Source organism: Thalassovita sp. ABM4_323 (assembly GCF_056158665.1).
This window is the reverse complement of record NZ_JBSWTS010000007.1, coordinates 1,167,501-1,222,103: the sequence shown is the minus strand read 5'-3', so window position 1 is coordinate 1,222,103 and position 54,603 is coordinate 1,167,501. Positions and strand designations below refer to the sequence as shown.

The following is a 54,603-nucleotide window of genomic DNA, read 5'->3' as shown; positions in this document are numbered from 1 at the left end:
ATCAGTCGGGTCGACGAAGCTTTTGAAGCCGGTCAGTCTGAGTTTCGTGAAAAGCACGCGCGGATTCGCTTCGGTGATTCCAGATTGATCTTGATCCTGTTCCGTCCCCGCCCCACGAGTCAACGCAATCGCCCCGGATATGGCCCATTTTGGGCAGTTATCCACAAGATATTGCGGCAATCGGCGGGGGTTTGCTGCTTGACGTAGGCTGGCTTGGGCCTGAAAACTGTTCAAAAACCACGAGACCCGCATGCCCCTAGCCATCCGCCCGGAAAGCCCGCTGACCACCGAGGCCCATCGCTTGATCGAGGGCTCAGAGGCCGCCTTGCGCGCGGTGTACACGCCCGACGAATGCTTTACCTTCACCGCCGCCGAACTGGACGATCCGAAGATAACGTTCCTGGTCGCGCGCACGGACGGGCGGGCAATCGGCTGCGTCGCCCTTGTGGATTACGAAACCTATGGCGAGGTCAAACGTCTGTTCGTGTCCCCCGACGCACGTGGAACCGGTGCCGCGCGGCATCTGATGGCACATCTGGAAACCCAAAGCCGTGCCATGGGGCATTCACGGATCATGCTTGAAACCGGGGACAAGCTGGCGGCGGCGGTCGGGCTCTATCGGGATTTGGGGTATGAAGACTGCGGGCCGTTTGGTGCCTACGAGGATCATCCAGCCAGCCTGTTCATGGGAAAACCGCTGACCTAGCCTTCGACCAATTCGCAGGACATTTCGGTCACCTCCAGCCCCAAACCACGATTGATATAGGTGTCGTCGATGTCACAATCATAGGTCAGATTTTGCGGTGGCCCCAGCACCTCACGATCGCCCTTACATTTCAGTTTGGCAGTAATAACAGCCGGGTCGCCCCCCATTTTCTTGATCTTGCATCCGCTGACCTGTTCGATCGCAAAGCCCGCCTTGGCACCGATGATCATCCAACGCGGTTTTGCTTCTGGATTTAGCCGAATCGCCTCGGCTTTGCGATCTTTGATGCGAATATCAAAGGTCGATCCCATGACAGTGATGCGCGTGGCCTCGACGCCCCAGAAATCTGGGCTGGGCATGTCGCAGGCGCACAGAAAGATCAAACAGGCAAGGGCTCTCATGCCCGTAGGGTCGTTCACCAAGGTTAACGGGTGCTTAACACCGGCCTGCGACAACTCATGCACTTACATTCCATATTTCGCATATTAATATACATTCCAATGTTAGAATATTATGAGGTTGCCATGACCACCCAACTCAAACGCCCAGCGGACAGCTATTCTCCGCTCTACTTCCTCGCCTCGCTTGGTGCTGGCGGGCTTGCCGTTACGTTCTTTATGTACCTGATGTTCTGGGTGCCGCACAAAGGCCGCCCTGTTCCCATCTTCGAAGACATTCTGGCCGCGTTCCAAAGCGGTTCGACCCCGCTGCAAATCGCGATCGTCGTTGCCGTCATAGGTATCGCGGTCTTTGCCTTTCTTAATGTGAAAATGCTGATCTGGAACGTCACCTCGCTGCGCAAATTCCAGCAAACCGAGGCTTACGAGAAACTGCGCGCCTCGAACGCGGAAACGACCCTGCTGGCCGCGCCGCTGGCCACCGCGATGACCGTAAACGCGATGTTCATTGTCGGCCTGGTCTATGTCCCCGGTCTGTGGAGTATCGTTGAATACCTGTTCCCGATGGCCGTGGTCGCCTTTTTGCTGATCGGCGTCTGGGCGCTGCGCACCATCGGCGATTTCCTGGGACGTGTGTTGACCAAAGGCGGCGTGTTCGATGTGACCGCGCATAATTCTTTTGCCCAACTGATGCCTGCCTTTGCGCTGGCCATGGTGGGTGTTGGCCTGGCCGCCCCCGCCGCGATGAGCACGAACACAATCACCGTGGGTGTATCGCTGGTGTTGTCGACCTTCTTTGGCTTTGCGTCGATCCTGTACACTGTTGTCGCGGCTGTCACTGCGTTCAACTCGATGCTACACTATGGCACCGCCAAAGAGGCCGGTCCCACGCTGATGGTGATCGTCCCGATCATGACCGTGTTGGGCATCCTGTTCCTACGCCAAGACCACGGCCTGCATGTCACCTTTGACGTCCACGGTGCAGCAGGTGAAACCATGGTGTTCCTGGCGCGGATGCTGACGGTTCAGGTGGTGTTCCTGCTGCTGGGGATGCTGGTGCTGCGCCGCCAGGGGTACTTTGCCGACTTTGTGATGGGGCCGCAAACCTCGCCCGGGTCCTATGCGCTGGTCTGCCCTGGTGTGGCGCTGTCGGTGATGCTCCACTTCTTTGTGAACAAAGGGCTGGTGGCCGCCGGGGTGATCGACAAGTTCTCGGTTGCTTTCTGGGCCGTCACCGCGATTGCGCTGATCTCGCAAGCCTTGATGGTCTGGCTGGTCTTCCGCCTGAACCGCCAGCATTTCGGCAAACCGTCAGAGCCGGTTGCCGTCCCTGCCGAGTAAGGCTTCCTCCAACCCGGTAAACCTGAGGGCGGTCCGTTTCGGGCCTGGGCAAAGATCATCTGCGCCATCAGTTTCGGAAGCCGCGTCCGAAAGCGAGCTTCACGACGCGACGCTACTCGGGCAACGACAACACTAGGTTCACGCGTTTCGCGTGAACTTATCAGTTTTGGCGGTAGTCTCGTTGGTAATCGCTGCGTGTCACCTGAGCTTCACAAAATGCTGGTCGTTGGTCAGGCTCTGCTTTCGCCAGTCACGCCAATCCCGGTTTCTGCTGATTTTGTTCGGCGCTTCTTGGACAAGGTATGCGGCTTTTGGGGAAGAAAATGGGCTGTCTGACGGGACGTGCAATCGCGGTTGCCGTGACCACCCACCCCCGCTACTCTCACGAGAAATGTAGCGAGGGATATTATGAAGAAAGTTGTCGCACTCACCACCTGCGCCGCGTTGCTCGCGGGCTGTTCAAGTATCGGCACCATCAACGGCGTTCCAGTTGGGAAGAACGCTCAAGTCTCCACCCAAGGGTCCCAGACCTACTGTCAGGCGAATCCCGCCGTTTGCATCATCGGCGGAGCAGTTGGTATCGGAATTTTGAAACACCTCATCGACAAAGCTAATGATGGTGGCGACATCGGCAGACCTGGCGGAACAGTCTAAGAGCGTGAACGCCACCGGGCCACCAGCATCCTCTACCAGCGCGCTCGGGCAGAATTAGGACCGATACCCTGTGTCTGATATCGGATGCGGTGAACAGTCGGCCGTCACGATTTGAAGTAGGGCGGTATCACCGCCGAGCCACTCCGGGCGCCACCTGACGGTGATCCCCTGCCCTCGCCATCGGTTCCCAGCAGTGGCACAGGGCTGAGTTTCAAGTTTGTCGAGCTCCGCCCTCTTTTCTCCTTGCCCGCAAATGGTACATTGCCACGGGCATGCTTGCCAGCATCCTTACCTGGTCATATAATTTGACCAAAAAGGACGCCGCATGCCCTTTCAGAAAGTCCAACCCGAGAAGCTGTCCGCAGCCGTCACCCGCCAGATTGAGCTGTTGATTCTACGCGGGATTTTGCGCCCCGGAGAGCGGCTCCCTTCGGAACGAGAGCTGTCAGAAAAGCTGGGCGTATCCCGCCCGTCTCTGCGCGAGGCCATCGCCGAGCTGCAAGACAAGGGCCTGCTGACCACCCGCGCGGGCGCGGGCATCTATGTGGCCGACGTGCTGGGCTCGGCCTTTTCCGAGGCATTGGTCAAACTTTTTGCCGCCCATGACGAGGCCGTGTTCGACTATATTTCCTTCCGCCGCGATATGGAGGGCCTGGCCGCAGAACGTGCCGCGCGCCTGGCGTCGGACACTGACCTGAAGGTCATCCAGACCATTTTCGACAAGATGGAGGCCGTCCATTCCAAGCGCGACCCGGCTGATGAGGCGCGTCTGGATGCCGATTTCCACCTGGCCATTATCGAGGCCAGCCACAACGTGGTGATGCTGCATATGATGCGCTCGATGTACCAGTTGCTGCGCGAGGGCGTGTTTTACAACCGGTCAATCATGTTCCGCCAGCGCACCACGCGCGACACGCTGCTGGACCAGCACCGCGCGATCAATGACGCCTTGCAAGCGCGCGAACCCGTGGCCGCACGCAACGCGGTCGAGGCGCATCTGGACTATGTGAAGGATTCGCTGACCGACCAGCAAAAGGCCGAGCGGAACGAGAAAATCGCCCTGCAAAGGTTCCAGCACGAAAAAGCCCGCTAAAACGAAAAAACCCGCGCTCGCGCGCGGGTTCTTTGACGTCTCGAACTGAGCTGAAATCAGTGCAGTTTCGCGTCCACTTCGGCGATGGCTGCGTCGATCAGCTTGTTGCCGGCGGCGGCGGTCATCTTCTTGGCGATCACGTCGTTGGCGGCGCCAACTGCGATCGAAATCGCCTGATCCCGCACCACTTTGACAGCGGTCGCCTCGGCCGATGCGATCTGATCTTCGGCGGCCTTCAGGCGGCGTTCGATGGTCTTGGCCAGATCTGCCTTTGCCTGTTCAGCGGCCACGGCGGCCTCTTCCTTGGCGTGGGCGACGATGCGGTCAGCCTGATCCTGAACTTCTTTCTGCTTACGCTCGTACGAGGCCAGCAGGGTCTGGGCCTCTTCACGCAGGGCGCGTGCTTCGTCCAGTTCCGATTGGATATCCTCGGCGCGCTTGTCCAGCATCTTGCCCAGCATGCCGGGCACTTTGAAGTAGAACAGCACCAGGATGAACAGGATGAAGGCCAACAGCACGATGAAGTTCGTGTTGTGCAGCGAAAAGAACGGGCCCGAGGCCGCATAGGCCGGGGATGCCGCTGTCAGGGCCAGCAGAGTAGCAAGTTTACGCATTCCCTTACCCTTTCATACGAGCAGCCACGGCTGCGTCTACGGTTTTCGCGTCTGCCTCACTGCCCAGGGCAGCGATGATCTCGGCGGTGGTGTCCTTGGCCACGTCTTTGACGCTTTCCAGGGCATTCGCGCGGATCTCGGCGATGACTTTCTCACCCTCGGCCACTTTCTCGGCGATCTCGGCATCCGCCTTGGCGGTGGCTGCGTCCAGATCGGCCTGAATTTCGGCCTTGGTTTCAGCGACGATGCGTTGGGCTTCGGCACGGGCATCAGCCAGCGCTTTGTTGTAAGCCTCTTCTGCTTCGACCGCTTTCGCCTTCAGCTCTTCAGCTGCGGCGATATCGTTCGTAATTGTCCCCTGACGCTCGGCCAGAACCGCAGCGATGCGGGGCAGCGCGATGCGCGACAGGACGAAGTAGATCACGACCAGCGTGACCAGAAGCCAGAAAATCTGGTTGCCCCAGTTCGAAAAGTCCAGCTGCGGCATGCCGGGTGCGGCGGCCTCAGCGGCTTGACCTGCGGCGTCGTGCGTATTGCTCGCCATTGCGTCCTCCTTGGGAACTTCCGGTTACACCGGGCAGGCGCGCTGCGCCCACCCGGCCGTAAGGATGTGTTCCGTTCGGATTAGACGGCGAACATCAGCAGCAGAGCGACCAGGAACGAGAAGATCCCCAGGGCTTCTGCGAATGCGATGCCGATGAACAGGGTTGCAGTCTGCGAAGCAGCTGCCGAAGGGTTGCGCAGAGCGCCTGCCAGGTAGTTACCTGCAACGTTGCCAACACCGATTGCTGCTGCGCCCGAACCGATTGCTGCCAGGCCTGCGCCGATGTGTGCCAGATCACCTTCCATGATGTATCTCCTTACGATTGGAAGCTTGAATAAGTAGGGTTTAGGGTCGGACCTTAGTGCGACGGATGCAGAGCGTCCTTCAGGTACACACAGGTCAGAATTGTGAACACGTAGGCCTGGATGAAGGCCACCAGGACCTCGAGGCCATACATGGCGGTGATTGCGACCACCGACACGGGGCTAACAGCAGCAATGGCTGCGAAGCCCGCGAAAACCTTGATCACGGCGTGGCCAGCCATCACGTTACCAGCCAAACGAATGGAGTGGCTGACGGGGCGCACGAAGTACGAGATCAGTTCGATAATTGCCAGGATCGGGCGCAGCGGCAGCGGCGCCGAGCTCACCCAGAACAGGCCCAGGAAGCCCATGCCGTTTTTCACGAAACCGGTGACGGTCACGGTGACGAACACCAGCAGGGCCAGAACCACGGTCACAGCAAAGTGCGAGGTGGTGGTAAAGCTCATGGGGATCAGACCCAGGAAGTTGGCGAAGACGATGAACATGAACAGGGTCATGATGTAGGGGAAGAACTTGACGGCATCCTTACCGGCGACATCTTCAACCATCTTGTAGACGAAGACATAGGCCAGCTCGCCAATCGACTGGCTGCGCGAGGGCACGGTTGCGCGGCGCGAGGTGCCCAGAACCATCATCGCGATCACTGCGACAACCGCCAGGGCCATCCACAGGGTCACGTTGGTGATGGTGTACCAGTGAATCGCATCGCCACCAAACAGGGGCTTAACGATGAACTGATCCATCGGGTGGAAAACCAGACCGCCTTCTTCCGCGCCATGTGCTTCGCTTGCCACGTCTATGTCCTCTCGTCCTTCTCGGCCTCATCGGCCAATGTCTGTTCCTGGAGCTCTTTCGACGTACGGATCATCGTCTGGATCCCCGCCGCTAGGCCCAACAATGTAAATATGACAAGGAAGATCGGGATGGTCCCGAGCAGGCTGTCCAGCCCGTATCCTATGCCAAAGCCAATCCCAAGACCGGCGACTAACTCGATCACCATCCGCCAGGCCTGATTGGCCAGGGAATAGTGTTCGTCCGCGCGGGGTTTCGGAGACTGGGCTGCTTTCACAGCCTCGATCCGGGCTTCCAGACGCTCTAGATCGCGTTTCTGGTCGGGATCGGTCACGCGCAAAACCCCCTTTGGACGGTTGGCCCTGTGCTACGGTGCAGCACGCCCTGAGTTAAGCATGCAAAACGCGCCGGCCACACCCACCTAAGCCCTTGATAAATAACAATACACCGAGTCGCCGGGCGCGACATTCTGGCCATCAATCCGGGCCGTTAGCGCCCACATAGCCCATTTCCCATATTCAACGAATTGGTTGAACTTCGGATTTTGCGCGGGTAACGCAGAGAGCATGACACTGGCCGCCTCCCTCGATACCGTCTTTGCCGCTCTGGGCGATCCCACGCGGCGGCAGATCCTGTCTATGTTGCTCGAGGACGACATGGCCGTCACCGATGTGGCCGACCCGTTCGAGATGTCCCTGGCCGCCATTTCCAAGCACCTGACCATCCTGGCCAATGCGGGACTGATCAGTCAGGAAAAGCGCGGCCGCGTAAAATGGTGCAAGCTGGAACCCGACGCCTTGCGCGAGGCCAGCATCTGGATGCAAAGCTTTGGTCAGTTCGAGGCCGTGAACCTGGACGCCTTTGAACGCTTTCTGGAAACCGAGCTGAACGAGCAGACCGACTAGCGATCGCCCTTCAGCAACATCAGCAACGCCAGCACGCTCAGCCCCACGCCCAGCAACACCAAAGGCGTCGGCGCGCCATGGCCCAGCGCAATTTCCCAGACCAATACCCAGCTGGGCGTCAGATAGGTATAGGCCATCACCTTGGCCGAAGGCAGCCGCAGCGACGCGTATTGCAGCAACACAAAGGTGATCGCACTGGCAAAGATCGCCACATACAGCAGGGTGATCCAAACGATCCCCGGCAAGGCAGCCCAATCCGTCACCAGAAAATCGCGCCAACCCCACAACGTGACCACGATGCCTCCTGCGACCAGCATCCCAAAGGTAAAGACCACCGCGAATTCCCCCGGTTCAGCTTGCGCACCAGAGGCGTATAGATCGCGTGGGCAATGCAGCCGAGAAAATAGATCGCCTCGCCCTTGCCGACCTGAAAGGCCAGCAGTGCATTCAGATCAGCGCGAAAGATCACCCAGACGGCCCCGACCCCACCGATGGCAAGCGCCGCGGCCATCCAGCGCGTCGTGATCTGGCGCAGCAGAAAATACCCCGCAAAGGCCGACATGATCGGCGTCAAAGTGAACACGGCGGCTGCGGAAACGGGTGCGGCGGTTTTCAGCCCCTCGAACATCAGCACAAAATAGGCCGCAAAGATGCCGCTCAGCAGGAAATAGCGCCACGGCGCCCGCAGGGCCGACCGTGGCACGCCGGTTGTGGCAAAGGCAGCGATGCCGACGACGGTGGCCGCGATCATAAAGCGCAAGGCGTTCAGAACGGTCGGCGCGACATGGGGCGCCGCCAAGACGCCCAGCGAAAAGGATCCCGCGACCAAAGCCGAAAACAGCAGCATCGCCGCATGTCCGCGCAGAGCCTGGTTCATCTTAGACCCAATCTTTGCTGCGATCCTTCAGGAAGTTCAGCAGAGCCTGAACCTTGGTGGTCCGGTGCAGCGCCATATGCGTCACCAACCACAAGGGGCTTTCCCACTCCTGGCGAGGCGCGACGATCTCGACCAGGTTCGGGTTCTGCTCGGCCTGCCATTTTGCCAGAAACCCAATCCCCACGCCGTGTTGCGTAGCCTCGGCCGTGGCATAGATATCGGACGAGCGGAACGCGATGTTTTCCTCGGGGATTGTCTCCCACATCCATTGATAAAAGGGCGCGCGCGTATCCCGATTGTCGGACCCAACGAAACGGTGGGCTTTCAGGTCTTGCTCGGTTTCGGGCATCCCCAACCGGTCGACATAGTCCTGCGAGGCATACAGCCCGACCCTTTGTCGCAGCATCGGTTGCACAACGTTGTCAGGATCTTGGGGCGCATTGCCGGCGCGAATGGCCACGTGGGCCTCGCCATATTCAAGCCGGAACAACCGCGTTCCGGTCAGGAAACGGACAATCACGTCGGGATAGGCTTTCTGGAAATCTGACAGGATCGGAACCAACATGGGCACCAAAGCCGACAAAGAGGTGATCACCAGCTCGCCCGACACATCCTGCCCGCGCCCCTTGATACGCCCGGCCAGCTGGCTGAACTGATCATCCGCGCCCTGTGCGACGCGCAACAGATCCTGACCGGCCTCGGTTGGCGTATATCCGCGCGCGTGGCGTTGGAACAATTTCACGCCCAGCTGATCCTCGAGCGCATCAATATGACGGATAACGGTGGCATGGTGCACGCCCAACACGCCCGCTGCCCCGCTGACCGTGCCCATGCGGGCAACTTGATAGGCGGTGCGAATTTCGTCCCAATTGTCCATGTGTAAATCCCAACATGTGCGCCCATTCACATGAAGTGTTGAAAATGGGCGAATTGTTATCTCATGCGCAGAAGATACATCTGATCCAGACAGAAACAACCCATTCACAGGAATATGACCATGACCAAGATTTTGCGCATCGACTCCAGCATCAAAACCGAAGGTTCGATCTCGCGTCAGCTGACCGACCAGATCATCGCCCGCCTGACCGCCGCCCATGCAGACGCCACGATCAAAACCCGCGATCTGGGTGCCAACCCCGTTGCTGCGGCGGATTTTGACTGGCTGGTGGCCGTCAACACCCCTGCCGATCAGCGCAGCCCTGCACAGGCCGAAATCGCCGATCTGTCCGACACGCTGATCGCCGAGATCAAAGAGGCCGATGTGCTGGTGATCGGGATGCCGATCTACAACTTCACCCTGCCCGCGCAACTGAAATCCTGGCTGGACCAGATGGCCCGCGCCGGCGAGACCTTTAAGTACACCGAAAACGGCCCCGTCGGCCTGGTCGACGGCACCCGCGCGATTGTCGCCTATTCGTCGGGCGGAACGCGCCTTGGGTCCGAGATCGACTTTGCCTCTGGCTATGTGCAGCACATGCTGGGCTTCTTTGGTATTACCGACGTGCAATTCGTCGCCGCAGATCAGGGCGCTGTCGACCCCGAAGCCTCGATCAAGGCCGCCAACGAAGATATCGCCAAGCTGGCCGCCTAATACATTGTGCTGGTCGGGCCTGTACGGGTCACGACCAGCACGCTTTGCCCTTGTTTTGCTCTCTTTCCCCTGCGCCTATTGACTTTTAGCGGCCCGCCAGTTTAAACGCGGGCAACTTCCGGAAGAGTCTTGGTCTTCCGGTCCCATGGGCCATGCCCGGGATCGCCCTCCGTCAGCGCGTTGCGCCCACGGAGGCTTTCGCGCATTGGCCTTTGGAATTGTGATCGACGCGGCGCGCACCTACCTTGTGGGCAACCGGTATATAACGAAAGGAGGGCCATCCCTCATGTTCGAAAATCTATCCGAACGCCTTGGTGGTGTTTTCGACCGCCTGACCAAACAGGGCGCTCTGTCCGAGGATGACGTCAAAACCGCCCTGCGCGAGGTCCGTGTGGCCCTGCTGGAGGCCGACGTTTCGCTGCCCGTTGCCCGTGATTTCGTCAAGAAAGTCCAGGAACAGGCCACCGGTCAGGCCGTTACCAAATCTGTGACCCCCGGCCAGCAGGTCGTGAAGATCGTACATGACGCGCTGGTCGACGTGCTGCGCGGCGAAGAAGACGCAGGCGCGCTGAAGGTTGATAACCCGCCCGCACCGATCCTGATGGTCGGTTTGCAAGGCTCGGGTAAGACCACGACCACCGGGAAGCTGGCCAAACGCCTGAAGGAAAAAGAGGGCAAGCGGGTCCTGATGGCCTCGCTCGACATCTACCGCCCCGCCGCGATGCAGCAGTTGCAGGTTCTGGGCACGCAGATCGGTGTGGACACCTTGCCGATCGTGGCTGGCGAAAGCGCCGTGCAGATCGCCAAACGCGCCAAGACTCAGGCCAGCTTGGGCGGCTATGACGTCTATATGCTGGACACTGCGGGCCGTCTGCAAATCGACGAAACTCTGATGCAAGAGGTCGAGGACGTCCGCGACGCCGTCAACCCGCGCGAGACTCTGCTGGTGGTCGATGGCCTGACCGGTCAGGTCGCCGTCGAGGTTGCCGAGGAATTCGACGCCAAGATCGGCATCAGCGGCGTTGTCCTGACCCGGATGGATGGTGACGGACGCGGCGGTGCGGCCCTGTCGATGCGCGCCGTGACCGGCAAGCCCATCCGTTTCGTCGGTCTGGGCGAGAAAATGGACGCCCTGGAAACCTTTGAGCCTGACCGGATCGCTGGTCGGATTCTGGGCATGGGCGACATCGTGGCCCTGGTCGAGAAGGCTCAGGAAACCATCGAGGCCGAGCAAGCCGAACGCATGATGCGCCGCTTCAAGAAGGGTCAGTTCAACATGAACGACCTGAAAATGCAGCTGGAGCAGATGCTGAAAATGGGCGGCATGGAGGGCATCATGGGCATGATGCCGGGCATGGGCAAAATGGCCAAGCAGGCTCAGGCCGCGGGCATGGATGACAAGGTGCTGAAGCGCCAGATCGCCCTGATCCAGTCGATGACCAAGAAAGAGCGCGCCAACCCTCAGATCCTGCAGGCCAGCCGCAAGAAACGCATCGCCGCCGGTGCGGGTATGGAAGTCAGCGAGTTGAACAAGCTGCTGAAGATGCAGCGCCAGATGGCCGACATGATGAAGAAAATGGGCAAGATGGGCAAAGGCGGCATGCTCAAACAGGCCATGAAAGGCATGATGGGCAAGGGCGGGATGCCCGATATGGGCGGCATGGATCCCAGCCAGATGGACCCCAAGGCGCTGGAACAAGCCGCCAAAGCATTGGGCGGCGGCAAAGGTCTGCCCGGTGGATTGCCCGGCGGCCTACCCGGTCTGGGTGGCGGCGCGCTGCCCCCCGGCCTCAGCGGTTTCGGCAAAAAGAAGTAACCCATGCTGACCAACGCCCCCATCCTGGAAACCGATCGCCTGATCCTGCGCGGTCCGTGTCATGAAGACGCGGAACCGTTGATGGATTTCCTGTGCGATCTGGACCGGGCCAAGGGCTTTGGCGCCTATGACAACCGCTCGGACGCGTGGCGCTGGTTCGCGCTGAACATCGGGCACTGGCATCTGCATGGCTATGGCTACATGACCATCGAGGAAAAAGCCTCGGGTCGCGCGGCCGGCATCACCGGCATCTGGAACCCGCATGGCTGGCCCGAGCCTGAGCTGGGTTGGGTCGTCTTTGCCGGTTTCGAGGGCAAGGGCATCGCCTATGAAGCCGCCCTGCGCGCCCGCGAATGGGCCTATGCCCCTGATGGGCTGGGCTTTGCCACGCTGACCTCGAATATCGTGCCGGGCAATGAGCGTTCGATCGCGCTGGCCGAACGGCTGGGCGCCACGTTCGAACGTAAATACCAGAACGTCCACATGGGCGAGGACCTGCTGTACCGCCATCCCGGCCCGGCAGATCTGGACGCGGACGGATCGGTGGAGGCATACGCATGACCTTGCTGACCGTCACCATCCCCACCCTGGAAACCGACCGCCTGATCCTGCGCGCCCCGCGCGAAGAGGATTTTCGCGCCGAGTTCGGATTTTACGACTCCGAGGCCTCGCGCTTTGTCGGTGGCCCGCTGCGCCCCGATCAGATTTGGCGCCAGCAGGCGACGATCATGGGGCATTGGATGTTCCGTGGCTATGGCTATTGGGCCGTCGATCACAAGGACACCGGCGACTATCTGGGCCGTGTCGGCCTGTGGTTCCCCGAAGGCTGGCCCGAGCGTGAAATCGGATGGACCCTGCTGCCCGCAGCCCAAGGCAATGGCTATGCGACCGAGGCGGCGCTGTGCCTGCGCGCCCATGCCTATGAAACCCTGGGCTGGGATACGGCCATCAGCCTGATTGACCCGGCCAACGCTGCCAGTCAGGCCGTGGCCCGACGCTTGGGTGCCTCGAAGGAGCGCGACTACGAGCATCCGAATTTCGGCGCGATGGAAATCTGGCGGCATTTGCCCCCGGCAGATGTGCTGCCCACGTCAAACAAGGGAGCCGCGTGATGCCTGTTACGATCCCTGTCATTGAAACTCAGCGCTTGGTCCTGCGCGGCCCCGAGCCCGAGGATTACCCGAACTTCAAGTCGACCTTCACCAGCTATCGCGCCCGTTTCATGGGTGGGCCGCTGAACGACTATGAAACCTGGATGCTGTATGCCGCCGAAATCGGCCACTGGCAGATCCGTGGTTTTGGCATGTGGATGATCCACGACAAGGTCACCGACAAACCGCTGGGCATGGCCGGTGGCTGGCAACCCGCCAAATGGCCCGAGGCCGAGCTGGCCTGGATCATCTGGCCCGAAACTGCGGGAAAGGGCTATGCGCTGGAGGCCACGCACGCTGTGCGCAACCATCTGTACACGCAGATGGGTTGGGAAACGGCCGTGTCCTACGTGGACCCCAAGAACCTGGATTCGATCCGGCTGGCCGAACGTCTGGGTGCCCAGCGCGACAAGTCCGCCGCCACCGTGGACGGCCATGACATCGTCTATCGCCACCCCGCGCCCGATCAATTGGCCGGCAGCCAGCTGGCCCACGGGATCGAGATGGAAATCGCCAACTACGCCGACCCTCTGTTCAAACCGAAAGGGATGCCCATTGACTGACGCCGTGACCCGCGCCGCGGAAATCCTGAAGGAACACCGCGAAAGCATCGACCGTCTGGATGCGATCCTCGTCTACACCCTGGGCGAGCGGTTCAAGCACACCCAAGCGGTCGGCAAACTGAAGGCCAGCCATGACCTGCCGCCTTCGGACCCTGATCGCGAAGCCACGCAAATCGCGCGGCTGGAAGATTTGGCAAACCGGGCCGATCTGGATCCCGATTTCGCCAAGAAGTTTCTGAACTTCATCATCGCTGAAGTCATTCAGCACCACAAAAAACACCAGGAATGATCCTGGCCCCTAACCCAAGGACACGCCGGTCCGATACCGGCACCCGCCATCTTAAGGAGAACTGAACAATGGCAATGAAAATCCGTCTGGCCCGTGGTGGCTCGAAAAAACGCCCCTTCTACCGCGTTGTTGCTGCTGACAGCCGCATGCCGCGCGACGGTCGTTTCATCGAAAAACTGGGCACCTACAACCCGCTGCTGCCCAAAGACAGCGAAGAGCGCGTCAAGCTGAACATGGAACGCGTTCAGTACTGGCTGGACCAGGGCGCTCAGCCCACCGACCGTGTGTCGCGTTTCCTGGAAGCCGCCGGCACCATCGAGAAAAAAGAGCGCGCCAACATGAAAAAGGCCGAGCCCGGCCAGAAAGCCAAAGACCGCGCAGAAGAGAAAGCCGCCAAGGCTGCTGAAGCTGCCGAAGCAGCTGAAGAAGCAACTGCTGAAGAATAAGTCAGACGCGCTTCGGCGATCTGAACGAAAGGGCGTCGCATTGCGGCGCCCTTTTTGCGTTGCGCGCCAGCCGAGTGATTGCCCCCCCTTGCCCAAGCCTGTAAACCTGCTGCCAAACCGCCAAAGGATCCAGACCATGAGCGAACCGGACGACCTGATCTGTGTGGCCTCGATTTCGGGCGCCTATGGCGTGCGCGGCGAGGTACGCCTGAAAAGTTTCACCGCGGATCCCGAAGCGATCGAGGCCTACAACCCTCTGACCACCGAAGATGGCAGCCAATCCTTTGACGTGGGCGTTTTGCAACCGATCAAGAACGGGCTGGCCGTGCGCTTGTCCTCGGTTCAGACCAAGGAACAGGCCGACGCGTTGAAAGGCGTTCGTCTGTATGTGCCACGCTCGCGCCTGCCGTCCTTGCCGGATGACGAGTTTTACCACACGGACCTGATCGGACTCTCGGTATTCGATACGGGTGGCACGCTGCTGGGCAAGGTCAAAGCCGTGCAAAATCACGGAGCGGGCGATCTGCTAGAGATCCATGGCGCGGGCCTTAGCGCGACGGTGCTTTTGCCCTTTACCCGCGCGGCGGTGCCCACCGTTGATCTGACCGCTGGCCGTATTGTCGCTGATCCGCCCGAGGGGCTGTTTCCCGAGTAATCCCCCATGACAGGGTTTGTCATTCGGTGGGATGGGTGCCTGTGTGCTACCGTCCTGGTATGGCTTTTGAGAAATACTCCGCTTCGGGCATTCTGCTATATGCTGTGCCGCTCTATGCCGCGCCGATTCTGGCCGGGGCCAGCGCCGCGCCTTGGGCGGCAGTGCTGGTTTTTGCGGCGCTGTTTAGTGCGCTGATCCTGAAAACCCGCCCGCTGCCGGATGATCCCGCGACGCTGATCGTGACCCTTATTTTCACCCTAACCCTGCACGCTGGCCTGACCGCCGGATTGTTTGGTTTGGGGCGCGGTATCGCGCTGCTGACCGGCCCGATTGGGGTACCGATTTGGGGCACTCTGCTATTGGCGGTCGGCGCGGTTGGCCTTGGCATCTGGCGGTATCGCTGGACACCGGAACGGGCCGAAACCGAGGCCCTTCTAGACGAAGCCCTGAGCGAATTGGTGCGTCTGACCTCCGAAGACAAGGATTCCGCCGGACAGGACTGAATCGACTTCACGCATTCTGCCCTTTGCGGTTGCGCCCGGAACGCGCTAGACCCACGCCATGACTCAGACACCCAAATCGCATGGCTCGCTGTCGCATGGCGGCAAATCGCACGGCAACAAATCGCATGGCCGCAAATCCATCCGGGCCAGCGCCAAGCCGCAAGACCTGATGGCGGAAAACGCACCTCTGGCCGGGATCTGGACCGCGCGGATCATCACGCTGTTCCCGCAGGCCTTCCCTGGTGTGCTGGGCGAAAGTCTGACCGGCAAGGCCCTGAAAGAGGGCAAATGGCAGCTGGAAACCACCGATCTGCGCGATTTTGGCGTGGGCAAACATCGCAATGTCGACGACACACCCGCCGGAGGGGGCGCCGGGATGGTTCTGCGCCCTGATGTTCTGGGCAACGCGATCGAGGAGACCTTGCAAAATGCGCGCGGGCGCTGCCCTTTGGTTTACCTGTCCCCGCGCGGACGGCGTTTTGATCAGAAAATGGCGCGGGCCTGGTCGCAATGCGACGGTGTCACGATGCTGTGCGGTCGGTTCGAGGGCGTGGACCAGCGGGTGCTGGACCACTATGGGATCATGGAGGTCTCGTTGGGCGATTTCGTCATGACCGGGGGCGAGATCGCCGCCCAGGCCATGATCGACGCCACGGTGCGACTGCTGCCCTCGGTTCTGGGCAATGCCGACAGCATCGAGGATGAAAGCCACTCCAACGGGTTGCTGGAACATCCGCAATATACGCGCCCCGCCGAATGGATGGGGCGCGACATCCCCGAGATCCTGATGTCCGGCCACCACGGCAAAATTGCCGAATGGCGCCAGAAGATGGCCGAAGAGATTACCCGCGAACGGCGCCCAGACATGTGGGCGGCCTACCAGCGCAATAAGGGACAGGAATAACTGGCGCGATTGAGCCAAAACCCCTTGATCCATTGGCCATCCCCCCCTATACACCGCCCGTTCGCGGTCGGAATTGGCCTGCGGGCCTGTTTGGTATTTCGGTGGCTGCTTCGCCCGCCTTGCACGATCCCGGACAGTTTCAAATAAAGACGACCTGAACACTCTGGCGGGCGCTGCGGCGGACCCGGACGAAGACCAAGAGCTCTGAGGATGTCACAGACCTTTGCGGAAAAACCGCAAGCATAGTTAGGAGCAAAGCGATGGATCTGATCGCACAACTCGAGGCGGAACAAATCGCCGACCTGGGGAAATCCATCCCCGATTTCAAAGCTGGCGACACCATTCGCGTCGGCTATAAAGTGACCGAAGGCTCGCGTACCCGTGTGCAGGACTACGAAGGTGTCTGCATCAGCCGTAAAAACGGCAACGGCATCGCCGGTTCGTTCACCGTTCGCAAGATTTCTTTTGGTGAAGGCGTGGAACGTGTGTTCCCCCTGTTCTCGACCAACATCGACAGCATCACCGTTGTTCGCCGTGGTCGCGTCCGCCGCGCTAAACTGTACTACCTGCGCACCCGCCGTGGTAAATCGGCCCGTATCGCAGAAGTCACCAACTACAAGCCCAAAGCTGGCGCCGAAGCATAAGGAACGGATCGATGAAAGAAGGCATCCACCCCGACTACCACTTCATCGAAGTGAAAATGACCGACGGCACCGTTGTCACCATGCGTTCCACCTGGGGCGCCGAAGGCGACCAGCTGGCCCTGGACATCGACCCCAGCGCGCACCCCGCCTGGACCGGTGGCACCTCGCGTCTGATGGACGCAGGCGGCCGTGTGTCGAAGTTCAAAAACAAATACGCTGGTCTGGGCTTCTAAGTCTGACCCCATGCGCATTTCCGGAAACCCCGCCCTTTGGCGGGGTTTTCTGTTTTCGGGCCGTCGCCTCTTCCAAAATCGCGCCACAGATGCGATGGATGGCCTCCAAAAGGGTAACAATGCTTTGAAAAACGGCGCAGACCACAATATCCTGTGGGCACTGGGTCGAAACAAGGCAAGTATAGCGGGATAGGGTCGTATGGCGCATATTATCGTCGTCGGGAACGAAAAGGGCGGAGCCGGGAAATCCACCGTCTCGATGCATGTGGCCACCGCGTTGGCGCGGATGGGCAAGAATGTCGCCGTGCTGGATCTGGACCTGCGTCAGAAAACCTTTGCCCGCTATGTCAGAAAATCGCCACAGCTTTCTGGCCGATGCCGGGCTGGATCTGCCCAGCCCTACCTATCATGATCTGCCCCCGGTGGACCAAGAGCAGCTCAAACCTGGTGAGAACCCTTACGACCACCGTTTGTCCAAGGCCATTGCTGCGGTCGAGCCGAATAACGACTTCATTCTGATCGATTGCCCTGGCTCGCACACCCGGCTCAGCCAGGTGGCGCACTCGCTGGCAGACACGCTGATCACCCCCCTGAATGACAGTTTTGTAGATTTCGACCTGCTGGCCCACGTAGATAACGAAGGGCGCAAGATTCAGGGCCCCTCGGTCTATTCCGAGATGGTCTGGAACGCGCGACAACTGCGCGCGCAAGCCGGATTGAAGCCCATCGATTGGGTCGTGTTGCGCAACCGCTTGGGGGCACAGCAGATGGTGAACAAGGAAAAGATGGAAAAGGCGCTGGAGGCTTTGGCCAAGCGTATCGGTTTCCGCGTTGTCCCCGGCTTTCACGAGCGGGTGATCTTCCGCGAACTGTTCCCACGCGGTCTGACCCTGTTGGACCTGCGCGACATCGGGGTGAAACAATTGAACATCTCGAACGTCGCCGCCCGACAAGAGCTGCGTGACCTGATCAAGGCGCTGGACCTGCCGGATGTCGAGGTGAATTTCTGATCCCGGATCAGTCCATCCGGGCCAGCTTGGTCAGCGCGCGACGCAATACCTCGTTTTCCTCTTTGGTCAGAATCGAGGACAGCTTGGTATCGTACTGCACCGCGATCTCGCGCAGATCCAGATAGGCCGCGCGACCGGCGGGCGTCAGATCCAGATGCTCGAGCCGCCGGTCACTTTCATCCTGTGTGCGTGTCAGATACCGCCGCTGCGCCAAACGGTGCACGGCGCGGCTGATCTTGGTTTTGTGCATCTTTGACCGTTGGCCGATATCCTTGGCCGTCATCCGTCCGTAAATACCCAGATGGAACAGCACCCGCCATTCCGTCCGCAACATGCCGTATCGGTCCTTATAGGCCTTCTGAAACTCCAGGCTGCTTTCCTCGGCGGCCTGGTTCAGCAAGTAGGGTAGGAATTGTTGTAGCGGGAACTTATCATTTTCTATCATTTCCCATTTCTGACCGTTGTTAGTTACAAAATCAACCATTAACTCTGCAACTATAGAGGAGACGCGCTATGAATCACCAAACACAGCCTGATGCCTATGTGCAGGCTCCGTCCGATGTTGGGACGACGCCTGGATACATGCCCGGCTTTGGCAATGACTTTGAAACCGAGGCCTTACCCGGTGCTTTGCCACAGGGCATGAACAGCCCGCAAAAGTGTAACTATGGTCTGTACGGGGAACAGCTGTCGGGAACGGCTTTCACCGCACACCCGCCCGAGCGCACCTGGTGCTATCGCATTCGACCCAGCGTAAAGCATTCGCATCGTTACACAAAAATTGATCTGCCCTACTGGAAATCCGCCCCTTGCGTGGACCCGGACGTCACCAGCCTGGGCCAGTACCGTTGGGATGCGGTGCCCCATTCCGATGAAGGCCTGACCTGGCTGACCGGCATGCGCACCATGACCACTGCGGGGGACGTGAACACCCAGGTCGGCATGGCCAGCCATGTCTATCTGGTCACCGAATTGATGGTGGACGAGTATTTCTTCTCGGCTGATTCCGAGCTGCTGGTCGTCCCGCAAGAAGGCCGTCTGCGGTTCTTTACCGAGCTGGGAATCATCGATGTCGAGCCCAAGGAAATCGCCATCATCCCGCGCGGCCTGGTCTATAAGGTCGAGGTTCTGGAAGGCCCCTGCCGTGGTTTCGTCTGTGAAAACTATGGTCAGAAATTCGAACTGCCTGCGCGTGGCCCCATCGGTGCCAACTGCCTGGCGAACCCGCGGGACTTCAAGGCGCCCGTCGCGGCCTATGAAGACAAGGAAGTGCCCTCGAAAATCACCGTGAAATGGTGCGGGCAGTTCCACACGTCCGAGATCGGCCAATCGCCGCTGGATGTGGTCGCGTGGCACGGCAACTATGCGCCCTATAAATATGACTTGCGCACCTATTGCCCGGTCGGCGCGATCCTGTTTGACCACCCCGATCCCTCGATCTTTACCGTGCTGACTGCGCCCTCGGGGCAGCCGGGCACCGCGAATATCGATTTTGTTCTGTTCCGCGAACGCTGGTTGGTGGCTGAAAACACCTTCCGCCCGCCGTGGTATCATAAGAACATCATGTCCGAGTTGATGGGCAACATCTATGGGCAGTACGACGCCAAACCCCAAGGTTTCGTACCCGGCGGGATGAGCCTCCACAATATGATGTTGCCGCACGGCCCGGATAAGAACGCGTTCGAGGGGGCCTCGAATTCGAACCTGGGGCCGGACAAGCTGGACAACACCATGTCCTTTATGTTCGAGACCCGGTTCCCCCAGCATCTGACAGCGTTTGCAGCGGACGAAGCGCCGTTGCAGGATGACTATATCGATTGCTGGACCGATCTGGAGAAGAAGTTCGACGGCACCCCCGGAACCAAATAGGCAAATGGGGGCGCTGCCCCCCTTGGCCCAAGGCCAATTCCCCCCGGAGTATTTCGGGAGCAAAGAAAGCGATGCGGCGCGGCCGTATTGATGGAAGGACGACGAATGTCATTGAAGAAAAGCTGGGTTGAAAGCGCAAACAGCGCCGACAGCCCGTTCCCCCTGAACAATCTGCCCTATGGTGTTTTCTCGGTTGGAGATGACGATCCGCGCTGTGGTGTGGCCATTGGCGACATGATCCTGGACTGTCAGGCTGCCGAAGAAGCCGGCGTGATTGCGCTGAGCGACGTGCCTTTGTTCGACGTTCCGTTCTGGAACGAAGTTATGGAAGAAGGCAGTGAGCTGTGGGCCGCTCTGCGCGCACGCCTGACCGAGATCCTGGCCGAAGGCAGTGCCGATCAAGCCGCTGTGGAAGCGATGCTGGTGCCGCAATCCGCTGCGACCCTGCATATGCCGATCCTGGTGTCGGAATATACCGATTTCTATGCTGGCAAAAACCATGCGTTCAACGTGGGCACTATGTTCCGTGGCCCCGAAAATGCCTTGCCGCCCAACTGGTTGCACATTCCGATCGGGTATAATGGTCGGGCGTCCTCGATTGTGGTGTCGGGTTCGGATGTGCGCCGCCCCTGGGGTCAGCTGAAAGGCCCGAATGATGACGCGCCGCGTTGGGCGCCCTGTGCGCGCTTTGATCTGGAGCTGGAGATGGGCGCCATCGTTGGGGCCTCGTCCGACGGGCCGATCACGGTGCAAGAGGCGGATGACAACATCTTTGGCTATGTGCTGCTGAACGATTGGTCGGCGCGTGACATCCAGGCCTGGGAATACCAGCCGCTGGGGCCGTTCCAGGCCAAGGCGACCGCCACCACCATCAGCCCCTGGATCGTGACCAAGGCCGCACTGGAGCCCTTCCGTTGTGACACCCCGGCACGCGAGAAAGAGCTGCTGCCTCATCTGCGCGATTGCGGCCCGATGCTGTATGACATCGACCTGTCGGTGACCCTGGCGCCTGAGGGCAAAGAGGCCACGACCATCACCCGTACTAACTATAACATGATGTACTATTCTGCCGCTCAGCAGTTGGCGCATCACACCACCAGCGGCTGCCCGATGAACGTGGGCGATCTGCTGGGATCGGGCACCATTTCGGGGCCGAACAAACCCGAGCGCGGCTCGCTGTTGGAACTCAGCTGGGGCGCCAAGGAGCCCCTGACGCTGGACACTGGTGACGAGCGTTGCTTCCTTGAGGATGGCGACACGCTGACCCTGCACGGTGCCGCCAAGGGCGATGGCTATACCATCGGTTTCGGCGCCTGCACCGGCACCGTTCTGCCCGCGCTTGATGACCCCTATAAACGCTAAAGGAATACCAAAATGGCCAAAGCATTCGCGTCCCAAGGGGACATGACCGAAAAAACAATCAGCTTCACCGAAGTGGGCGAGGGCCTGTATGCCTTCACCGCCGAGGGTGATCCGAACAGTGGTGTGATCATTGGCGACGACAGCGTCATGATCGTCGAGGCGCAGGCAACCCCGCGCCTGGCCAACAAAGTGATCGAGTGTGTGCGCTCGGTCACGGACAAGCCGATCACCCATGTGGTCCTGACCCACTATCACGCCGTGCGTGTTCTGGGCGCCAGCGCCTTTGGGGCGAAACAGGTGATCATGTCGGACACCGCGCGCTCGATGGTGGTGGAACGCGGCCAAGAGGATTGGGACAGCGAATTCCAACGCTTCCCCCGTCTGTTCGAAGGCCACGAGTCCATTCCTGGCCTGACCTACCCGACCACCACGTTCAGCGACTCGATGACGGTTTATCTGGGCAACCGCCGCGTTGATATCAAACAGATCGGCCGCGCCCACACCGCCGGTGACGCTGTGATCCATGTGCCGGACCAGAACGTGATGTTCACCGGCGATATCGTTGAATACCACTCGGCCTGCTATTGCGGCGACGGTCACTTCAACGACTGGGGCAACACCCTGGACAAGATCAAAGCCTATGACGTGGACGCCATTGCTCCCGGTCGCGGCGACGCGCTGGTTGGCAAGGAAATGGTGAATGCCGCCATCGAAAACACCCGTGATTTCGTGGAAAGCACCTATCGCCCGATCGCCAAGGTTGCCGCCCGCAACGGCACCCTGAAAGAGGCCTGGGATGCCTGCCGCGAAGAGTGCGATCCCAAGTTCGCCGATTACGCCATCTACGAACACTGCCTGCCGTTCAACGTTGCCCGCGCCTATGACGAGGCCCGCGGCATCGACACCCCCCGCATCTGGACCGCCCAGCGCGATCTGGAAATGTGGGACGCCCTGCAAGGCTAACGCGGTTCCCCTCGTGTCCATCGGGCACGAGGGGCCCTGAAACAGAAATTTAACCGAACAGAAGTCGTGCGAGGGCACGGCATTCTACAAGTGCACCCAAAAGACAGGGAGGAGACACCCATGTTTGACGATCGCTACACACTGGCCTACCGGCTGTACCCCTATGAAAAATCACCTGATCAGGACAAAGCCGAGGCCGTGCGCCACCCGGTTGTCGTGATGGGCGGTGGCCCCATCGGCATCGCCACCGCGCTGGATCTGGGTCTGCAAGGCATTCCGGTACTGGTGCTGGATGACCACGAAGGCGTGGGCATGGGCAGCCGCGCAATCTGCTTTGCCAAGCGCTGCCTGGAAATCGCCGACCGGTATGGCTGCGGTGAACCGATGCTGGACAAAGGCGTTGTCTGGAACCTGGGCAAGGTATTCCACAAAGACGATCAGGTTTTTGAATTCAACCTGCTGCCCGAAGAAGGCCACAAGTATCCTGCCTTTATCAACCTGCAACAGCCCTACTACGAAAGCTTCCAGATCGAGCGCCTGCGCGAGCTGCAAGCCCAGGGCGCCCCGATTGAAATTCGTGGCAAGAACCGCATCGACAATGTCGAGGTCAAGGACGACCACGTGGTGCTGGAAATCTCGACCCCGGATGGCCCTTATAAACTGGAAGCCGACTGGCTTATCGGGTGTGACGGCGCCAGCTCGCCCCTGCGCGAGATGCTGGGGCATGACTTCAGCGGCAAGGTGTTCCAGGACAGCTTCTTGATCGCTGACATCAAGATGAAGGGCGACGTAGATTTCCCGACCGAGCGCTGGTTCTGGTTTGAACCCAGCCACGGCGAGGGTGCCTCGATGCTGCTGCACAAACAGCCCGATGACGTCTGGCGCGTTGACTTCCAGATCGGCTGGGATGTGGACCGCAAGGAAGAGATGAAAGAAGAAAACATCCGCCGCCGTCTGGATGCCTTCTTGGGGGGTGTCGAATACGACATGGTCTGGTCCTCGATCTACACCTTCCAGTGCAAACGCATGGACAGCTTCCGCCATGGCCGCGTCTTCTTTGCCGGCGATGCCGCGCACCAGGTCTCGCCCTTTGGCGCGCGTGGCGCGAACTCGGGCATGCAGGACGTGGACAACCTGGGTTGGAAACTGGGCATGGTGATCAACGGTCAGGCACCTGACAGCCTGCTGGACACCTATAACAACGAACGGATCCATGGCGCGGATGAAAACATCCTGAACTCGACCCGCTCGACCGATTTCATCACTCCGAAATCCGGCATGTCCAAGCTGCTGCGGGACGCGGTGCTGAACCTGTCTGAAAAGTACGAATTCGCCCGTCCCATGGTGAACTCGGGCCGTTTGTCGGTGCCGTGCTACTATGACGGTTCGCCGCTGAACACCGAGGACGCGCTGAACGGTCCGGCCCGCACCCGCCCCGGTGCGCCCTGCCCCGACGCGCCGCTTGGCGACGAGTTCCTGCTGTCCAAACTGGGCAACGAATTCATCCTGCTGACCATCGACGCAGATGCGCCCGAAGCACTGGACGAAGACGGTGTCTCGATCAAGCGCCTGGCCCTGTCTGCCAAAGACGATGCCACCGGCGCCCTGGCCGAACGCTATCTGGGCGATGCCAAATCGGCCGTCTACCTGATCCGCCCGGATCAGCACGTTGCCGCGCGCTTTGACAGCTATGATGAAACCAAAATCCGTGCCGCCCTGCGCCGCACCATCGGTAAGGAGTAAGCCTGATGTCCGATCTGATCCTGACCCCAAACATCGACGGCGTGGATGATTTCTATGCCGAGCTCATCGCCACCCACGAAGGCCTGAGCGACGAAGACAGCAACGCCCTGAACGCGCGTTTGGTGCTGATGCTGGCCAACCATATCGGTGATCGCGCGGTCCTCAGCGCCGCCATGCAGGCCGCCAAGGACGTCTGATCCCACCTGTCTGCTTGACCTTTTGACACCCCGGTGATGGAATTTCCTTGCCGGGGTGTTTTGCTTTCTGTTATTTAACATGTTAAGCGATATGGAGGAGGGTCACATGAAGTGGAGCGACTTCCCCAAATGGGGAAAATGGGCAGCTGACTGGGCGGCCGACTACCATGCGGGCCTGCGCAACAAGCCCGTGCGCGCGCAGACCAAACCCGGCGATATTCTGAACGCCCTGCCCGCCAGCCCCCCTGACAAAGCGCAGCCCATCGAGGACGTGATCGCCGATTTCGAGCAGATCGTCATGCCCGGCATCACCCATTGGCAGCATCCGCGCTTCTTTGCGTATTTCCCCGCCAACGCCTCGCCTGCAGCGGTTCTGGCTGACAACTTGGTCACCGCGATGGCACCGCAATGCATGTTGTGGCAGACCTCGCCCGCCGCAACCGAGATGGAAACCCGCATGATGGACTGGCTGCGTCAGGGTCTGGGCCTGCCCGACGGCTTTGCTGGTGTCATTCAGGATTCCGCCTCCTCGGCCACGCTGGCGGCTGTTCTGGTGATGCGCGAACGCGCGCTGAACTGGGATGGCAATGCTAACGGTCTGCCGGGGCAAAAACCGCTGCGGATTTATTGTTCGAACGAGGTGCATACATCCGTGGATCGCGCCATTTGGGTCGCTGGCATCGGCCAGGCCAACCTGGTGCGCATCCCGACCGAGGGGCCGTTGCGCTCGATGCAAACCGGCGCGCTGGAGGCACAAATCCAGGCCGATCTGGACGCCGGTTACCTGCCCGCCGGGATCGTTGCCTGCGTGGGCGGCACCGGCACCGGCGCCTGCGATGATATCGCCGCGACCTGCGCCATTGCGCAGAAATACAACCTCTATACCCATGTCGATGCGGCCTGGGCGGGCTCGGCCATGATCTGCCCCGAATATCGCGACCTATGGACGGGCGTCGAGCAGGCTGACTCGGTCGTTTTCAACCCCCATAAATGGCTGGGCACGCAATTCGATCTGTCCGCGCATTTTGTCAAATCACCCGAGGCGCTGACGCAGACCTTGGCCATCCAACCTGAGTATCTGAAAACCCACGGGGCCGACGGGATCATCAACTATTCCGAATGGAGCGTCCCGTTGGGCCGCCGGTTCCGCGCGCTGAAACTGTGGTTCATGATCCGCGCCTACGGGCTGGACGGCTTGCGCCAGATGATCCGCAACCACGTGGATTGGTCGCAGGACCTGGCCGAAAAACTGCGCGCCACCCCGGACTTCGAAATCGTGACCGAGCCCGTTCTGTCCCTGTTCACCTTCCGCTTTGTCCCGGATGGGCAGGACGCAGATCAAGCCACCTTGGATCTGCTGAACACCATCAATGACGCGGGCACGATCTATCTCACCCAGACCCGCACCCAAGACAAACTGGTGATCCGCTTCCAAGCCGGGCAGTTCGACTGCACCCAAGAGGACATCCAGACCGCGTATGAGGTGATCACTGAAACCGCGCGCGCCCTGAAGGAGCACTAAGATGCCAGCACTCAAAAACCCGTTCAAAGCTGCCCTCGCCAATGGGCAGATGCAATATGGTTGCTGGTCCGGCTTTGCCGATCCCTTTGCAATCGAGGTCCTGGGCACCGCCGATTTCGACTGGATCGTCATCGACGGAGAACACGCCGCGAATGACATCCGCTCGATCCAGGCCCAGTTGCAGGCGCTTCAGGGCTCGGAATCGCATCCGGTGGTGCGCGTGCCCATTGGCGAAGACTGGCTGATCAAGCAAGCGCTGGATGTCGGGGCGCAAACGGTTCTGGTGCCGATGGTCGAAAGCGCCGCCCAAGCCGAACAACTGGTCCGGGCCATGCGCTATCCGCCCGAGGGCATCCGCGGCGTTGGCGCGACCATGGCCCGGGCCTCGCGGTTTGGCGGAATTGCCGACTATGTGAAGGTCGCCAATGAACAGGTCTGCCTGCTGGTCCAGATCGAAAACCGCAAAGGGGTCGAGGCGCTGGACGAAATCCTGACGCTGGACAAGATCGACGGCGTGTTCATCGGTCCGGCCGATCTGGCTGCGGATCTGGGTCATCCAGGTAATCCCGGCCACCCCGAGGTCCGCGCGGTCATTCAGGATTGCCTGGGTCGGATCGCGGCCTCGGACAAGGCGGCGGGCATCCTGTCCCCGGACGACAAGGTCGCCGCCGAATATCGTGACTGGGGCGCGCAATTCCTGGCCGTGGGCCTGGACGTTGTCATGCTGGCCCAGGCCGCACGCGCCAAAGCCGCCCACTGGAAGGGATAAAACATGCAGAGGCCCCGCTTGGCCATCAAGCGGGGCTTTTCGCTTAGACCGCTGCGAATCCCGCACGCAGCGCGGTCAGGATGGTCTGGACATCGTCCGAGGTTAGCACCAGCGGCGGCGACAGGATGATATTGGGGCCCGACATCCGCACCATCGCCCCCGCCTGATAGGTCGCCTCCTGCACTTTGCTGATGGTTGCTTTGTCGATGGGGGCCTTGGTGGCGCGGTCGCTGACCAGCTCCATGGCGCACATCAGCCCATGCCCACCACGCACATCCCCGATCAGATCGAACTGTGACTGCAACGCCACAAGACCCTCATACAATTCTTGTCCACGCGCAGCGGCATTTTCAGGGACGTTCAGACGCCGGGTTTCAGCCATGCAAGCCAGCGCCGCCGCCGCCCCAACGGGGTGGCCTGAATAGGTATAGCCGTGGCCGATCGCAGCCTTCCCGGTTTCATCCTGTTCAAACACCTGCGCGACACCTTCGGCGATCATCACCGCCCCAAAAGGGAAATAGCCGTTGGTGATCGCCTTGGCGGTGCTCATCAGATCGGGCTGCACCCCCCAGTGACGCGAGCCAGTCCAGCTGCCGGTGCGCCCAAAGGCGGTGATCACCTCGTCCGCGATCAACAGGATTCCGTGGCGGGTGCAGATTTCGCGCACACCGGGCATAAAGGACGGATGCGGCGGGATCACTCCGCCCGCGCCCAGGATTGGCTCCATGATCATCGCTGCAATGGTCCCCGCCCCCTGAAAGGCGATCTCGTCCTCAAGCGCCTGCAAGCACAGTTGCGCCAGTTTCACAGGGTCCGTTTCGTTGAACGGATTGCGATAGGGATAGGGGGCCGGAATATGAAAACAGCCTGGCATCAGCGGTTCATACGCGGTGCGGAAATTGGCATTCCCGTTGACCGAAGCCCCCCCGAAATGCGTGCCGTGATAGCCCTTTTTCAGCGACAGGAACTTGGTCCGGCCCGAGTTGCCGCGGATCTTGTGATACTGACGCGCCAGGCGCAGCGCCGTTTCCACAGAATCCGACCCGCCCGAAGTATAGAACGCACGCGTCAGCCCATCCGGTTCGAAAAAGTCTCGCAGATCCTCGGCCAGTTCGATGGCGCAATCATTTGTGGTGCCGCGAAACAGGGAATAGTAGGGCAGCTTGTCCAACTGAGCGGCAATGGCGTCTTTGATTGGCTGGCAGGAGTAACCAAGGTTCACGTTCCAAAGCCCGCCAACCCCGTCGACCACCTTGTGCCCGTCAACATCGGTGATGCACACGCCCTCGGCCTCGATCAGGATGGTGGGCGGATTGGCCTGACTGTCGGCCGGATGCGCCATCGGATGCCAGACCGAGCGCGCGTTCATCTCTTTCAAATAGTTGCTGTCTTTCATGTCAGTCTCCGTCTGCACCGCGTGTCGGGGCGGGCTGTGATGTTTCAAATTCATTCGGGGGAAATCCCCCCAAGAGCTGCGTGAGTTCAACTGCGTACCGTTTCACGGCCTGCCTGATGCCCAGGCTCTTTTGCGCGTCCATACGCGCGGTTGGGGCAGCGACGGCAATGGCACCGATAACCGTTTGGCGGGCATCGAAAATCGGACAGGCATAGGAGTGCACGTCCGCTTCGAACCCTCCGACCGATGCCGCGATCCCGCTTTGGCGCGTCTGAGCCAACTTCTGCCGGATCTCGTCTGGCTGGGTCACGGTGTCGTGGGTATGGGCCGGCAGGGCGCCTGCCAGAATGGAATCGACAAATTCCGGGGTCGCATAGGCCAGCACCGCTACCCCCGAGGCCGTGCCATGAAACGACAGAACGTCGGCATCCTCCATCATCACGCGCGTGCTGTGCGCGGTGCTATAGGCGTAATCCGTGGTCGTCAGAACCTGGCCCTGCAGCCGCGACATATGGGCGGTTTCCCCTGTCTCGTCCGCCAGTCGCCGCAATATCTGTTTGGTAAGCTCTAGCGTCGGCACGGCCGCTTCGCGCAGTGCAGCCAGCCGCAAAACCGCCGGACCAAGCTGGTATTCCCGCGTCGAGCTGGCTTGCTCGACAAATCCATGCGCAGCCAATTCCCCAAGCAGCCGGTGCACTGTCGCCTTGTTCATCCCCGATTTTCGCGCCAGTTCGCTGAGCCCAATATTTGGGCTGTTCCTGTCGAAAAGCTCGATCAATGACAGCGCCTTAGAAACGGTTCCCATCCGCGGTCTTCCTGTCCATGGATTCATTTCAGCCAAGAATCCGGTCGGCTTTGGCCTATGAGGGTCAATCTTGGCAGACGGACCCTTAGTCTGTCAAACATTCAGACCATTGGTTCATTTATTGAACCTATCTTCGAGACTGGCCAATTCAGTGGACTTCAGTCATGACAGGAATATCCTGCGCTTTGATGGGCTCTTGATCGCGGAACTATTGTGGACCTTAGCATGACTGAAACCCTTGTTCAGAAACGCGCGCGCTTGTTGGGGCCGAATGTCCCGACCTTCTATGAACAACCGATCCATCTGGTCAAAGGTCAGGGCCAATGGCTGTGGGACGCCGAGGGGCGCAAGTATCTGGATTGCTACAACAACGTCCCGCATGTGGGCCATTGCCATCCCAAGGTGGTCGAGGCCATCAGCACACAAGCGGCGACCCTGAACACGCACACCCGGTATCTGCATGACGGGATCACGGACTATGCCGAGCGCCTGACCGCCAAGTTCGACACAAGTCTGGACACCGTTCTGATGACCTGCACCGGATCCGAGGCCAATGACGTGGCGCTTAGGATGGCGCAGGCCGTCACTGGCAAGACCGGGGTGATCGCGACCGATCACACCTATCATGGCAACACGATCGCGGTCAGTCAGCTGAGCCGGACAAAGCCTCCGATCGGGGGGTATTGGGACAATATGGCCTTTGTGCCGGCCCCGGACAGCTATCGCCCGCTTGGGGGACAGGCCGGCATGGCCCATGCGCGGGCCTTTGCCGCCGAGGTCGAAGCCCGGATTGCCCAGCTGGAACAGAAAGGCCATGGCATCTCGGCGCTGGTGATCTGCCCGTTCTTCGCCAACGAGGGCTTTCCGGATCTGCCCCACGGCTGGCTGACCCCCGCCATCAACGCGGTACGCAAAGCCGGAGGCGTGATCATAGCCGACGAGGTGCAGCCAGGGTTTGGACGGCTGGGCTCGGATTTCTGGGGGCACCAGAAAATGGGCTTTGTTCCTGATATCGCGACCATCGGCAAACCCATGGCCAACGGGCATCCGGTGGGGGCGGTGGTTGCTGGTCATGACACGATGGCGGCCTTTCGCAATGCCTTTGGGTATTTCAACACCTTTGGCGGCAACCCGGTCTCGATGGCGGCCTGCGCGGCCACGCTGGACGTGATTGAACAGGACGGACTGCAAGAAAACGCTGCCAAGGTCGGTGCCTATGCCAAAACCTGTTTACAAGAACTGGCCACGCAGCACGCGTGCATCGGGGACGTGCGCGGATCCGGGCTGTTCTTCGGGGCCGAGATGGTGCTGGATCGCGCCCGCAAGACGCCCGCCCCCGAACTGACCAAGCAAATCGCCAACGCCATGCGTCAGCGTGGCATTTTGCTGAACTTCCTTGGGCGCCATGCCAATGTGCTGAAAATGCGCCCGCCCATGGTTTTCACCCGGGACAATGTGGATCAGGTGATTTCAACCCTGGACGAGGTCCTCGACCAGATCGGGCCCAAACATGATTGACGACACCGCCATTCGGGCGGCGGCCCTATGGGGCATTCCTTCGCAAGACCTGATGCTGGCAGCGCGGCGGGAAAATACGGTGCTAAGGGCCCATAAGAATGGGCGCGACTACGCCTTGCGGCTGCACAGACCTGGATATCGCACCCGCACCCAGCTGCTGTCTGAACTGCAATGGATGGAGGCCCTGGCCCTGAACGGCTTGGCGGTGCCGCTGCCTGAAACGTCCCAGAATGGGGCGCTTGTCGAGTATCTGGGCACCACGCCGGTCAGTATGCTGTCCTGGATGCCCGGGGCCCCCTCGGGGGTGACGGGGCAGTTGAACGTCGCTGATCCGCAGAAGTTTGCTCGCGCGCTTGGCCACTGCCTGGCACGTTTGCACGAGATTTCGGATGCGTGGACACCGCCCGACGCGTTTTCGCGCCCGGCTTGGGATCTGGAGGGCCTGCTGGGCGAAGAACCGCTATGGGGGCCCTTCTGGGAAAACCCTGATTTGTCGCCTGACGAAAAGCTGTTGCTGCAACGCGTCCGTGACAAGGCCCATACCCAGCTGAGCTCTATCGCGCAGGACTTGGACTATGGCCTGATCCATGCGGATGTCATCACCGAGAACATCCTGGTCCACGAAAACGCGGTGGGCTTGATTGACTTTGATGACGGAGGATCAGGGTTTCGCGCCTTTGAACTGGCGACATTCCTGATGCGGTTTCTGGATCACCCCGACTACCCGGTCCTGCGCCGTGCACTGCTGGCCGGATATGGGGATCGCGCCTGGCTGACCCCGGACATACTGGAGTTCTTTATTCTTTTGCGCGCGCTGACATACCCCGGTTGGATTATTCCGCGACGGGACGAGCCCGGTGGCAAAGCACGATCGCAAAAGGCGGTACAAACCGCCGTTCCGCTGGCGCGAAGCTATCTGAACGCGTGACCATATGACGTGGAAAGAAAATAGGCCGATTGCGCATTTGGCGCTTGCAGCGCCCCGGGGCATTTCCTACAAGCGCGCTCACACCTAGAGTGCTCCGTTCGTCTATCGGTTAGGACGCCAGGTTTTCAACCTGGAAAGAGGGGTTCGATTCCCCTACGGAGTACCACTTTCCAACAACAAGTGCGTTTTCACCACGATCCTTCGCAGTCTTATTGCGTCGCGGGTGACATCTGTTGTTTCCTGGTGTAGCCATCGGTCAAGCAAGACGGAGAGCTCCATGGACGGCACACTCGCAACCCTGTTCCTAGTGGCAGGCCTGACCGACATGACGATGAATTTCTGCGATGACGGTTGTCTGGCGACCTCGCCGCTGGACGCGCGCATCGCGGTGTCGGCCGGAGATGTGGAGTTTCAGGGCTCCAGCATCAGCGAAGAAGTTTACCTGCGCTATGATCTGCCCAAACGATATGGTCCCTTTCAGCCCGCCATGGGTCTTTCGATCACCAGCGATGGCAGCGTGTGGTTTGGCGCCGGCAGCAGTTGGACCTATCAATTTGCCCAAGACCGCGCCTATGTTCAGCTGCATCTGATGCCCGGCGTCTATGGCAAAGGGCGCGGCCCGGATCTGGGCTCTTCGATCGAATTCCGCTCGGGTGCCGAGATCGGGTTCGAAACCGCCAAGGGCGTGCGGATCGGGCTGTCTTATGACCATCGCTCGAATGCGGATACGGGCTCGATCAATCCCGGCCTGGAAACGATCCAGCTGCGCGCCAGTTTCCCGCTGCGGTAGCTCGCCGATCTCTGGCTTGGACTTTGGTCCCGCTTGGGTCCGGGCCTGGCTGCGCTATCCTAAGCGCACAAGGTCAAAGCGGAGCAAGAAATGGCAGAGCAAATTGACAAGGTCATGGGCACCCAAGCGGCCTCTGCCCTGCTGGCCGAGCTGCGCGCCGAATACGGCGAGGTGGTGTTTCAGATGTCCGCAGGATGTTGTGATGGATCTGGCCCCATGTGCTATCGCGCTGGCGAGGCCTATATCGGCTCAGGAGACGTTAAACTGGGCGAGGTTGACGGCACTGAAATCTGGGCCTCTCGCAGCATCGCGACCCTTTGGGAAAACTCGCAACTGATATTGGACACCAGCACCGGCAGCGGAAACGGGTTCAGCCTGGACAATGGCAGAACCACCCATTTCGTAACGCGCGCGCGGCAGATCCCCCCAAAAACCTGACCGAAAAACGTCTCTGACAGCACAGGCTCTGCCGTTCATCGGAGATCTAAAGCCCTCTTTCGCCAGAACAACTGCGCCCTTTCGTTCACACGGAACCCGTTTCGTAAGGGCTGCGTAACAGGTTGTTGGGTATTCTTGCGGCATAGATGAAACAGAGTTCAGCCATGAGCCGAAGCGGTGAACCAATTGGTTCGTCATAGATTGGGGAGTTTGGATGGCGTGTTCACTGAGTGCCGACGGCATTGCGTGCTACCGGGGGTACGATGCACCGATTGAGGATATGTTCATTTTCGGAGAACGGTCCACCGGCACAAACGTCACCAAATCAGTATTGCGCAAGGCCTTCGGTCTGCCGGTGAACAAATCCTACGGCTGGAAGCACGGTTCTCCGTCATTCCTGGCCGCGAGCGCACGTACGCTCTTTGTCGTTTCCCTTCGCAATGCGTTTGACTGGAGCATAAGCATGTATGCCAAACCCTATCACGCGACGGCAGAGCTGAAGACTTAAGATTTTGATCACTTCATAAAGTCGCCTTGGGTCTCTGTCATGGATACGCCACGGTCGCACGGACTAAAATGGCACTTGCACCACAAGCAACCATTCCAGCCCGATCGCCACCCGATCACCGGACGTACCTATCGCACGATCTTTGAGATGCGGGAGATTAAAACAAAAAGCTGGATGGGTCTGGTTGAACGCGGTGTAAACGTCGCCATTATTCGCCATGAAACCTTCAGCGCTGACCTGCGTAGAAGTGTGGACCAATTGGCGCAATCATTCGATCTGAGGATACGCGCAGAGGTCTCTGAACCAGAGTACATCTTTCGGGCCAGGCCCCAGGTCGATGCGCGTCGCAAACATGCAAAGGCACGCCTTCCTGAAAACATTCACTATATTCGCAGCCAGCTCGACACTGATTTTGAACACGAGATTGGTTATGAGATCAGTGATCTCTCGACAAATTAGTCAGACCATCGGGGGGTCCCGAGCGTCGCGTGGCACAACACTTGTTCTATTCAATAGCATCGATGAGATCCCGCAGGTCAGGCCCCACTGATTTCCAATTGGCGGCAGCCTCGGGCGAAAAACAGCTATTCGCTGCGCTTCGCACCGAGCAGTCGCAGGCCACCTCAAGTCGGTTGACCGCTCATCCGCGCTTGCCTGTTCAGCCATTGCAAACAGCCCACGGACCCAGAGTTTGTTGTTCAACGCGTTCCCTGTCCAAACGCCTTGCGATACTTGGGGATGAATAGGTCTTTGCCTTTTATTTGCCGGGTTACCCAGTCGCCAAGGGTGGTGAAAATCCAGCTGTTGCCGATCAGAGGGCCAAGTGGCACCAGGATGGGCGCTTTCTTCCATGGCGAATAGGGCTTTTGGCTTTCGACCGTCGCGCCTTTTATCACATTTTTCAACGTTTTGATCAGCCAAGGGTTCTGTCGTGCTGTTGCAACGATCGTCATGCCGTCGCCAATTTCGGCAATATCCCCCGCAAAGAAAACATTCGGGTATTCCGACGGGCGCAGCCACTTATCTGCCTTGTAGCGCCCCGAGGACCCCGACGTGACGCCAGGCAGGTTTTGCAACAACTCAGACTGCGCCCTTGATCCGATCACAGGGAAAATAAGATCGGCTTCAATTTTACGCCCGTCTGTCAAGGTGACTGCGCCTTTATAGGGGTGATCCAAACGCTGCAGATCCTGTACGCGCTGACCGAGAATGATCGTGACCCCGAGCTTCTCCAACTTGGACTTCAGCCGCGCGCCCATTCGCCTGGGATACATCGGGAAAAGGGTGTCGTCGGACGAAATCAACGTGATGCGTGTTCCTGGCCGCGCGGTCGCAATCTCGCCCGCCAATTCCGTGCCCACGGCGCCCGCCCCCACAATGACCACCGAATTCGCGTTGGACAATTGCGCGCTGACCGCTGCATGGGCATCGCGGAAATCCTGGATGCTGTCGCCCGAAGGCTTGAACGGGGCGGCATAGGATGATCCCGTAGCAAGCACGATAAAATCTGCCGGAACGGTATCGCCAGTGTCCAAGGTGACCTCCGACTGCGAGATCGAAGCCGCGCGCCCACGCAGAACGCGGCCGTTCTTTAGCAAGTTGTCATAAGGCAGGATGATCTGATCCAGCAATCCAGGTTGCACCAGCGCCCGGATTGCGGCGGGCGGTTGGACAAAGGCCTCGCGTTGTTCAATCAGCGTGACGTCCGCGACGTCGTCCATTTCCTGGGCGACCTCAAATCCGACATAGCCGCCACCGACGACGACGATTTTCTTTTTGACCATAATTTACTTCGTTGCCGTCTGTTGCGTTTCACTCTAGCTAGAAGGGCACGTTCAAAACGGCAAGTACGGTCATTTAGGATACTGCTATGATACAGGGTGCACCTGAAGAACACTGCAAAATCGAGGCTCTCATATCTGCGATTTCGGGGCGGTGGAAACTGCTCATTATCTACTGGCTTGCGCAGGGAAACTGTCGGTTCAATCAGCTTCAGCGCAACCTAGGCACAATTACCCACCGGACGCTGACGCGGCAACTCACCGAGCTGCAAGAGAGTGGGTTTGTGTTTCGCAAAGATTTTCAAACCATACCACCACATGTGGAATATGGCCTGACCCCCCTGGGCGACAGTCTGGTGCCCCTGCTTTTGCAAATGCATGACTGGGCGGTTCAGAATGCAGACAAAATGCCAAATTCGAAAGAAACGATCTAAGCACGGCCTTGTTGCCACTCGGCTTCAGGGGTTGCGACACAAGGCGAAAAGCGCGGCTTTGGAATTGATGCCGAGTTTGGCATACGCTCTTTGTCGATAGGTTTTTACCGTGCTAGGAGAGATGTCCAGCCGCCACGCGATGGAGTCCGTCGTCATCCCGTTTAGCATTGCTTCGCAGATTGCTTTTTCTCTTGTCGACAAAGAATTCAGCGGTGTTTTCAGTTCAAGGCTGTCTGGGTCAAGAAAATGCAACAGAGCCATGCTTGCCACAGACCCCCAAAACGGTACCCTCAAACTGTCTTCGCTGACCCCAAAATGACCGTTTTCCTCAAACCTGTAAAAATTGAGGACAAGTGCCTCATCGCGCCGCGCCGAGATGACAGAAATCTTGTCGCTGATGCCCCGCGCATTGAAGTAGGTATCATAATACTCTTCTGACATTTTCGTCTGTATCTCTGACAGGCTGCAAATGACGGTCTGACCCGTGTCGCGAACCTTGTTTACGACTGGCCTTAGAGGGTCGTCGCGATACCCTTCGCGCAGGTATCTTTGCGCTATGTTGAGTGCAGATTTTTTGTGACGCCGAATGTAGGACAAGTAGCAATCAGGGCGATCTGTTTTGTAGGAAAAAATCATGCACTGATCGGCCCGAATGACATTCTCAATCAGGTCAAGAAACTGCGAATTAAACTCCGGGCTTCCAATCGCAAGCAGGCAGTTTGACATGGATTGCAGATACTTAGGCGCACCTTTCCCGGAAAAGAACGACTCCAGTGACATGGTCTTGTTTATGGCATGCTCCATCATACGTTCCAACTTATATCAAAACCCCCGGTTCCGTTTGTCCGCTCCAATGGGGGACATAATGTCGACCGCTCCCCTGATAGACAGTGCTCAAGTATTTCTGACCGGTTAGCTGGCATTGGTCGCTTTCCAAGGTCACTCGATAGTTGAGGAAGCGCATCGCAATGACACAAAGTGCAGCAGATAACATGGAATATAGGGCGGGCCTCTCTGCGGACGAAGTCAAAGAGCTGGCCAAAGGGAAGACCATCACCAAGTTATCGTCCAACGAAAACCCGTTCGGCCCGTCGCCTATGGCCATTGCAGCCGCGCAATCGACCCTGGAAACGGCAAACATCTACCCCGAGCGAAAAGATGACAAGCTGTGCGGCGCGCTTGCGGAGTTCCATGGCCGCGGCCTTACCCCCGCAAACTTCTTTTCGGCCAATAGCGGTGTCGAGGTTCTGTCGCTGATCGAAGATGCAGCGATCAAAACCGGCGAACATGCCATCATCTGCCCGCCCTGTTTCGGGGCCTATAAGGCCTCTCTCAAGAACAAGGGCGCCGAGATCGAAACCGTTTGGCTGGGCGACGAGGATTACTCGGTCAATGTGCAGGCGCTTTTGGATGCCGTGCGCCCCCAAACCCGGCTGGTCTATCTGTGCAATCCCAACAACCCGACCGGTACCTGGTTTGGCGAGGATGTCCTGAACGCGGTTCTGGATGGGCTGCCCGAGCACGTGACGCTGATCTATGACGAAGTGTATTTCCAGTTCGCCACTGAACAGGGCCTGCCCGATGCGATCAAACATGTTCTGGACGAACGTAACATCGTTATCGTTCACAGTTTCTCCAAAGCCTACGGGCTGGCAGGAATGCGCATCGGCTACGCTATTGCTCCGGAGAGTCTGACGGCTCGCGTACAGAAGCTCAAGCGCAGCTTCCACGTGAACTCTGGCGCCATGGCCGCTGCGATTGCCGCGCTGCAAGATACCGAGCACTTGCAAAAGACTGTGGACAACAACCGCACTGAACGCGCGCGCCTGACGGCAGAGCTTCGGGCCCTGGGATTAACAGTGGCGCCGAGCCAGACGAACTTTGTCATGTTCAAATGCCCCGAAGGCAAAGACGCCGCGACGCTGACGCAGGACCTAGTTGCCGATGGCGTAATGGTGCGCCCGGCCTTCGATTTGCCTCATCATATCCGCGCCACGGTGGGCACTCCCAACGACAACACGCGGCTTCTGACCGCCCTTGCCACTCTTCTGAAAGCTTGAATCGATGACCAAGAAAATGACCGGCGGCGAAGCAGCCGTCCTTTCCCTGCACAACCTTGGCGTAAAAACCATTTTCGGTCTGCCCGGCGTTCAGAACGATTGGCTGTACAATGCTTTCTACGACCACCGCGAAAAGTTTCGCATCATCCACACCCGTCATGAACAGGGTGCGGCTTATATGGGGTTGGGTCACGCTTTGGCCAGTGATGAGCCGACCGTGTTCAACATCGTTCCCGGCCCGGGCCTGCTGAATGCGACGGCGGCGCTGTCCACCGCCTATGCCCTGAACGCGAAACTGTTCTGCCTGACGGGTCAGATCAACTCCAAATCCATTGGCAAAGATTGGGGCGAGTTGCATGAGATCAACGATCAGCTGACCATCCTGCGGTCGCTGACCAAATGGGCTGATCGTTCAAACAGCCCGGCCGAGGTGCCTGGCCACATTCAGGAAGCTTTCAACCAGATGCTATCGGGGCGTCCGCGTCCTGTGGGATTGGAGATTCCGATGGATGTTCTCGCCGGTGAAGGCGAGGTTGATGTCAATCTTCAGGGGCTTGTGCCGCAAAAGCCGGAACTGGATGAAGAAGCCGTTGAACAGGCTGCCAAAAAACTGGGCAAGGCCAAAGCTCCGCTGATTTTTGTGGGCAGCGGCGCACAGGGCGCGAGCGCTCTGGTCCGGCATCTGGCCGAAACCCTGCAAGCCCCGGTCGTGGGGTATCGCACCGGCATGGGGGTGGTGGACGCGCGCAGCTATCTGTCGCTGCACCAGCCCGCCGCGAAAGAGCTGTGGATGAAGGCGGATGTGGTTTTGGCCATCGGGTCGAACATGCGGGTGCCGGCGCGCAAATGGATCAAGGCGCATGCGCCGGACGTTGTGCGCATCGATGTGGACCCCAGCAGCCACCGCAAGTTCTTTACGCCAGCGGTCGAAGTCACCGCGCGGGCCGAAGACGCGCTGCCGCTGCTGCTGGAACGTCTGGAATTCCACAACATCCTACGTGCCTCGCGAGAAGAGGAACTGCTGGAGGTCAAGGCAGCTTGGGCCAAACGCTCGGCCGTGTTGGAGCCGCAGCTGACCTACCTCAACATCATCCGCGAGGAACTGGGTGAAGACGGTATCTTTGTTGACGAATTGACCCAGGTGGGCTTTGCCAGCCGTATTGCCTATCCGGTCTACAACCCGCGCACCTATATCTCGACGGGGTATCAGGGCACATTGGGTTATGGTTTCCCAACCGCGCTTGGCGCCAAGGTTGCAAAGCCGGATGTCCCGGTCATTTCGGTCACTGGTGATGGGGGCTTCATGTTCTCGGTGCAGGAACTGGCCACCGCCGTGCAGCACAAGATCGGGTTGGTCACTCTGCTGTTCAACAACAACCGTTATGGCAACGTGCAGCAGATGCAGATCAACAACTACGGTGGCCGCGTCATCGCCACCGACCTGCACAACCCCGATTTCTGTAAGATGGCCAAGAGCTTTGGCGCTCAGGCGATCAAGGCAGAGAGCTTTGACGAAGTGCGTGCAGCGATCCGCAAGGGGATCGCTACGACCGATGTGCCAACCCTCATCGAAGTGCCTGTCGGTGACATGCCCAGCGTTGACCAGTTCCGATAGGGCCGTAGCTATGCAAGACCATTGTATCATCCCGGCAGACAACCCGATCGGCATCAGTTTCCGAAACGCGGTCAAAGACAAGAAGCTCTTGTTCGTCGCTGGTCTGCCAAGCTCCGGCAAAAGCCTGTTGCTGCAACAATTGACGATCCTGGCCGACCAGGCCGGGCGTCGTATTCACACCATGCAGTGGGATGCGGCGCGTCGCAGTTTCGAGACGGGGCACTGGCTTTCAATTTACCCTGAAGTCGACGATCTCACCCACCCCGGCATTCGCAAGGCTGTCGGCTTATGGGTTCGTGGCGCGGTGGCTGACTGGGCCAAAGTGCATCAAGAAGACACGGATATCCTGATTGCCGAGCTACCGGTGGTCGGCGGGCGCTTTGCCGAATTGCTGCAACCCCACGAGGATAGAGCCGAGGCAGTGATCGCCTCTGACAATGTGCAGTTTTTCGTGCCGATCCCGACCGAAGACATGCGCAAGGTCATCACTGGCCATCGGGCCGAAACTTTTACCAACCCCCGCAACGAGCAGGAAACCAAAGACGCCCCCATCTATATCGTTGAAAGTGACTGGCTGGCGGCGCGCCAGCTTTACAACAGCTGGAACGGTATCGAAAACGATGCGCAGACGGATGCCGAATACAGCTCTGACATCTACCGTGCCGTGTTCGAACGCCTGCTGCGTATGCGGAACTTTGAAATCTTGTCCATTGATCGTGCCTTTCAGACAACCGGCTCTGCCTATGACCGCACCACCGAGGTGACAGAGTTGGCCGCCAGCCCCGAAATGGTCGAAGCCACCTTTGCAAAGTTGCAACAGCAGTTTCCCGGCGATGCCGTGCAAAGCGCTGTCGCCAATTGGGCCGAGTATTGAGGATGTCTAAGCCAGCTGAAGCCCTGATCCTGGACTTTGGCAGCGTTGTGACGCTGACCATGTTCGAAACGCACCGGTTCTCTGAACAAAACCTGGGTCTGCCCGAGGGGTCTTTGACCTGGATGGGGCCATTCGCGCCGGAGGAAGATGAACTTTGGGCGTCGATGCAGCGCGACGAAATCACCGAGCGCGAGTATTGGCTAACCCGCGCCATTGAAACGGGAAAGCTGCTTAATGAAGACTGGACCACCATGGCGGAATTTGTCATCCGCGCCCGTGGCCAGAACACCGAACAGATCATCCGCCCTGAAATCGTACCCTTGGTTGGCGCGTTGAAGGACGCGGGCAAAAAGATCGCGATCCTGTCCAACGAGCTGGATCTGTTCTTTGGCAAATCGCTGCGCCAATCCCTGACCTTCCTGCAGGATTTTGATGTCATCAGCGATGCGACCTATACCAAAATCCTCAAACCTGATCCCCGCGCCTATCAGAGCTGTCTGGATGACCTGGGACTTGAGGCAAACCAATGCGTGTTCATTGATGACCAGATGCGCAATGTCGCCGGAGGTCTGAATGTGGGCATGCGGGCGTTGCATCTGGATGTGCATGCGCCGCGTACGGCATTTAACGAAGCATTGGCTCAGCTTGGCATTCAAAAACACTTCTCTGCCCCCGGTACCCTGGTATCGAACTGAAGGAGGCCACCCATGGCTCTTGATCAACAGACGGTTGACAAACTGCGGGCTCAACCCGTCCCGGAAGGTTTGAATTTCATTGGAAACAAACGGGTTCACGCCGCCAGCGGCGAGACCATGCCCGTGACCAGCCCCATCGACGGCCAGCCGCTTACGGTGCTGGCAGCGTCCGGGGTCGAGGACATGGACCGTGCCATCGCCGCCGCGCGTGAAAGCTTTGAAGCGGGTGTCTGGGCCGCAATGGCCCCGATCGAGCGCAAGGCGATCATGCTGCGTTGGGCCGATCTGATCGAGGCCAACGCGCTGGAGATCGCGGTTCTGGGCGTGCGCGACAATGGCACCGACATTCGCATGGCGTTAAAAGGCGAACCGTTGTCCGCCGCCGCAACACTCCGGTTTTATGCCGAGGCCATCGACAAACGAAATGGCGAGATCACGCCCACGCGCAACGATGTCCTGTCGATGATAAAGAAAGAGCCGGTGGGCGTGGTCGGCATCATCATCCCCTGGAACTTCCCGCTGATGATCGGTGCGTGGAAAATGGCCCCCGCCTTGGCTGCGGGAAACAGCGTGGTGGTGAAACCGTCCGAGGATGCCAGCCTGTCCACTCTGCGCGTGATCGAACTGGCCGCAGAGGCCGGTATGCCGCCGGGTGTTTTGAACGCTGTGACCGGCCGCGGAGCGGTTGTCGGCGAGGCATTGGGCCTGCACATGGATGTGGATGTTCTGGCTTTCACCGGGTCCGGTGGCGTGGGGCGGCGTCTGTTGGAATATTCCGCCCGCTCGAACATGAAACGCGTCTATCTGGAACTGGGAGGCAAGTCGCCCAACCTGGTCTTTGCCGATGCCCCTGATCTGGCGCGCGCAGCCAGGGAAACTGCCGCGTCGATCTTCCGCAACAACGGGCAGGTCTGCGTCGCGGCCTCGCGTCTTGCGGTGGAACGCCCGATCTATGACGACTTCATGGGCATGGTCGCCGAGGCGGCACAGGCGCTGAACGTGGGCGACCCGCTGGACCTGACCCACAACACTGGCGCCCTGGCCAATGCCGCGCAGCTTGAGAAAACAAAAGCCGCCATTGCACGGGCCACCGGTGAAGGGGCCAGCCTGTTGACCGGAGGCGGCCAACTTCATTCCGACAGCGGCGGCTACTACCACCAGCCGACGATCCTGTCGGACGTGACAACCACAATGGATGTGGTCCAAAACGAGGTGTTCGGCCCGGTTCTGGCGGCACGCGCCTTCGACACCGAGGACTACGCCATCGCAATTGCGAACGAGACGGTTTATGGCCTGTCGTCGGTACTGTGGACGAAAAATGTGTCCCGCGCGCACCGGCTGTCATCCAGAATCAAGTCAGGTACGGTGCAGATCAACTGTTTCTCGGGTGCAGACGTTACGTCGCCTCTGGGGGGCGTGAAGCAATCCGGCAACGGGTCGGACCGATCGCTGCATGCGTTCGAAAAATACGAGAACCTCAAAGCCACCTGGATGCAGCTGTAAGGGCTGCATCTGCCGAGTGCTGCCCTTGTTCGTGTCAAAAACGAGTGTGTCGTACTTTTGGTAGGACATACAGTCCGATGCCCCCGGCATATCGTCTGAAGACTAGGAGTTTTTCCCGCTTAGTCTGAGAGAGGCGAACACCCAGATGGCTCTTAAAAACCTGCTTGTTGCATACAACGGCGGCGATGCGTCAGATACCGCTTTGCATCTCGGCGCTTTGATGGCCCAGAAATATGATGCTCATCTCACAGGCATTGCAGCACATGGGATATCCAGCGTTGCCAGAAATATTCCCTCTTGGCTTGCAAGCAGTCTGGAGGACTCCATCAATGACCTCGCGCAAGATCATTTGGCCGAATTGGAGCTTCGCTTTCGCAGCTTTCTGAACGGCAAGGTACCATCGGACAAACTGCACTGGATCAATGTAAGCGAAGATCCCGACGCTGCGATCTCCAAATATACCCGTCTGTTTGATGTGACGCTTCTGGGGCAGTATGAAAACCTGCCGGCAGCGGCCGAGTATGAACTGCACCCAGACCGCATTGCCTATTCGAGCGGGCGACCGATCATGGTCGCACCCAAGGATTACAGACCCACACAGATCAATGAAACTGCCGTAGTTGCCTGGGACGGCAAGCGCACATCGTCGCGCGCGATGTTCGACGCAATGCAGATCCTGGAAACCAAGTCAGAGGTAACGGTCCTGACCATTGGGACGGTAAAGGACCCCACGCGCCCGGCGCGCATCGATTTGCCGACATTGCTGCGACGCCATGGGATCAATGCAACCCAGAAAACGGTGGCGCGCAGGAGCAAAGGGATCGCAGCAACGATCCTGGAGTATTGCGACGAAACCAATGCCGGACTCTTGGTTATGGGGGCCTATGAGCACTCCAAGATTTCGGAAGACTTGTTTGGAGGCGTAACCGCCGAGGTGCTGAGCGATGCTCAGTTGCCGGTGTTTATGTCTCACTAGCTTAACCCAACAAGGAGAAAATAGATGAAATTCAGACCCTTACTACGTGTACTGACTGCCGGTGCAGTCATGGCATTTGCGACCGCGGCCAGCGCCGAATGGGCCCCTGACGGCCCGATTACTTTGCAAGTCGGGTTTGGTTCAGGGGGCAGCACCGACACGCTCGGCCGTGCCATCGCAGCCGCCATGGAAGAAAACACCGGCTGGGACGTTGTTGTGGAAAACAAGCCCGGCGGCGGCGGTGTGGCAATGTTCTCATCGCTGGTACGCGCAAAGCCTGACGGACTAAAGCTGGGCATGGGTGTGACCATCCCGACTTTGCTGAACCTGGCAGAGCGTGGCGATACCTTGCCTTTCCAAGCCGACAGCTTCGACTATCTTGCGACGGTGGTTCTGGCCCCGCTCGCTGTCGTTGCCCCTGCGGATGCACCCTATGATACGTTCGATGAGCTGGTTGCACATTCCAAAGCGAACGGTGGGTCGCTGGTCGGTTTTGACGCAGGCCCGCAGCGGATGATCATGCTTGCCGTCAACAATCAGACCGACGCAGGCTTTGAGATGGTCAGCAACCAAAGTGGCGCTGAAATCATGAAAGGCCTTCTGGGTGGTCAGCTCGATGCTGGCTTTGGCGCGGGTGCGCATATTCAGTATGTCGAATCCGGTGATCTGAAAATGCTGGCTGTGGCGACGCAAACCCGCCAGGGGTATTCGCCAGACACCACGTCGTTGATCGAACAGGGCTATGACTACTCCAGCGAGCCCTACTTCTACATTGCTGCTCCCAAAGGTCTGGACGCCGAAACCAATGAAGCCCTGGCAAAAGCACTTGACGATGCGATCAACTCGGCCTCGCTTCAGGAACTGATTGGCAACCTGATGCAGACCACGCCGAACAACCTGGGGCCTGATGGCACCGAGGAAAAGCTGGTCAGCGGGTTGGATGATGTCATCAAACTCATCAACGCGGCGAAGCAATAACGTCTCGTACAACTCTCTTGCGCGGGTTCAGATCCCGCGCAAGCTTTCTAGAGGGGCAAGCCATGAGCCTGGATAAAGTCATAACAGGACTAATCCTTCTGTTCGGTTTGGCGTTTTATTTTCTGATCATGCCCGGACAGGTCGAGGCCGTGGATTTTGGGCGCATCGTTCCGTCAACCGTGCCGAGTATCGCTGTCTGGATCATGATTTTGACCGCAGCGCTTCAGTTTTTTGCAACGCCAGAAGACCTTTCGACCGACCTTCTGACCGTCGTCCGAGCGGTGTTGTTCATTGTGCTTGTCGTAATCGCGGTTTGGGCCATGGACGTGTTCGGCTTTGAATATATCGCGCCACCTTTCGCGCTGATTGCCATGCTGATGATCGGTGAGCGCCGCTGGCATTGGCTTCTGGTCGGAAGTTTCGTGATCCCCTTGGGCACTTGGCTCATCGTAGAGCGTCTGCTTGACCGTATTTTGGCCTAAAGGACAGGGCTTATGGTAGATCTGAACATCATTCTGTCCGGCCTCGCGGATGCCTTTACGCTCTATAATATGGCTTTTGTTCTGGTCGGCGTCATCGTTGGGCAATTTGTTGGGGCTATGCCTGGAATTGGCCCTGTAATGACCATGGCCATCGCCATCCCGTTTACGTTCGTCCTCAATCCGTTGCCAGCCATCGGTTTCCTGGTCGGGATCAACAAAGGTAGTCTTATCGGAGGAGCCATCCCGGCGATCCTGATCAACACGCCCGGCACCCCGGATGCCGCAGCTACCGCAATTGATGGCTATCCCCTGACGAAAAAGGGCAAGCCCCTGAAAGCCATGAAAATGGCGTTGTTTTCATCGGTGTCGGGGGATTCTTTCAGCGACTTCGTTCTGATTACGGTAGCCGCGCCCTTGGCTTTGATCGCCCTGAAAATGGGGCCTGTCGAGATCTTTGCGCTGATGGTTTTTGCGTTCTCTCTGATTGCGGGCCTGATCGGCGCTTCGGTTACACGGGGCGTCCTGGCAACGGCTTTGGGGCTGTTGGTGGCCACCGTCGGGCTGGACCCCGAACATTCCACGCCTCGCTTCCTGTTTGGCTTTTTCGATCTTTATGATGGGTTCCCCATCGCCTCTGTCGCCATTGGCGCGCTCGCTGTTTCCGAGATCATTGCCAGGCTGTCCAAGCTCCGAGGAGAGATGCGGCCTGCGGTCAATATTCCAGAGGACCAGACCAGCGATCAGAAAGACATCACCTTCCGCGAATACTGGGCTTGCCGTTTTGTCCTTTTGCGGGGCGCGATGATTGGCACAGCTATCGGCGCCGTCCCAGGCATGGGGTCCACGGCAGCGGCCTTCATGAGTTATGCCTCGACCAAGCAGTCCGCCAAGGACCCTGAAAGTTTTGGCAAGGGCGACCTGCGCGGCATCGCGGCGACGGAATCCGCCAACAGTTCGGTAGCCGGTGCGGATTTCATCCCTCTGCTCACTCTTGGTCTACCGGGCAGCGCCTCGGCGGCGCTTTTGATCAGTGCTTTTTTGATCCAGGGCATCCAGCCCGGCCCCCTGCTGTTCGACCAGCAAGGCCAGCTGATCTACGGTTTGTTCGGCGCCATGATATTTGCCAACATGTGCAACTTTGTCTGCGGTCTTTTCGGCCTTCGCCTCTGGGCCAAGCTCATTACCGCACCTGAGTCCCTGGTGTTCTCGGCGGCGCTGGTGCTGTGTATTGTCGGGGTTTACCTGTCGACCGGGGGTACATTCGGCGTCTTTGTGATGTTGCTGTTTGCTGTTTTGGGATTGGTGATGAACGCTTTGAACTACCCAGTGGTGGTCTTTATTATCGCCTTTTTCCTTGGGCCGCAGTTTGAGCGCTCTCTTGGTCAATCGGCAACGATCCTGCGCGGCGATGTCACGAATATCGTCAACCACCCCGTCGCAATGGTCATGTTGGCGATGGCAGCTTTCGCGGTTTATTGGCTGGGCGTGCGAACTCCAAGAAGGGCCAAAGCAAAGTCTGGGTAACGCGCCTTCGGCCGCTAAGCCATCGTTTGCGCCAAAAGCGCCTTGGCATCTGCCTTGCGGTCTTTCCGAAGACCTTCTTGGGCCTAGCTGCCCGCCACCGCCGCTTCGATCAACCGAGCGATCTCGAGCAGTTTCGCGTCGCCGCCTTCTGGCCCGATCAACTGCACACCGATTGGCAATCCGTCCGCGGACATTCCGACCGGGATGACAACGACGGGCAGGTGACAGACCGTCGCCAGCGAAATCCAGTTCAGCTGGTGCAGGTATTCTGTTTCTTTCCCATCAACGTCGAAAACGCGCTGATAGATCGTCCCCTCGGTTTTATGCAGGACTGCAGGCGTTGCTGTGACGGGGGCGATGAGCACATCTTGGGTCTCAAAGAAACGGTCGCATTCTTGTTTGAACTGTTTGCGCCGTTGGTCTGCGGCGTCGATTTCGTGTTGCGGGGCGACACCTTTGATAAGCGCCTTGGGCATCGTGAATTCTTTTTTGCCCGCCATCAGGCGCAACACTGGCCGGAGGGCCCGCATCACCGATTTGATAGGTGATGGGATCTCGGACAAAATAATCGGTATCAACAGGTCCAGATAGGTGTCAAAGACCTCGGCCGCACCAAGGTCTGGACGGGTCTGGGTGACAGAACCGGCTTTGGCCTCCAGAATGTGTTTCAGGTTTTCCAAGGCGCTGACGCAGTCCCTGCCGAGCGGAAAGCTGGCTTCCTCCATCCAAAAGGCGATGCGGAGGTCCTTGAGGTTCAAGCTTGGCTCGGTGGCCGGAATGTCGCCCGCGGAGATGATCTCCATCAGGATCTGCAGGTCTTTGATGTTGCGCGCCATGGGCCCGACGACTGCCAGATCCGGATCTGGCTTGTGGCGGAATTTCGGGGATGGCGGCACGTGGCCGTGGCTGGGCAAAAGGCCCCAGGTTGGTTTGAACGCGCAGACGCCAGAGAAATGCGCCGGATTGCGCAGGCTGCCACCAATGTCCGACCCGATTTCCAACGGGGTCATCAGCGACGCGAGCGAGGCAGCGGAACCTCCTGACGATCCGCCAGGGCTGCGGGTTTGATCAATGTGGTGGTTGGTGACGCCGTAAACTTTATTGAAGGTTTGAACGTCCCCGGCCATCATTGGCGAGTTGGTTTTGCCCCAAATGACGGCACCGGCCTTTTTCAAGCGGTCAACGAGAATAGCGTCTTCCACATCATCATCGCGTTTGGCGAATTTGGGCACGCCGCAGACGGCGGGCATGCCGTTGACGTCAAAGCTGTCCTTGACGGTCATGGGCAGGCCCTCAAGCGGGCCGATCTTTTCGCCCGCAGCGCGGCGTTGATCAATTTCACGGGCGCGTTTTCGGGCAGCGTCAAAGTCGGTGCGTACCACAGCGTTCAGCGTGCCGTTCACCTCGTTGAACCGCGCAATATAGGTTTCCAGCAAAGCCTCGGCGGTGATTTTTCCAGATGCGAGGTCCTGGATTTGCTCTGACGCTGTTTTTGCCAAATCGAAGTGCTTCATTTTCTCTCCTGTTGGGCGGTATTGTGTCTGCCCCTCAACGATAGACGTTTCTCAGGTTGTCGCCGCGAGGGCGGCATAGAAGGTGACCGGAGCCTAGACTGATAATATGTCCGTCGTCAGAGTTTTTCGGAGATTTGAGACTGTAACGTAACGGAGGGTCTGTCTTTGGGGGCAGTCGGTTCCGCTCGCAGCTCATTGCTTTCAGGAGATGTCGCCTGACGGGCGGTGTCACTTGCCGGTTCTTCCCAGCTGAAAAATTCCTTTGACCAAGATTTATTCAGGCTTCCCAGAATTCCCCCGCGGCGACACAACGCTGATAAGATAGATAGCCCAGTGCCTGGCGTTCCGATCAAATTTCCAGGTGCGACACTGGCCGCTTTGGTGGATACCTCACTTGTCACCCGTTTCAAGGGACAGACGGAGCAGCGATCTCTCGGCTATCTTGTCCCTCGACACATTGACATTTTAAGGGGGGCAAACATGAGACCAGCCGGTCGTAGCGAAACTGAATCGCTTTACTTCAACTACCCGCAATTCGAGGCTCCGGACTCAGCGAGCCGTACAGAGGAAAACAACACTGCGCCGGTTGCTGTTGTTGGTGCCGGCCCAGTCGGGATGACCGCCGCACTATCACTTGCCAAAGAAGGCATCCGCTCCGTGCTGTTTGACAACAAGAACACCTTCAATGACGGCAGCCGCGCCATCTGCATCGCGCGCCCCAGCTATTACATCCTGGAGCAACTGAACGCCGTTGCTCCTTTTCTAGAGAAATCTTTGGGGTGGACCACCGGGCGTTCGTTCTATCGGGGCAAGAAGGTCCTTGAATTCCACATGCCTGACAGCGAGGACGAAAAATTTCGTCCGATGTACAATATTCAGCAGCAGTTCATCGAAGAGTACCTTTGGAATGCGGTTGAGGCCAACGACCTGATAGAAACCCGCTGGCTCAGCGAAGTCACGGGCATCGAGGATATCTCCAACGGGACCCGCCTGACCATCAAAGATCCGAACGGTGAATACACCTTTAAATCCGAGTGGACCTTTGCCTGTGACGGCGCGCGCAGCCCGATCCGCACCATGCGCGGTCACCGTTTGAAAGGACAGAATTTTGAAGGTCGCTATGTCATCGCCGATGTCCAAATGGATCATGACTATCCGACCATCCGTCGTGCGCTGTTTGATCCCGAGTGTCGCCCCGGCGGCACCGTTCTGATCCACAAGCAGCCGGATGATATCTGGCGCATCGACTATCAGTTGGAAGATCACGAGAAAACCGAAGACGCGCTTAGAGAAGACGCAGTTCGGGCAAGCGTTGCTTCTGTACTCAAGGATATCGGCCATGATGGCCCCTGGGAGCTGGAATGGTGGAGCGTCTATTCGGCCAATACGCTGGCACTGGATGATTACCGCGACGGACGTGTGTTTTTTGTCGGTGATAGCGCCCACATCGTGCCAATCTTCGGAGTTCGCGGCCTAAACAACGGGATAGCAGACGCAGCGAACATCGGCTGGAAACTGGGCTGGGTATTGAACGGCAAGGCTGATGAGGCGTTGCTTGACAGCTATACGCCCGAGCGGCGCGGGGCGACGCTGGATGTGTTTGCCAACGCTTCCAAGAGCGCGCGCTTCATGACCCCAAATACCCATGGCTGGAAGTTGATGCGCGACTCGGCCCTTTCGCTGGCGCTGACTCATCCATTTGCCGGAGAACTGGCGAACCCCCGTCAGTTCACGGCTTTCACCTATGCCAAAAGCCCGGCCGTTCTGGATGAGGACGATGCGTTTGCCGGTGGGCCGGAAATTGGTGCCCCCCTGCCTGAGGCGAAGCTGGATGGCGAATTCCTGACTAACAAGCTGGGGCTTGGGTTCACGGTCCTTTGCTTCAGCGAAGAGCTGGCACAGGCGATCACAGAAGCTGGTGTGCAAGAGGATCAGCTGACTGTTGTTGCGCTTCCTCAGCCATCGGTGGTGTCTGAAAAATTCGCTGCCTGTGATGGGTCCGCCTGTCTTGTGCGCCCCGACATGCACATAGCCGGGCGCTGGCATCAGGCGCAGGCCAGTGACATCGTCGCCGGGTTTCGCGCGATCACACAAGGCAAAGGAGTATCGAAATGACACGGGCAGATCTCGAAAAAGTATACGAGGCGCTGGTGATCAAAATTGACGAAGTCGGTGCCGAGAAAAGCGAAATGTTCCTTGCCAAACTCGCTCTCTTGCTCGCCCAGCAATCCGGCGATGTGAACGCCTTTCTGGCTTGCGTAGATTCAGCAGCGGAATCGATGGACTAGAGAGAAATACTCTGAGGAGGCTGGCCGTAGGCGCATCGCCTGCGGCCACAACCGTCGTCAGCCGGCTGGCAACCGCAGCAACAGCACAAACCGATCTGGTTCTGTCCAGCTGGCTGCACCCCGACATCCGTTTATCGCCAATGCCATCAAACCTTGGGCCAGACAAATTTCGGAAGTGGCGGATGGTCGGGTCACTGTTCGGGTTCTCCCCCCGGCTATAATCTGTGGAACAACTCTGGTAAAACCATGCCATGGATAGAAGCGCAGAAAGCAGTCGAGAAATGATGGCCGTACTTTCGCGGTGTATATCACAAATCGGAAAGAAGGCCTTCAACGCCGCATATATTGAGTTGGCCACGAGCGTCCTGCGTGCAGATCAATGCATGATATTCTCTTATGAAGGAGAAGAACCGCGTTGCTTTCTTTCCTACAATACACGGCCCGATGGGGAAGCTCGGGCTTTGGCGGAAAAATATGTTACATTTGGCTACACCAACGATCCGTTTTTCCAGATTGCTAAAACCACCAGTACGGCGGACGCTGTGCAGATTTTCGACCTAAACGGCCTGAAAGGCCGCATGGACCAAGAGTATCTGCAAGCTTTTTTTGAGAAGCCCGGTCTGGTTGACAAAGTCGCAATCTCAGTTCGCAAAGGCTCGCTTCATCTGTGTCTGAATTTTTACCGCTACGCAGAAACGGGTCCCTATTCTCGCGAATTTCTTGAAAAAAATGAGGGGGGATTTGAAGTCGCTGCGCACCTTGCGGCTCTTCACTATCAGTCTTCCTCTGACCATTCACTTGAGGATCCGTTGCTAACACTGTCTGAACGCGAGCAAGAGGTATGCCGATGGATCCTAAAAGGGCTTACCACCGACGCCATTGCAGCAGAGATGGATCTGAGCCCAAACACGATCTCCACCTTTCGACGGCGCGCATATGACAAACTCGCCATCAACTCAAAAACTGCGCTATTTGCGCTTTGCCAAGAGTAGCTTGGGGAAACTGCCAATATACCCGCTGCCGAAATACTTCGCGCGCGCCTGTTCCATGACTACTACAATCTGGTTGCCGGGTGGCCAGCAGCGCGGGGATGATTGTGACCTGCCCCCCGAAATCTCCCGCACTTTAATGTAGAGTTTGCTCAACCTCTTGAAGGAGCAAACAAATGCGAAAGAGCCGTTTCACTGAAGCCCAGATCATTGGGATGATCAAAGAACAAGAAGCCGGGATTCCGACGGCGGAGGTGTGCCGCAAGCATGGCCTGAGCCAGGGCACGTTCTACAAATTCAAATCCAAGTATGGCGGCATGGAAGTGTCTGATGCGGCCAAGCTGAAGGCGATGGAGGACGAGAACGCCAAGCTTAAACGTCTGCTGGCCGATGCCATGCTGGACAACGTTGTGCTGAAGGATTTGCTGGGAAAGAGTTGACGACGCCGAATGAGCGGCGAGAGGCAGCGCTCAGGGCGATGCGGGATCATGACATCTCGCAACGCCGGGCCTGCCGACTTGTCGGTGTCGATCCGAAGACGGTCCGGCGTGAACGCCCGCCGGACAATCCTGAGATACGCAAGGAGATGAAGGCCGTCGCGGCCAAACGGCGTCGGTTTGGCTACCGCCGGATCGGCGTGATGCTGGAGCGCGAAGGATACGTGATGAACCACAAGAAGCTGTATCGGCTGTACACCGAGGAGAAGCTGGGCGTTCGGCGACGGCGTGGACGGAAACGGGCGCGTGGGTCTCGAACACCAATGCCAGAGGCTTTGAGGCCAGGCGAACGTTGGTCGATGGGCTTCCTGTCGGACACGTTCGGGGCATCACGCCGGTTCCGCATCCTGGCCGTCAATGACGATTGCTGCCGTGAGAACCTGTGCCTGATGGCCGACACCAGCATCTCGGGTGCCCGGGTTGCGCGTGAGTTGGATGCGCTTGTGCGTATCTATGGCAAGCCTGCCAGCATTGTCAGCGATAACGGGACTGAGTTCACAAGCCGGGCAATCCTGAAATGGGCGAACGACAACGGCGTCGACTGGCACTACATTGATCCGGGCAAGCCACAGCAGAATGCCTTCATCGAGTCATTCAACGGCAGCTTGCGCGACGAATGTCTAAATGAAGAGATGTTCGAAAGTCTGGATGATGCGCGTCGAAAACTGGCGCTCTGGCGGTACGACTACAACAACGTCAGGCCGCACTCATCTCTCGGAAACAAAACGCCCGCAGAAGCGCGCCGAACGCTTGAGCAATTTGAGAGCTCCGCGTCCGGCGCGCTTGCCCAAATTGACGACCAAGACTATGAAAACCAGACCCGCAAACTCTCGTTATGAATGAGGGAGCCTCGGGGGGCAGGTCACCAGTTACCGCCATCGGAGCGGCGATAGAGCTTCACCTTGTTGCCCAGAATTGCGTGTCTTTCCATAAAATGCCGTTTGTACGAATTTGTGCGAGGGTTGCGCGGTACAAATCGAGGCTAGCATGCAAGGATTTATGCGTGGATCGATTTTTGAACAGAGGTGGTAAGCCTCGATTTAGCTTCATTTTTTCTTGTGGGAAATTGGTTGCGGGAGCAGGATTTGAACCTGCGACCTTCAGGTTATGAGCCTGACGAGCTACCGGGCTGCTCCATCCCGCGCCAATATTGTTACATCTATATAGGAGATCTACTTGGTTATTGCTAGGTTTGGCGGTTACCTACTCTCCCACACCTTAAGATGCAGTACCATTGGCGTTAGAGCACTTAACTTCCGAGTTCGGGAAGGGATCGGGTGTTTTGCTTCTGCTATGACCACCAAACCGAGTAATAACCAAGTGTCCAAGGCAGTACGCTGTACTTAGTGTTGTGTATGCTTTTGATTTGATTGAACAGTCTTGCTGTTACTGGATCAAATCAAGCCTATCGGACCATTAGTACCGGTCAACTGAATGCATTACTGCACTTACATCTCCGGCCTATCGACGTGGTGGTCTACCACGGTCCTCAGGGATACCTTGTTTTGAGGGGGGCTTCCCGCTTAGATGCCTTCAGCGGTTATCCTGTCCGATCATAGCTACCCAGCACTGCTCCTGGCGGAACAACTGGTACACCAGTGGATCGTTCACCCCGGTCCTCTCGTACTAGGGGCAACTCCTCTCAAGTATCCTACACCCACGGCAGATAGGGACCGAACTGTCTCACGACGTTCTAAACCCAGCTCACGTACCTCTTTAAACGGCGAACAGCCGTACCCTTGGGACCTGCTCCAGCCCCAGGATGAGATGAGCCGACATCGAGGTGCCAAACACTGCCGTCGATATGGACTCTTGGGCAGTATCAGCCTGTTATCCCCGGCGTACCTTTTATCCGTTGAGCGATGGCCCTTCCACTCGGGACCACCGGATCACTATGGCCGTCTTTCGACTCTGCTCGACTTGTCAGTCTTGCAGTCAGGCTGGCTTCTGCCATTGCACTCAACGAGCGATTTCCGACCGCTCTGAGCCAACCTTCGCGCGCCTCCGTTACTCTTTAGGAGGCGACCGCCCCAGTCAAACTACCCGCCACACAGGGTCCCGGACCCAGATAATGGGCCGCGGTTAGACATCAAGCAAAGCAAGGGTGGTATCTCAAGGGAGGCTCCACCAGAACTGGCGTTCTGGTTTCAAAGCCCACCACCTATCCTGCACATGCTTGGCCTGATGCCAGTGTGAAGCTGTAGTAAAGGTGCACGGGGTCTTTCCGTCTAACCGCGGGAAGCCTGCATCTTGACAGGCAATTCAATTTCGCTGAGTCTATGTTGGAGACAGCGGGGAAGTCGTTACGCCATTCGTGCAGGTCGGAACTTACCCGACAAGGAATTTCGCTACCTTAGGACCGTCATAGTTACGGCCGCCGTTTACTTGGGCTTCAATTCAAGGCTCTCACCTCTCCTTTTAACCTTCAAGCACCGGGCAGGCGTCAGACCCTATACGTCGTCTTGCGACTTCGCAGAGCCCTGTGTTTTTAGTAAACAGTCGCCACCCCCTGGTTTGTGCCCCCAGTCAATACTTGCGTAGAAACCGGGCCTCCTTCTCGCGAACTTACGGAGGTATTTTGCCGAGTTCCTTCAACATAGTTCTCTCAAGCGCCTTGGTATTCTCTACCAGTCCACCTGTGTCGGTTTAGGGTACGGTCTGATAGGAGGGCTATTTCCAGGAACCAATCAGCAGCCCATTCAATCCGATAAGGATGAACTACCTTCATGATCCGTCACCACTCCACGGCCCAGGAATATTAACCTGGTTCCCATCGACTACGCATTTCTGCCTCGCCTTAGGGGCCGGCTTACCCTGCTCAGATTAGCTTTAAGCAGGAACCCTTGGACTTTCGGCGACAGTGTCTCTCACACTGTTTGTCGCTACTCATGTCATCATTCTCACTAGTGATCTCTCCACCGGATGCCTTACAGCCCGGCTTCACAGAAAGCACTTGATCTTGTGCTACCGCCTTTGGCTACTTGAGCACAGTTACCTGCGCCAAGACCTTTGGCGATAATAAAGATCAGTGCTATGTCACACTACGCTCCGCTACCATGCACTATGTGCATCCTCAGCTTCGGCTCATGGCTTGAGCCCCGTTACATCTTCGCCGCAAGACAACTTATTTAGACCAGTGAGCTGTTACGCTATCTTTAAAGGATGGCTGCTTCTAAGCCAACCTCCTGGTTGTTTTGGTCGTCTCACCTGCTTTCCCACTTAGCCATGAATTAGGGGCCTTAGCTGGAGGTCAGGGTTGTTTCCCTCTCCACCACGGACGTTAGCATCCGTGGTGTGTCTGCCATCTAGTACTCCCGGGTATTCGGAGTTTGGTTAGGATCAGTAAGCCTGTGGGGCCCCATTACCCATCCAGTGCTCTACCCCCCGGGGTATTCGGATGACGCTCTACCTAAATAGATTTCGCGGAGAACCAGCTATCTCCGAGTTTGATTGGCCTTTCACCCCTAGGCACAACTCATCCCGACCTTTTTCAACAGGTGTGGGTTCGGCCCTCCAGTAAGTGTTACCTTACC

58 protein-coding genes, 2 tRNA genes, 2 rRNA genes and 2 pseudogenes (2 of these 64 running past the window's edge) are annotated in these 54,603 nt (G+C 58.4%); 46 read left to right on the top strand and 18 right to left on the bottom strand.

The window, feature by feature from the left end; genetic code table 11:
* On the bottom strand, positions 1 to 57 hold the beginning of the coding sequence (smc, locus tag ACXADQ_RS08405) for a chromosome segregation protein SMC (protein WP_475318711.1). The gene continues 3,399 nt to the left of window position 1, outside the view; only the first 57 of its 3,456 coding nucleotides appear in the window; its start codon is at positions 55 to 57; its stop codon lies off the left edge, out of view.
* Positions 58 to 250: 193 nt separating this feature from the next.
* Here smc and ACXADQ_RS08400 point away from each other — a divergent pair, with 193 nt between their 5' ends.
* A complete protein-coding gene (locus tag ACXADQ_RS08400; RefSeq protein ID WP_475318704.1) occupies positions 251 to 706 on the top strand; it encodes a GNAT family N-acetyltransferase in 456 nt (151 codons plus the stop codon).
* On the opposite strand, the gene ACXADQ_RS08395 is transcribed toward ACXADQ_RS08400, so the two are convergent.
* Positions 703 to 1,065 (bottom strand): hypothetical protein, encoded by a 363-nt coding sequence (locus tag ACXADQ_RS08395; RefSeq protein ID WP_475318697.1) that lies wholly within the window; start codon positions 1,063 to 1,065, stop codon positions 703 to 705. The genes ACXADQ_RS08400 and ACXADQ_RS08395 overlap by 4 nt on opposite strands.
* Positions 1,066 to 1,230: 165 nt before the next feature.
* Between ACXADQ_RS08395 and ACXADQ_RS08390 the strand changes: the two genes are divergently transcribed.
* The 3 genes from ACXADQ_RS08390 to ACXADQ_RS08380 all read left to right on the top strand — a co-directional run bounded on the left by ACXADQ_RS08390 (position 1,231) and on the right by ACXADQ_RS08380 (position 4,192).
* Entirely contained in the window at positions 1,231 to 2,445 is a 1,215-nt protein-coding gene (locus ACXADQ_RS08390; RefSeq protein WP_475318690.1) for a TsoY family (seleno)protein, read from the top strand.
* Positions 2,446 to 2,853: 408 nt separating this feature from the next.
* Entirely contained in the window at positions 2,854 to 3,099 is a 246-nt protein-coding gene (locus ACXADQ_RS08385) for a hypothetical protein (protein ID WP_475318684.1), read from the top strand.
* A gap of 325 nt (positions 3,100 to 3,424) precedes the next feature.
* Positions 3,425 to 4,192 carry a FadR/GntR family transcriptional regulator gene (locus ACXADQ_RS08380; protein WP_475318681.1) on the top strand — a complete coding sequence of 256 codons (768 nt, stop codon included), beginning with the start codon at positions 3,425 to 3,427 and terminating at the stop codon, positions 4,190 to 4,192.
* 56 nt (positions 4,193 to 4,248) lie between these two features.
* Here the strand turns inward: ACXADQ_RS08380 and ACXADQ_RS08375 are convergent, their stop codons facing one another.
* The 5 genes from ACXADQ_RS08375 to ACXADQ_RS08355 form a co-directional block, all read right to left on the bottom strand.
* A complete protein-coding gene (locus tag ACXADQ_RS08375; RefSeq protein ID WP_475318678.1) occupies positions 4,249 to 4,806 on the bottom strand; it encodes a F0F1 ATP synthase subunit B in 558 nt (185 codons plus the stop codon).
* A 4-nt stretch (positions 4,807 to 4,810) separates the two neighbouring features.
* Positions 4,811 to 5,350, bottom strand: coding sequence for a F0F1 ATP synthase subunit B' (locus ACXADQ_RS08370; RefSeq protein WP_475318676.1), 540 nt, complete (start codon positions 5,348 to 5,350; stop codon positions 4,811 to 4,813).
* A gap of 80 nt (positions 5,351 to 5,430) precedes the next feature.
* Positions 5,431 to 5,655, bottom strand: coding sequence for a F0F1 ATP synthase subunit C (locus ACXADQ_RS08365; RefSeq protein ID WP_136340256.1), 225 nt, complete (start codon positions 5,653 to 5,655; stop codon positions 5,431 to 5,433).
* A 53-nt stretch (positions 5,656 to 5,708) separates the two neighbouring features.
* Positions 5,709 to 6,467, bottom strand: coding sequence for a F0F1 ATP synthase subunit A (locus tag ACXADQ_RS08360; protein WP_475318665.1), 759 nt, complete (start codon positions 6,465 to 6,467; stop codon positions 5,709 to 5,711).
* 2 nt (positions 6,468 to 6,469) lie between these two features.
* A complete protein-coding gene (locus tag ACXADQ_RS08355; protein WP_475318658.1) occupies positions 6,470 to 6,799 on the bottom strand; it encodes an AtpZ/AtpI family protein in 330 nt (109 codons plus the stop codon).
* 238 nt (positions 6,800 to 7,037) lie between these two features.
* Between ACXADQ_RS08355 and ACXADQ_RS08350 the strand changes: the two genes are divergently transcribed.
* Positions 7,038 to 7,370 carry an ArsR/SmtB family transcription factor gene (locus ACXADQ_RS08350; protein ID WP_475326053.1) on the top strand — a complete coding sequence of 111 codons (333 nt, stop codon included), beginning with the start codon at positions 7,038 to 7,040 and terminating at the stop codon, positions 7,368 to 7,370.
* Here the strand turns inward: ACXADQ_RS08350 and ACXADQ_RS08345 are convergent.
* Positions 7,367 to 8,247 (bottom strand): annotated as a pseudogene (locus tag ACXADQ_RS08345) (DMT family transporter). The gene ACXADQ_RS08350 and the pseudogene ACXADQ_RS08345 sit on opposite strands and share 4 nt — an antisense overlap.
* Before the next feature lies 1 nt (position 8,248).
* The gene (locus ACXADQ_RS08340) at positions 8,249 to 9,124 is read right to left on the bottom strand and encodes a LysR family transcriptional regulator (protein WP_475318654.1); all 876 of its coding nucleotides are present in this window, start codon (positions 9,122 to 9,124) and stop codon (positions 8,249 to 8,251) included.
* Between the two features lie 120 nt (positions 9,125 to 9,244).
* On the opposite strand from ACXADQ_RS08340, the gene ACXADQ_RS08335 reads away from it, so the two are divergent.
* From ACXADQ_RS08335 to ACXADQ_RS08275, 13 genes and pseudogenes are all read left to right on the top strand, one after another.
* Complete coding sequence (locus ACXADQ_RS08335; protein ID WP_475318650.1) at positions 9,245 to 9,838, top strand: FMN-dependent NADH-azoreductase; 594 nt, start codon at positions 9,245 to 9,247, stop codon at positions 9,836 to 9,838.
* A 286-nt stretch (positions 9,839 to 10,124) separates the two neighbouring features.
* Entirely contained in the window at positions 10,125 to 11,654 is a 1,530-nt protein-coding gene (gene ffh, locus ACXADQ_RS08330) for a signal recognition particle protein (RefSeq protein ID WP_475318644.1), read from the top strand.
* 3 nt (positions 11,655 to 11,657) lie between these two features.
* On the top strand, positions 11,658 to 12,215 hold the full coding sequence (locus ACXADQ_RS08325; protein ID WP_475318640.1) for a GNAT family N-acetyltransferase: 558 nt from the start codon (positions 11,658 to 11,660) through the stop codon (positions 12,213 to 12,215).
* On the top strand, positions 12,212 to 12,766 hold the full coding sequence (locus ACXADQ_RS08320; protein ID WP_475318635.1) for a GNAT family N-acetyltransferase: 555 nt from the start codon (positions 12,212 to 12,214) through the stop codon (positions 12,764 to 12,766). Before ACXADQ_RS08325 ends, ACXADQ_RS08320 begins: the two co-directional genes overlap by 4 nt.
* On the top strand, positions 12,766 to 13,368 hold the full coding sequence (locus ACXADQ_RS08315; RefSeq protein WP_475318631.1) for a GNAT family N-acetyltransferase: 603 nt from the start codon (positions 12,766 to 12,768) through the stop codon (positions 13,366 to 13,368). Before ACXADQ_RS08320 ends, ACXADQ_RS08315 begins: the two co-directional genes overlap by 1 nt.
* Positions 13,361 to 13,657, top strand: a complete 297-nt coding sequence (locus ACXADQ_RS08310; protein WP_475318626.1) for a chorismate mutase — start codon at positions 13,361 to 13,363, stop codon at positions 13,655 to 13,657. The genes ACXADQ_RS08315 and ACXADQ_RS08310 overlap by 8 nt, the downstream gene beginning before the upstream one ends.
* Positions 13,658 to 13,725: 68 nt before the next feature.
* Positions 13,726 to 14,103, top strand: coding sequence for a 30S ribosomal protein S16 (gene rpsP / locus ACXADQ_RS08305; protein ID WP_475318619.1), 378 nt, complete (start codon positions 13,726 to 13,728; stop codon positions 14,101 to 14,103).
* 136 nt (positions 14,104 to 14,239) lie between these two features.
* Entirely contained in the window at positions 14,240 to 14,758 is a 519-nt protein-coding gene (gene rimM / locus ACXADQ_RS08300; RefSeq protein WP_475318615.1) for a ribosome maturation factor RimM, read from the top strand.
* Between the two features lie 41 nt (positions 14,759 to 14,799).
* A complete protein-coding gene (locus tag ACXADQ_RS08295; RefSeq protein ID WP_475318610.1) occupies positions 14,800 to 15,261 on the top strand; it encodes a hypothetical protein in 462 nt (153 codons plus the stop codon).
* Positions 15,262 to 15,319: 58 nt separating this feature from the next.
* The gene (trmD, locus tag ACXADQ_RS08290; protein WP_475318608.1) at positions 15,320 to 16,165 is read left to right on the top strand and encodes a tRNA (guanosine(37)-N1)-methyltransferase TrmD; all 846 of its coding nucleotides are present in this window, start codon (positions 15,320 to 15,322) and stop codon (positions 16,163 to 16,165) included.
* Positions 16,166 to 16,425: 260 nt separating this feature from the next.
* Complete coding sequence (rplS, locus tag ACXADQ_RS08285) at positions 16,426 to 16,809, top strand: 50S ribosomal protein L19 (RefSeq protein ID WP_475318603.1); 384 nt, start codon at positions 16,426 to 16,428, stop codon at positions 16,807 to 16,809.
* A gap of 11 nt (positions 16,810 to 16,820) precedes the next feature.
* Positions 16,821 to 17,042 carry a 50S ribosomal protein L31 gene (gene rpmE / locus ACXADQ_RS08280; RefSeq protein WP_475318599.1) on the top strand — a complete coding sequence of 74 codons (222 nt, stop codon included), beginning with the start codon at positions 16,821 to 16,823 and terminating at the stop codon, positions 17,040 to 17,042.
* Positions 17,043 to 17,241: 199 nt separating this feature from the next.
* Positions 17,242 to 18,052, top strand: a pseudogene (locus ACXADQ_RS08275) (division plane positioning ATPase MipZ).
* 7 nt (positions 18,053 to 18,059) lie between these two features.
* On the opposite strand, the gene ACXADQ_RS08270 reads toward ACXADQ_RS08275, so the two are convergent.
* On the bottom strand, positions 18,060 to 18,497 hold the full coding sequence (locus ACXADQ_RS08270; protein WP_475318592.1) for a MarR family winged helix-turn-helix transcriptional regulator: 438 nt from the start codon (positions 18,495 to 18,497) through the stop codon (positions 18,060 to 18,062).
* A 68-nt stretch (positions 18,498 to 18,565) separates the two neighbouring features.
* Between ACXADQ_RS08270 and hmgA the strand changes: the two genes are divergently transcribed.
* The 7 genes from hmgA (at position 18,566) to ACXADQ_RS08235 (ending at position 26,477) form a co-directional block, all read left to right on the top strand.
* The gene (gene hmgA / locus ACXADQ_RS08265) at positions 18,566 to 19,921 is read left to right on the top strand and encodes a homogentisate 1,2-dioxygenase (RefSeq protein ID WP_475318585.1); all 1,356 of its coding nucleotides are present in this window, start codon (positions 18,566 to 18,568) and stop codon (positions 19,919 to 19,921) included.
* 105 nt (positions 19,922 to 20,026) lie between these two features.
* Positions 20,027 to 21,283, top strand: coding sequence for a fumarylacetoacetase (gene fahA / locus ACXADQ_RS08260; protein WP_475318579.1), 1,257 nt, complete (start codon positions 20,027 to 20,029; stop codon positions 21,281 to 21,283).
* A 12-nt stretch (positions 21,284 to 21,295) separates the two neighbouring features.
* Positions 21,296 to 22,246, top strand: a complete 951-nt coding sequence (locus ACXADQ_RS08255; protein WP_475318571.1) for an MBL fold metallo-hydrolase — start codon at positions 21,296 to 21,298, stop codon at positions 22,244 to 22,246.
* A gap of 120 nt (positions 22,247 to 22,366) precedes the next feature.
* Entirely contained in the window at positions 22,367 to 23,989 is a 1,623-nt protein-coding gene (locus tag ACXADQ_RS08250) for an FAD-dependent oxidoreductase (RefSeq protein ID WP_475318564.1), read from the top strand.
* Positions 23,990 to 23,994: 5 nt separating this feature from the next.
* Positions 23,995 to 24,186 carry a DUF2783 domain-containing protein gene (locus ACXADQ_RS08245; RefSeq protein WP_475318559.1) on the top strand — a complete coding sequence of 64 codons (192 nt, stop codon included), beginning with the start codon at positions 23,995 to 23,997 and terminating at the stop codon, positions 24,184 to 24,186.
* A gap of 106 nt (positions 24,187 to 24,292) precedes the next feature.
* Complete coding sequence (locus ACXADQ_RS08240; RefSeq protein ID WP_475318553.1) at positions 24,293 to 25,708, top strand: pyridoxal phosphate-dependent decarboxylase family protein; 1,416 nt, start codon at positions 24,293 to 24,295, stop codon at positions 25,706 to 25,708.
* Between the two features lies 1 nt (position 25,709).
* On the top strand, positions 25,710 to 26,477 hold the full coding sequence (locus ACXADQ_RS08235) for an HpcH/HpaI aldolase family protein (protein ID WP_475318547.1): 768 nt from the start codon (positions 25,710 to 25,712) through the stop codon (positions 26,475 to 26,477).
* Between the two features lie 43 nt (positions 26,478 to 26,520).
* Here ACXADQ_RS08235 and ACXADQ_RS08230 read toward each other — a convergent pair whose 3' ends face one another.
* The gene (locus ACXADQ_RS08230; protein ID WP_475318544.1) at positions 26,521 to 27,873 is read right to left on the bottom strand and encodes an aminotransferase class III-fold pyridoxal phosphate-dependent enzyme; all 1,353 of its coding nucleotides are present in this window, start codon (positions 27,871 to 27,873) and stop codon (positions 26,521 to 26,523) included.
* A 1-nt stretch (position 27,874) separates the two neighbouring features.
* Positions 27,875 to 28,678 carry an IclR family transcriptional regulator gene (locus ACXADQ_RS08225; RefSeq protein ID WP_475318537.1) on the bottom strand — a complete coding sequence of 268 codons (804 nt, stop codon included), beginning with the start codon at positions 28,676 to 28,678 and terminating at the stop codon, positions 27,875 to 27,877.
* Between the two features lie 225 nt (positions 28,679 to 28,903).
* Here ACXADQ_RS08225 and ACXADQ_RS08220 point away from each other — a divergent pair, with 225 nt between their 5' ends.
* From ACXADQ_RS08220 to ACXADQ_RS08190, 7 genes are all read left to right on the top strand, one after another.
* The gene (locus tag ACXADQ_RS08220) at positions 28,904 to 30,196 is read left to right on the top strand and encodes an aspartate aminotransferase family protein (protein ID WP_475318532.1); all 1,293 of its coding nucleotides are present in this window, start codon (positions 28,904 to 28,906) and stop codon (positions 30,194 to 30,196) included.
* Positions 30,189 to 31,124 (top strand): phosphotransferase enzyme family protein, encoded by a 936-nt coding sequence (locus ACXADQ_RS08215; protein ID WP_475318527.1) that lies wholly within the window; start codon positions 30,189 to 30,191, stop codon positions 31,122 to 31,124. Before ACXADQ_RS08220 ends, ACXADQ_RS08215 begins: the two co-directional genes overlap by 8 nt.
* Positions 31,125 to 31,215: 91 nt before the next feature.
* Positions 31,216 to 31,290, top strand: a tRNA-Glu gene (locus ACXADQ_RS08210).
* Between the two features lie 111 nt (positions 31,291 to 31,401).
* Positions 31,402 to 31,914, top strand: a complete 513-nt coding sequence (locus ACXADQ_RS08205; RefSeq protein WP_475318523.1) for an acyloxyacyl hydrolase — start codon at positions 31,402 to 31,404, stop codon at positions 31,912 to 31,914.
* Between the two features lie 90 nt (positions 31,915 to 32,004).
* Positions 32,005 to 32,352 carry a DUF779 domain-containing protein gene (locus ACXADQ_RS08200; RefSeq protein WP_475318518.1) on the top strand — a complete coding sequence of 116 codons (348 nt, stop codon included), beginning with the start codon at positions 32,005 to 32,007 and terminating at the stop codon, positions 32,350 to 32,352.
* 214 nt (positions 32,353 to 32,566) lie between these two features.
* Positions 32,567 to 32,860, top strand: coding sequence for a hypothetical protein (locus ACXADQ_RS08195; RefSeq protein ID WP_475318514.1), 294 nt, complete (start codon positions 32,567 to 32,569; stop codon positions 32,858 to 32,860).
* 39 nt (positions 32,861 to 32,899) lie between these two features.
* Positions 32,900 to 33,319 (top strand): hypothetical protein, encoded by a 420-nt coding sequence (locus tag ACXADQ_RS08190; RefSeq protein WP_475318508.1) that lies wholly within the window; start codon positions 32,900 to 32,902, stop codon positions 33,317 to 33,319.
* Positions 33,320 to 33,558: 239 nt separating this feature from the next.
* Here ACXADQ_RS08190 and ACXADQ_RS08185 read toward each other — a convergent pair whose 3' ends face one another.
* Positions 33,559 to 34,644 (bottom strand): NAD(P)/FAD-dependent oxidoreductase, encoded by a 1,086-nt coding sequence (locus ACXADQ_RS08185; protein WP_475318501.1) that lies wholly within the window; start codon positions 34,642 to 34,644, stop codon positions 33,559 to 33,561.
* 86 nt (positions 34,645 to 34,730) lie between these two features.
* Between ACXADQ_RS08185 and ACXADQ_RS08180 the strand changes: the two genes are divergently transcribed.
* The gene (locus ACXADQ_RS08180; protein WP_475318495.1) at positions 34,731 to 35,075 is read left to right on the top strand and encodes a winged helix-turn-helix transcriptional regulator; all 345 of its coding nucleotides are present in this window, start codon (positions 34,731 to 34,733) and stop codon (positions 35,073 to 35,075) included.
* A 24-nt stretch (positions 35,076 to 35,099) separates the two neighbouring features.
* Here the strand turns inward: ACXADQ_RS08180 and ACXADQ_RS08175 are convergent, their stop codons facing one another.
* Positions 35,100 to 35,882 carry a helix-turn-helix transcriptional regulator gene (locus ACXADQ_RS08175; protein WP_475318491.1) on the bottom strand — a complete coding sequence of 261 codons (783 nt, stop codon included), beginning with the start codon at positions 35,880 to 35,882 and terminating at the stop codon, positions 35,100 to 35,102.
* 161 nt (positions 35,883 to 36,043) lie between these two features.
* Here ACXADQ_RS08175 and ACXADQ_RS08170 point away from each other — a divergent pair, with 161 nt between their 5' ends.
* From ACXADQ_RS08170 to ACXADQ_RS08130, 9 genes are all read left to right on the top strand, one after another.
* The gene (locus ACXADQ_RS08170; RefSeq protein ID WP_475318486.1) at positions 36,044 to 37,135 is read left to right on the top strand and encodes a pyridoxal phosphate-dependent aminotransferase; all 1,092 of its coding nucleotides are present in this window, start codon (positions 36,044 to 36,046) and stop codon (positions 37,133 to 37,135) included.
* A 4-nt stretch (positions 37,136 to 37,139) separates the two neighbouring features.
* Positions 37,140 to 38,750, top strand: a complete 1,611-nt coding sequence (locus tag ACXADQ_RS08165; protein WP_475318481.1) for a thiamine pyrophosphate-dependent enzyme — start codon at positions 37,140 to 37,142, stop codon at positions 38,748 to 38,750.
* Between the two features lie 10 nt (positions 38,751 to 38,760).
* Entirely contained in the window at positions 38,761 to 39,624 is an 864-nt protein-coding gene (locus ACXADQ_RS08160; RefSeq protein WP_475318478.1) for a hypothetical protein, read from the top strand.
* Between the two features lie 2 nt (positions 39,625 to 39,626).
* Positions 39,627 to 40,319, top strand: a complete 693-nt coding sequence (locus ACXADQ_RS08155) for an HAD-IA family hydrolase (protein ID WP_475318474.1) — start codon at positions 39,627 to 39,629, stop codon at positions 40,317 to 40,319.
* A 12-nt stretch (positions 40,320 to 40,331) separates the two neighbouring features.
* Positions 40,332 to 41,822 carry an aldehyde dehydrogenase family protein gene (locus ACXADQ_RS08150; protein WP_475318470.1) on the top strand — a complete coding sequence of 497 codons (1,491 nt, stop codon included), beginning with the start codon at positions 40,332 to 40,334 and terminating at the stop codon, positions 41,820 to 41,822.
* A 145-nt stretch (positions 41,823 to 41,967) separates the two neighbouring features.
* Positions 41,968 to 42,798 (top strand): universal stress protein, encoded by an 831-nt coding sequence (locus ACXADQ_RS08145; protein WP_475318467.1) that lies wholly within the window; start codon positions 41,968 to 41,970, stop codon positions 42,796 to 42,798.
* 24 nt (positions 42,799 to 42,822) lie between these two features.
* The gene (locus ACXADQ_RS08140; protein WP_475318461.1) at positions 42,823 to 43,776 is read left to right on the top strand and encodes a tripartite tricarboxylate transporter substrate binding protein; all 954 of its coding nucleotides are present in this window, start codon (positions 42,823 to 42,825) and stop codon (positions 43,774 to 43,776) included.
* Between the two features lie 62 nt (positions 43,777 to 43,838).
* Positions 43,839 to 44,258, top strand: coding sequence for a tripartite tricarboxylate transporter TctB family protein (locus ACXADQ_RS08135; RefSeq protein WP_475318456.1), 420 nt, complete (start codon positions 43,839 to 43,841; stop codon positions 44,256 to 44,258).
* A gap of 12 nt (positions 44,259 to 44,270) precedes the next feature.
* Positions 44,271 to 45,782: a tripartite tricarboxylate transporter permease gene (locus ACXADQ_RS08130; RefSeq protein ID WP_475318452.1), complete on the top strand. Its 1,512-nt coding sequence runs from the start codon at positions 44,271 to 44,273 to the stop codon at positions 45,780 to 45,782.
* 83 nt (positions 45,783 to 45,865) lie between these two features.
* On the opposite strand, the gene ACXADQ_RS08125 is transcribed toward ACXADQ_RS08130, so the two are convergent.
* Positions 45,866 to 47,296 (bottom strand): amidase family protein, encoded by a 1,431-nt coding sequence (locus tag ACXADQ_RS08125; protein ID WP_475318449.1) that lies wholly within the window; start codon positions 47,294 to 47,296, stop codon positions 45,866 to 45,868.
* 333 nt (positions 47,297 to 47,629) lie between these two features.
* Between ACXADQ_RS08125 and ACXADQ_RS08120 the strand changes: the two genes are divergently transcribed.
* From ACXADQ_RS08120 to ACXADQ_RS08105, 4 genes are all read left to right on the top strand, one after another.
* Entirely contained in the window at positions 47,630 to 49,411 is a 1,782-nt protein-coding gene (locus ACXADQ_RS08120; protein WP_475318443.1) for an FAD-dependent monooxygenase, read from the top strand.
* Complete coding sequence (locus ACXADQ_RS08115; protein WP_475318437.1) at positions 49,408 to 49,584, top strand: DUF2783 domain-containing protein; 177 nt, start codon at positions 49,408 to 49,410, stop codon at positions 49,582 to 49,584. The genes ACXADQ_RS08120 and ACXADQ_RS08115 overlap by 4 nt, the downstream gene beginning before the upstream one ends.
* A 281-nt stretch (positions 49,585 to 49,865) precedes the next feature.
* On the top strand, positions 49,866 to 50,576 hold the full coding sequence (locus ACXADQ_RS08110; RefSeq protein ID WP_475318432.1) for a helix-turn-helix transcriptional regulator: 711 nt from the start codon (positions 49,866 to 49,868) through the stop codon (positions 50,574 to 50,576).
* Between the two features lie 173 nt (positions 50,577 to 50,749).
* A protein-coding gene (locus tag ACXADQ_RS08105; protein WP_475318427.1) for an IS3 family transposase occupies positions 50,750 to 51,909 on the top strand; the annotation gives its coding sequence in 2 pieces (ribosomal slippage) (positions 50,750 to 50,999 and positions 50,999 to 51,909; 1,161 coding nt in all).
* A 228-nt stretch (positions 51,910 to 52,137) separates the two neighbouring features.
* On the opposite strand, the gene ACXADQ_RS08100 is transcribed toward ACXADQ_RS08105, so the two are convergent.
* From ACXADQ_RS08100 to ACXADQ_RS08090, 3 genes are all read right to left on the bottom strand, one after another.
* A tRNA-Met gene (locus tag ACXADQ_RS08100) sits at positions 52,138 to 52,214 on the bottom strand.
* Between the two features lie 46 nt (positions 52,215 to 52,260).
* A 5S ribosomal RNA gene (gene rrf / locus ACXADQ_RS08095) occupies positions 52,261 to 52,375 on the bottom strand.
* Between the two features lie 90 nt (positions 52,376 to 52,465).
* A 23S ribosomal RNA gene (locus tag ACXADQ_RS08090) occupies positions 52,466 to 54,603 on the bottom strand (it continues 726 nt past the right edge of the window).

Excerpts from the sequence above, each read along its gene's own strand:
- fahA (WP_475318579.1), top strand. The coding sequence starts at position 20,027 with ATGTCATTGAAGAAAAGCTGGGTTGAAAGCGCAAACAGCGCCGACAGC.
- ACXADQ_RS08190 (WP_475318508.1), top strand. The coding sequence starts at position 32,900 with ATGGATACGCCACGGTCGCACGGACTAAAATGGCACTTGCACCACAAG.
- ACXADQ_RS08200 (WP_475318518.1), top strand. The coding sequence starts at position 32,005 with ATGGCAGAGCAAATTGACAAGGTCATGGGCACCCAAGCGGCCTCTGCC.
- rimM (WP_475318615.1), top strand. The coding sequence starts at position 14,240 with ATGAGCGAACCGGACGACCTGATCTGTGTGGCCTCGATTTCGGGCGCC.
- ACXADQ_RS08340 (WP_475318654.1), bottom strand. The coding sequence starts at position 9,124 with ATGGACAATTGGGACGAAATTCGCACCGCCTATCAAGTTGCCCGCATG.
- ACXADQ_RS08220 (WP_475318532.1), top strand. The coding sequence starts at position 28,904 with ATGACTGAAACCCTTGTTCAGAAACGCGCGCGCTTGTTGGGGCCGAAT.
- ACXADQ_RS08395 (WP_475318697.1), bottom strand. The coding sequence starts at position 1,065 with ATGCCCAGCCCAGATTTCTGGGGCGTCGAGGCCACGCGCATCACTGTC.
- ACXADQ_RS08150 (WP_475318470.1), top strand. The coding sequence starts at position 40,332 with ATGGCTCTTGATCAACAGACGGTTGACAAACTGCGGGCTCAACCCGTC.
- ACXADQ_RS08230 (WP_475318544.1), bottom strand. The coding sequence starts at position 27,873 with ATGAAAGACAGCAACTATTTGAAAGAGATGAACGCGCGCTCGGTCTGG.
- ACXADQ_RS08145 (WP_475318467.1), top strand. The coding sequence starts at position 41,968 with ATGGCTCTTAAAAACCTGCTTGTTGCATACAACGGCGGCGATGCGTCA.
- ACXADQ_RS08335 (WP_475318650.1), top strand. The coding sequence starts at position 9,245 with ATGACCAAGATTTTGCGCATCGACTCCAGCATCAAAACCGAAGGTTCG.
- ACXADQ_RS08135 (WP_475318456.1), top strand. The coding sequence starts at position 43,839 with ATGAGCCTGGATAAAGTCATAACAGGACTAATCCTTCTGTTCGGTTTG.
- ACXADQ_RS08110 (WP_475318432.1), top strand. The coding sequence starts at position 49,866 with ATGATGGCCGTACTTTCGCGGTGTATATCACAAATCGGAAAGAAGGCC.
- ACXADQ_RS08365 (WP_136340256.1), bottom strand. The coding sequence starts at position 5,655 with ATGGAAGGTGATCTGGCACACATCGGCGCAGGCCTGGCAGCAATCGGT.
- ACXADQ_RS08195 (WP_475318514.1), top strand. The coding sequence starts at position 32,567 with ATGGCGTGTTCACTGAGTGCCGACGGCATTGCGTGCTACCGGGGGTAC.
- ACXADQ_RS08170 (WP_475318486.1), top strand. The coding sequence starts at position 36,044 with ATGACACAAAGTGCAGCAGATAACATGGAATATAGGGCGGGCCTCTCT.
- ACXADQ_RS08155 (WP_475318474.1), top strand. The coding sequence starts at position 39,627 with ATGTCTAAGCCAGCTGAAGCCCTGATCCTGGACTTTGGCAGCGTTGTG.
- ACXADQ_RS08370 (WP_475318676.1), bottom strand. The coding sequence starts at position 5,350 with ATGGCGAGCAATACGCACGACGCCGCAGGTCAAGCCGCTGAGGCCGCC.
- ACXADQ_RS08215 (WP_475318527.1), top strand. The coding sequence starts at position 30,189 with ATGATTGACGACACCGCCATTCGGGCGGCGGCCCTATGGGGCATTCCT.
- ACXADQ_RS08240 (WP_475318553.1), top strand. The coding sequence starts at position 24,293 with ATGAAGTGGAGCGACTTCCCCAAATGGGGAAAATGGGCAGCTGACTGG.
- ACXADQ_RS08270 (WP_475318592.1), bottom strand. The coding sequence starts at position 18,497 with ATGATAGAAAATGATAAGTTCCCGCTACAACAATTCCTACCCTACTTG.
- ACXADQ_RS08140 (WP_475318461.1), top strand. The coding sequence starts at position 42,823 with ATGAAATTCAGACCCTTACTACGTGTACTGACTGCCGGTGCAGTCATG.
- ACXADQ_RS08385 (WP_475318684.1), top strand. The coding sequence starts at position 2,854 with ATGAAGAAAGTTGTCGCACTCACCACCTGCGCCGCGTTGCTCGCGGGC.
- ACXADQ_RS08130 (WP_475318452.1), top strand. The coding sequence starts at position 44,271 with ATGGTAGATCTGAACATCATTCTGTCCGGCCTCGCGGATGCCTTTACG.
- ACXADQ_RS08400 (WP_475318704.1), top strand. The coding sequence starts at position 251 with ATGCCCCTAGCCATCCGCCCGGAAAGCCCGCTGACCACCGAGGCCCAT.
- hmgA (WP_475318585.1), top strand. The coding sequence starts at position 18,566 with ATGAATCACCAAACACAGCCTGATGCCTATGTGCAGGCTCCGTCCGAT.
- ACXADQ_RS08125 (WP_475318449.1), bottom strand. The coding sequence starts at position 47,296 with ATGAAGCACTTCGATTTGGCAAAAACAGCGTCAGAGCAAATCCAGGAC.
- ACXADQ_RS08375 (WP_475318678.1), bottom strand. The coding sequence starts at position 4,806 with ATGCGTAAACTTGCTACTCTGCTGGCCCTGACAGCGGCATCCCCGGCC.
- ACXADQ_RS08205 (WP_475318523.1), top strand. The coding sequence starts at position 31,402 with ATGGACGGCACACTCGCAACCCTGTTCCTAGTGGCAGGCCTGACCGAC.
- ACXADQ_RS08255 (WP_475318571.1), top strand. The coding sequence starts at position 21,296 with ATGGCCAAAGCATTCGCGTCCCAAGGGGACATGACCGAAAAAACAATC.
- ACXADQ_RS08250 (WP_475318564.1), top strand. The coding sequence starts at position 22,367 with ATGTTTGACGATCGCTACACACTGGCCTACCGGCTGTACCCCTATGAA.
- ACXADQ_RS08160 (WP_475318478.1), top strand. The coding sequence starts at position 38,761 with ATGCAAGACCATTGTATCATCCCGGCAGACAACCCGATCGGCATCAGT.
- ACXADQ_RS08390 (WP_475318690.1), top strand. The coding sequence starts at position 1,231 with ATGACCACCCAACTCAAACGCCCAGCGGACAGCTATTCTCCGCTCTAC.
- ACXADQ_RS08115 (WP_475318437.1), top strand. The coding sequence starts at position 49,408 with ATGACACGGGCAGATCTCGAAAAAGTATACGAGGCGCTGGTGATCAAA.
- ACXADQ_RS08165 (WP_475318481.1), top strand. The coding sequence starts at position 37,140 with ATGACCAAGAAAATGACCGGCGGCGAAGCAGCCGTCCTTTCCCTGCAC.
- ffh (WP_475318644.1), top strand. The coding sequence starts at position 10,125 with ATGTTCGAAAATCTATCCGAACGCCTTGGTGGTGTTTTCGACCGCCTG.
- ACXADQ_RS08185 (WP_475318501.1), bottom strand. The coding sequence starts at position 34,644 with ATGGTCAAAAAGAAAATCGTCGTCGTCGGTGGCGGCTATGTCGGATTT.
- ACXADQ_RS08175 (WP_475318491.1), bottom strand. The coding sequence starts at position 35,882 with ATGATGGAGCATGCCATAAACAAGACCATGTCACTGGAGTCGTTCTTT.
- ACXADQ_RS08225 (WP_475318537.1), bottom strand. The coding sequence starts at position 28,678 with ATGGGAACCGTTTCTAAGGCGCTGTCATTGATCGAGCTTTTCGACAGG.
- ACXADQ_RS08180 (WP_475318495.1), top strand. The coding sequence starts at position 34,731 with ATGATACAGGGTGCACCTGAAGAACACTGCAAAATCGAGGCTCTCATA.
- ACXADQ_RS08380 (WP_475318681.1), top strand. The coding sequence starts at position 3,425 with ATGCCCTTTCAGAAAGTCCAACCCGAGAAGCTGTCCGCAGCCGTCACC.
- rplS (WP_475318603.1), top strand. The coding sequence starts at position 16,426 with ATGGATCTGATCGCACAACTCGAGGCGGAACAAATCGCCGACCTGGGG.
- rpsP (WP_475318619.1), top strand. The coding sequence starts at position 13,726 with ATGGCAATGAAAATCCGTCTGGCCCGTGGTGGCTCGAAAAAACGCCCC.
- ACXADQ_RS08320 (WP_475318635.1), top strand. The coding sequence starts at position 12,212 with ATGACCTTGCTGACCGTCACCATCCCCACCCTGGAAACCGACCGCCTG.
- trmD (WP_475318608.1), top strand. The coding sequence starts at position 15,320 with ATGACTCAGACACCCAAATCGCATGGCTCGCTGTCGCATGGCGGCAAA.
- ACXADQ_RS08245 (WP_475318559.1), top strand. The coding sequence starts at position 23,995 with ATGTCCGATCTGATCCTGACCCCAAACATCGACGGCGTGGATGATTTC.
- ACXADQ_RS08325 (WP_475318640.1), top strand. The coding sequence starts at position 11,658 with ATGCTGACCAACGCCCCCATCCTGGAAACCGATCGCCTGATCCTGCGC.
- ACXADQ_RS08235 (WP_475318547.1), top strand. The coding sequence starts at position 25,710 with ATGCCAGCACTCAAAAACCCGTTCAAAGCTGCCCTCGCCAATGGGCAG.
- rpmE (WP_475318599.1), top strand. The coding sequence starts at position 16,821 with ATGAAAGAAGGCATCCACCCCGACTACCACTTCATCGAAGTGAAAATG.
- ACXADQ_RS08315 (WP_475318631.1), top strand. The coding sequence starts at position 12,766 with ATGCCTGTTACGATCCCTGTCATTGAAACTCAGCGCTTGGTCCTGCGC.